This window comes from Streptomyces sp. NPDC052721 (assembly GCF_040678315.1).
In the GTDB taxonomy this organism is placed as follows: Bacteria; Actinomycetota; Actinomycetes; order Streptomycetales; family Streptomycetaceae; genus Streptomyces.
This window is the reverse complement of record NZ_JBFATL010000004.1, coordinates 55910-113580: the sequence shown is the minus strand read 5'-3', so window position 1 is coordinate 113580 and position 57671 is coordinate 55910. Positions and strand designations below refer to the sequence as shown.

The 57671-nt window shown below is 73.1% G+C and carries 43 protein-coding genes and 1 pseudogene (2 of these 44 running past the window's edge); 28 read left to right on the top strand and 16 right to left on the bottom strand.

Features of this window, described 5'->3' with window-relative positions:
* A protein-coding gene (locus AB0L21_RS05705; protein ID WP_365782435.1) for an MOSC domain-containing protein crosses the window boundary here: on the bottom strand, positions 1-18 show its 5' end (the start). It extends 651 nt beyond the left edge of the window; the window shows 18 of its 669 coding nt (coding positions 1-18); its start codon is at positions 16-18; its stop codon lies beyond the left edge, outside the window.
* Between the two features lie 80 nt (positions 19-98).
* On the opposite strand from AB0L21_RS05705, the gene AB0L21_RS05700 reads away from it, so the two are divergent.
* Positions 99-1013, top strand: coding sequence for a LysR family transcriptional regulator (locus AB0L21_RS05700; protein WP_365704649.1), 915 nt, complete (start codon positions 99-101; stop codon positions 1011-1013).
* A 219-nt stretch (positions 1014-1232) separates the two neighbouring features.
* Here AB0L21_RS05700 and AB0L21_RS05695 read toward each other — a convergent pair whose 3' ends face one another.
* Positions 1233-1562, bottom strand: a complete 330-nt coding sequence (locus AB0L21_RS05695) for a WhiB family transcriptional regulator (RefSeq protein WP_030641276.1) — start codon at positions 1560-1562, stop codon at positions 1233-1235.
* Between the two features lie 381 nt (positions 1563-1943).
* On the opposite strand from AB0L21_RS05695, the gene AB0L21_RS05690 reads away from it, so the two are divergent.
* From AB0L21_RS05690 to AB0L21_RS05675, 4 genes are all read left to right on the top strand, one after another.
* Positions 1944-2555 (top strand): response regulator transcription factor, encoded by a 612-nt coding sequence (locus AB0L21_RS05690; protein ID WP_003948568.1) that lies wholly within the window; start codon positions 1944-1946, stop codon positions 2553-2555.
* 727 nt (positions 2556-3282) lie between these two features.
* Positions 3283-3870, top strand: a complete 588-nt coding sequence (locus tag AB0L21_RS05685) for a sigma-70 family RNA polymerase sigma factor (RefSeq protein WP_030641278.1) — start codon at positions 3283-3285, stop codon at positions 3868-3870.
* A gap of 164 nt (positions 3871-4034) precedes the next feature.
* Positions 4035-5540: an IMP dehydrogenase gene (gene guaB, locus AB0L21_RS05680; protein WP_030641280.1), complete on the top strand. Its 1506-nt coding sequence runs from the start codon at positions 4035-4037 to the stop codon at positions 5538-5540.
* A 117-nt stretch (positions 5541-5657) separates the two neighbouring features.
* Entirely contained in the window at positions 5658-6782 is a 1125-nt protein-coding gene (locus AB0L21_RS05675) for a GuaB3 family IMP dehydrogenase-related protein (RefSeq protein WP_365704651.1), read from the top strand.
* 391 nt (positions 6783-7173) lie between these two features.
* Here AB0L21_RS05675 and AB0L21_RS05670 read toward each other — a convergent pair whose 3' ends face one another.
* On the bottom strand, positions 7174-8382 hold the full coding sequence (locus tag AB0L21_RS05670; RefSeq protein ID WP_365704654.1) for a nucleotide sugar dehydrogenase: 1209 nt from the start codon (positions 8380-8382) through the stop codon (positions 7174-7176).
* Positions 8383-8663: 281 nt separating this feature from the next.
* On the opposite strand from AB0L21_RS05670, the gene AB0L21_RS05665 reads away from it, so the two are divergent.
* The 8 genes from AB0L21_RS05665 (at position 8664) to AB0L21_RS05630 (ending at position 24602) form a co-directional block, all read left to right on the top strand.
* Positions 8664-10370 carry a glycerol-3-phosphate dehydrogenase/oxidase gene (locus AB0L21_RS05665; RefSeq protein ID WP_365782433.1) on the top strand — a complete coding sequence of 569 codons (1707 nt, stop codon included), beginning with the start codon at positions 8664-8666 and terminating at the stop codon, positions 10368-10370.
* Between the two features lie 341 nt (positions 10371-10711).
* A complete protein-coding gene (locus AB0L21_RS05660) occupies positions 10712-12757 on the top strand; it encodes a serine/threonine-protein kinase (RefSeq protein ID WP_365782431.1) in 2046 nt (681 codons plus the stop codon).
* A gap of 163 nt (positions 12758-12920) precedes the next feature.
* Entirely contained in the window at positions 12921-15662 is a 2742-nt protein-coding gene (locus AB0L21_RS05655) for a protein kinase (protein WP_365782430.1), read from the top strand.
* A gap of 162 nt (positions 15663-15824) precedes the next feature.
* Positions 15825-17660 carry a serine/threonine-protein kinase gene (locus AB0L21_RS05650; protein ID WP_365782428.1) on the top strand — a complete coding sequence of 612 codons (1836 nt, stop codon included), beginning with the start codon at positions 15825-15827 and terminating at the stop codon, positions 17658-17660.
* A gap of 106 nt (positions 17661-17766) precedes the next feature.
* A complete protein-coding gene (locus AB0L21_RS05645; protein ID WP_365704665.1) occupies positions 17767-19521 on the top strand; it encodes a protein kinase in 1755 nt (584 codons plus the stop codon).
* Between the two features lie 391 nt (positions 19522-19912).
* Entirely contained in the window at positions 19913-20845 is a 933-nt protein-coding gene (locus AB0L21_RS05640) for a serine/threonine-protein kinase (RefSeq protein ID WP_365782426.1), read from the top strand.
* A 104-nt stretch (positions 20846-20949) separates the two neighbouring features.
* Complete coding sequence (locus AB0L21_RS05635; RefSeq protein WP_365704670.1) at positions 20950-22563, top strand: succinic semialdehyde dehydrogenase; 1614 nt, start codon at positions 20950-20952, stop codon at positions 22561-22563.
* Positions 22564-22796: 233 nt separating this feature from the next.
* Positions 22797-24602 (top strand): GMC family oxidoreductase, encoded by a 1806-nt coding sequence (locus AB0L21_RS05630; protein WP_365782424.1) that lies wholly within the window; start codon positions 22797-22799, stop codon positions 24600-24602.
* A gap of 497 nt (positions 24603-25099) precedes the next feature.
* Here the strand turns inward: AB0L21_RS05630 and AB0L21_RS05625 are convergent, their stop codons facing one another.
* Positions 25100-25381: a chorismate mutase gene (locus AB0L21_RS05625; RefSeq protein ID WP_365711532.1), complete on the bottom strand. Its 282-nt coding sequence runs from the start codon at positions 25379-25381 to the stop codon at positions 25100-25102.
* Between the two features lie 278 nt (positions 25382-25659).
* On the opposite strand from AB0L21_RS05625, the gene guaA reads away from it, so the two are divergent.
* Positions 25660-27240: a glutamine-hydrolyzing GMP synthase gene (guaA, locus tag AB0L21_RS05620; RefSeq protein WP_365711534.1), complete on the top strand. Its 1581-nt coding sequence runs from the start codon at positions 25660-25662 to the stop codon at positions 27238-27240.
* A gap of 183 nt (positions 27241-27423) precedes the next feature.
* On the opposite strand, the gene AB0L21_RS05615 is transcribed toward guaA, so the two are convergent.
* Entirely contained in the window at positions 27424-27900 is a 477-nt protein-coding gene (locus tag AB0L21_RS05615; RefSeq protein WP_365707715.1) for a pyridoxamine 5'-phosphate oxidase family protein, read from the bottom strand.
* A gap of 140 nt (positions 27901-28040) precedes the next feature.
* Between AB0L21_RS05615 and AB0L21_RS05610 the strand changes: the two genes are divergently transcribed.
* The 4 genes from AB0L21_RS05610 to AB0L21_RS05595 all read left to right on the top strand — a co-directional run bounded on the left by AB0L21_RS05610 (position 28041) and on the right by AB0L21_RS05595 (position 31996).
* Positions 28041-28835, top strand: a complete 795-nt coding sequence (locus tag AB0L21_RS05610) for a class II aldolase/adducin family protein (RefSeq protein WP_365707713.1) — start codon at positions 28041-28043, stop codon at positions 28833-28835.
* Positions 28836-29041: 206 nt separating this feature from the next.
* Positions 29042-30322: a hypothetical protein gene (locus AB0L21_RS05605; protein WP_365707711.1), complete on the top strand. Its 1281-nt coding sequence runs from the start codon at positions 29042-29044 to the stop codon at positions 30320-30322.
* 791 nt (positions 30323-31113) lie between these two features.
* On the top strand, positions 31114-31326 hold the full coding sequence (locus AB0L21_RS05600) for a hypothetical protein (RefSeq protein WP_365782422.1): 213 nt from the start codon (positions 31114-31116) through the stop codon (positions 31324-31326).
* Positions 31327-31468: 142 nt separating this feature from the next.
* Positions 31469-31996, top strand: a complete 528-nt coding sequence (locus AB0L21_RS05595) for a DoxX family protein (RefSeq protein WP_365782421.1) — start codon at positions 31469-31471, stop codon at positions 31994-31996.
* Here AB0L21_RS05595 and AB0L21_RS05590 read toward each other — a convergent pair.
* A complete protein-coding gene (locus AB0L21_RS05590) occupies positions 31987-32202 on the bottom strand; it encodes a hypothetical protein (RefSeq protein WP_365782419.1) in 216 nt (71 codons plus the stop codon). The two genes, AB0L21_RS05595 and AB0L21_RS05590, sit on opposite strands and share 10 nt — an antisense overlap.
* Positions 32189-33631, bottom strand: a complete 1443-nt coding sequence (locus AB0L21_RS05585; RefSeq protein WP_365782417.1) for a PspC domain-containing protein — start codon at positions 33629-33631, stop codon at positions 32189-32191. The genes AB0L21_RS05590 and AB0L21_RS05585 overlap by 14 nt, the downstream gene beginning before the upstream one ends.
* A 221-nt stretch (positions 33632-33852) precedes the next feature.
* Between AB0L21_RS05585 and AB0L21_RS05580 the strand changes: the two genes are divergently transcribed.
* On the top strand, positions 33853-35139 hold the full coding sequence (locus AB0L21_RS05580) for a PspC domain-containing protein (protein ID WP_365707701.1): 1287 nt from the start codon (positions 33853-33855) through the stop codon (positions 35137-35139).
* Complete coding sequence (locus AB0L21_RS05575; protein WP_365707699.1) at positions 35136-35879, top strand: response regulator transcription factor; 744 nt, start codon at positions 35136-35138, stop codon at positions 35877-35879. Before AB0L21_RS05580 ends, AB0L21_RS05575 begins: the two co-directional genes overlap by 4 nt.
* A gap of 39 nt (positions 35880-35918) precedes the next feature.
* On the opposite strand, the gene AB0L21_RS05570 is transcribed toward AB0L21_RS05575, so the two are convergent.
* Positions 35919-37007: an NlpC/P60 family protein gene (locus tag AB0L21_RS05570; protein WP_365782415.1), complete on the bottom strand. Its 1089-nt coding sequence runs from the start codon at positions 37005-37007 to the stop codon at positions 35919-35921.
* A 451-nt stretch (positions 37008-37458) separates the two neighbouring features.
* Here AB0L21_RS05570 and AB0L21_RS05565 point away from each other — a divergent pair, with 451 nt between their 5' ends.
* Entirely contained in the window at positions 37459-37812 is a 354-nt protein-coding gene (locus tag AB0L21_RS05565; RefSeq protein ID WP_365782413.1) for a hypothetical protein, read from the top strand.
* Between the two features lie 39 nt (positions 37813-37851).
* Here the strand turns inward: AB0L21_RS05565 and AB0L21_RS05560 are convergent, their stop codons facing one another.
* The gene (locus tag AB0L21_RS05560) at positions 37852-38862 is read right to left on the bottom strand and encodes a C40 family peptidase (RefSeq protein ID WP_365782602.1); all 1011 of its coding nucleotides are present in this window, start codon (positions 38860-38862) and stop codon (positions 37852-37854) included.
* A gap of 435 nt (positions 38863-39297) precedes the next feature.
* A pseudogene (locus AB0L21_RS05555) lies at positions 39298-39504 on the bottom strand (glycoside hydrolase); the annotation flags it as partial.
* Between the two features lie 483 nt (positions 39505-39987).
* On the opposite strand from AB0L21_RS05555, the gene pcrA reads away from it, so the two are divergent.
* Positions 39988-42504: a DNA helicase PcrA gene (gene pcrA / locus AB0L21_RS05550; RefSeq protein ID WP_365782411.1), complete on the top strand. Its 2517-nt coding sequence runs from the start codon at positions 39988-39990 to the stop codon at positions 42502-42504.
* A gap of 43 nt (positions 42505-42547) precedes the next feature.
* On the opposite strand, the gene AB0L21_RS05545 is transcribed toward pcrA, so the two are convergent.
* Together AB0L21_RS05545 and AB0L21_RS05540 are read right to left on the bottom strand one after the other, a co-directional pair.
* Positions 42548-44023 (bottom strand): peptidoglycan DD-metalloendopeptidase family protein, encoded by a 1476-nt coding sequence (locus AB0L21_RS05545; RefSeq protein WP_365782409.1) that lies wholly within the window; start codon positions 44021-44023, stop codon positions 42548-42550.
* Between the two features lie 252 nt (positions 44024-44275).
* Positions 44276-45127: an alpha/beta fold hydrolase gene (locus AB0L21_RS05540; RefSeq protein ID WP_365707691.1), complete on the bottom strand. Its 852-nt coding sequence runs from the start codon at positions 45125-45127 to the stop codon at positions 44276-44278.
* 223 nt (positions 45128-45350) lie between these two features.
* On the opposite strand from AB0L21_RS05540, the gene AB0L21_RS05535 reads away from it, so the two are divergent.
* Positions 45351-45773 (top strand): cobalamin B12-binding domain-containing protein, encoded by a 423-nt coding sequence (locus AB0L21_RS05535; protein WP_171153566.1) that lies wholly within the window; start codon positions 45351-45353, stop codon positions 45771-45773.
* A gap of 130 nt (positions 45774-45903) precedes the next feature.
* Here AB0L21_RS05535 and AB0L21_RS05530 read toward each other — a convergent pair whose 3' ends face one another.
* The gene (locus tag AB0L21_RS05530) at positions 45904-47697 is read right to left on the bottom strand and encodes a DUF5691 domain-containing protein (protein WP_365782407.1); all 1794 of its coding nucleotides are present in this window, start codon (positions 47695-47697) and stop codon (positions 45904-45906) included.
* Positions 47698-47759: 62 nt separating this feature from the next.
* The gene (locus AB0L21_RS05525; RefSeq protein WP_365782405.1) at positions 47760-49115 is read right to left on the bottom strand and encodes an SWIM zinc finger family protein; all 1356 of its coding nucleotides are present in this window, start codon (positions 49113-49115) and stop codon (positions 47760-47762) included.
* Positions 49116-49247: 132 nt separating this feature from the next.
* Between AB0L21_RS05525 and AB0L21_RS05520 the strand changes: the two genes are divergently transcribed.
* On the top strand, positions 49248-50378 hold the full coding sequence (locus AB0L21_RS05520) for an AAA family ATPase (protein WP_365782403.1): 1131 nt from the start codon (positions 49248-49250) through the stop codon (positions 50376-50378).
* Positions 50375-53530, top strand: coding sequence for a DUF5682 family protein (locus AB0L21_RS05515; RefSeq protein WP_365782401.1), 3156 nt, complete (start codon positions 50375-50377; stop codon positions 53528-53530). The genes AB0L21_RS05520 and AB0L21_RS05515 overlap by 4 nt, the downstream gene beginning before the upstream one ends.
* On the opposite strand, the gene AB0L21_RS05510 is transcribed toward AB0L21_RS05515, so the two are convergent.
* Positions 53511-53714 carry a hypothetical protein gene (locus AB0L21_RS05510; RefSeq protein WP_365782399.1) on the bottom strand — a complete coding sequence of 68 codons (204 nt, stop codon included), beginning with the start codon at positions 53712-53714 and terminating at the stop codon, positions 53511-53513. The genes AB0L21_RS05515 and AB0L21_RS05510 overlap by 20 nt on opposite strands.
* Before the next feature lie 46 nt (positions 53715-53760).
* Between AB0L21_RS05510 and AB0L21_RS05505 the strand changes: the two genes are divergently transcribed.
* From AB0L21_RS05505 to sucD, 3 genes are all read left to right on the top strand, one after another.
* A complete protein-coding gene (locus AB0L21_RS05505) occupies positions 53761-54873 on the top strand; it encodes a VWA domain-containing protein (protein ID WP_365782600.1) in 1113 nt (370 codons plus the stop codon).
* Between the two features lie 517 nt (positions 54874-55390).
* Complete coding sequence (gene sucC, locus AB0L21_RS05500) at positions 55391-56569, top strand: ADP-forming succinate--CoA ligase subunit beta (protein WP_031024595.1); 1179 nt, start codon at positions 55391-55393, stop codon at positions 56567-56569.
* A 26-nt stretch (positions 56570-56595) separates the two neighbouring features.
* A complete protein-coding gene (gene sucD / locus AB0L21_RS05495; RefSeq protein WP_103817658.1) occupies positions 56596-57480 on the top strand; it encodes a succinate--CoA ligase subunit alpha in 885 nt (294 codons plus the stop codon).
* A gap of 76 nt (positions 57481-57556) precedes the next feature.
* Here the strand turns inward: sucD and AB0L21_RS05490 are convergent, their stop codons facing one another.
* Positions 57557-57671 carry the 3' end of an RNA polymerase subunit sigma-70 gene (locus AB0L21_RS05490; RefSeq protein WP_365707726.1) on the bottom strand. 761 nt of this gene lie beyond the right edge of the window, so the window shows 115 of its 876 coding nt (coding positions 762-876); its start codon lies off the right edge, out of view — the gene reads right to left on this strand; the stop codon is at positions 57557-57559.

Sequence of the window (57671 nt, the reverse complement as noted above, 5' to 3'; positions counted from 1 at the left end):
GACCGAGAGAAGCTTCATCCCGGCACGGTAAGCGATCCGGTCCCAAAGTGTCGACGCATTATCGGGCACCTCGCCCAAGGCTGCCTTATGCTCGACAGGTGATCGAGGCCCGTCATCTCCGCGTCCTGCGCGCCGTCGCCACCACCGGTTCCTTCTCGGCGGCCGGACGCCAGCTGGGCTGCACCCAGCCCGCCGTCAGCCAGCAGATGAAGGCCCTGGAAGCCTCGGTCGGCACCCCGCTGCTGGTCCGCACCGGGCGCGAGATGCGCCTCACCCAGGCCGGTGAGGCCCTGGTCCGGCACGCCTCCGGCATCCTCGCCGGGCTCACGGCGGCCGAGGAGGAGGTCGCGGCCATCGCCGGCCTGCGCGCGGGCCGGGTCCGGCTGGTCTCCTTCCCCAGCGGCAGCTCCACCCTGGTCCCCACCGCCCTGGCCGCCCTGCGCGCGGCCCACCCGGGCACCCGCGTCTTTCTGGAGGAGGCCGAACCGCCGAGGTCCGTGGAACTGCTGCGCGAAGGCGACTGCGACCTGGCCCTGGCCTTCCGCTACGAGGGGGCGGCGGTCGCCGAGGACTGGGACGACCTCGTCGTGCGCCCCCTGCTGACGGACCGCCTGGTCGCCCTGGTGCCCGAACGGCACCGGCTCGCGCGCGCGGACACCGTCGCCATCGGCGAGCTGGCCCACGAGCCCTGGATCGCGGGCTGCCCGCGCTGCCGGGGCCAGCTGGTCGAGGTGTGCGAGGGGGCCGGCTTCACCCCGCGCATCGACTTCGCCACCGACGACTATCCGGCCGTGGTCGGCCTGGTCGGCGCCGGCCTGGGCGTCGCCGTACTGCCCCAGCTGGCCGTGGAGTCGGTACGGCCGCGGGGCGTGCGCACGGTACGGCTGGAACCGGCGGTACGGCGGGAGATCGTCGCCCTCACCCTGCCCGACCTGGCCCAGGTGCCGGCGGTGTCGGCCACGCTGGAGCAGCTGGCCCGGACGGCGCGGGCGGCAGGGCGCGGCCAGGGGTAGTCCGCAGTCGCGGGGGTCGCGGAGACGCGGGGGCGCGGCGAAGAGGGGGGCGGCGGAGACGCGGGGGCGCGGCGAAGAGGGGGGCGGCGGAGACGCGGGGGCGCGGCGAAGAGGGGGGTCGGCGGAGACGCGGGGCCGCCCGGACGGGCCACGGGCACGCGCGTGCGTGCCCGGTAAGGAAGTGGATGCTGTTCCGATAGGTGGTGCAGAAACGTTCCTTCAGTGATCCGAGGCGGTGTCCCCGCTGGTGGTCGAGGCCGCCACCAGGCGGTTGCGCGCCCGCCCCATCAACTCCTCACGCTCGTCCTCGGTCAGGCCGCCCCAGACGCCGTACGGCTCGCGCACCGCCAGCGCGTGCGCCGCACACTCCGCACGGACCGGGCACCTCATGCAGACCTCTTTGGCCGAGTTCTCGCGAGCGCTCCGAGCCGCCCCGCGCTCGCCCTCCGGGTGGAAGAAGAGCGAGCTGTCCACCCCGCGGCAAGCAGCCAGCAGCTGCCAGTCCCACAGGTCCGCGTTCGGTCCGGGAAGGCGGGAGAAATCTGCCATTACGTGACCCCTTGTCGCCGTTCTGGGCGGATACGGTGCCAACGACCGTACATCTCCGGTCTAAGGAGATGAAAATATGACTCATTGCGAATCTAGCCCCGGACACTACGAAACGGGAAGAAAAGGGGCCGAACGGGTCATAGGTTGTGATGAAAAGTTGTGGGTCCGTCGAGCATGTCTGCACCGTGTCGAAGCCCTCACGTAGAGTGCCGAAGACGGCACGCGGGCCCGTAACTCTTTCGAGTGACCGTCGTTGAGAGTGCGGAGGCGGTTGAAAACACAAGTGCTCGGGCAGGCGTCCGAGACGGTCGACCGCACAGGTGACGATTCCGTACCAGCCTGGAGGCTCAAGGTGACGCGCATCAGCTGCGGAGGGCGGTCATGACATCCGTCCTCGTCTGCGACGACTCCCCGCTTGCCCGAGAAGCGCTCCGCCGCGCGGTCGCGACCGTGCCCGGTGTCGAGCGTGTGACGACGGCGGCCAACGGCGAGGAAGTCCTCCGCCGCTGGGGCGCCGACCGCTCCGACCTCATCCTGATGGATGTGCGCATGCCCGGTCTGGGCGGCGTCGAGACCGTGCGCCGGCTGCTGTCCGCCGACCCGGGCGCGCGCATCATCATGCTCACCGTCGCCGAGGACCTCGACGGCGTCGCCCTCGCGGTCGCCGCCGGTGCGCGGGGATACCTGCACAAGGACGCCTCGCGCGCGGAGCTGCGTGCCACGGTGACCCAGGCGCTGGCCGACCCCACCTGGCGCCTCGCCCCGCGCCGGCTGCGCTCGGCCGAGATGGGCGCCGCGCCCACGCTCACCGCGCGGGAGATCCAGGTCCTGGAGGGCATGAGCCACGGCCGCTCGAACGCCGAGATCGGCCGCGAGCTGTTCCTCTCCGAGGACACCGTCAAGACGCACGCCCGGCGCCTGTTCAAGAAGCTCGGCGCCTCGGACCGGGCGCACGCGGTGGCCCTCGGCTTCCGCTGGGGACTGGTCCGCTAGCGCGCGCGAGGCCGGGCGGGCCGCTCGGCACCGGGGGCATCCGGTGCCGTCCGCGCCCGCGGTTCCTGTGCGGGTGGCCGGCCGACCGCTCCTCGAAGACGGCCGGGCTTGCCCGGGGTTCGTCCGGTCCTTCGGTCTCGTGTGCAACCCGGGTTCGTGGTGCCCGCCGGTGGTGTGCGAGCGGGCGCCGTACGGGGCGCGGGTCACCGGGAGGTGCCGTACCGGGCTGCGATGCCGCTCGGTGGACGGGGCTGTCCGGGTGATTCCGGCCGTCCCGGTCCGCCCTGGTCGCCCCAGCTGTCCCAGCCGTCCGGGTCCCGCACCGGCGGGCGAACCGTCGTAGAGGGGCGAACCGTCGTCGGCGCGAACGTCGTAGAAGTCGGTGGCGAAAGTCGTAGTAGTCGGCGGCGAGCTCGCCAGCCGGGGGAACGCGTCGCCGGGGCGACCGCCCCGGCGCACAACGGCGCCGAACGGGGGCGCGTGACCGCTCCGGCGCACCACCCCGCCGAACGCCGTGAGGGCGCGTGCAAGGCGGCCCGCCACACGCGCGCTGCTCGTTTCGGCGCGGATGCCGCATCCTTGAGATGTGGAGTCTCTCGGGGACGAGTCGGTCGAGCGGAAGGGGAGGGCGCAGGGAATGAGTGCCGGCGCACCTGCTCATAACGCTTCGGTGCACAACCACGAGCACGATGCGACGGACCGGACGGCCGCAGGGCACCATGGACCGATGCGCGACGACGAGGCGGGCACGGCCCATGGGGCGATCGGTGCGCTCGTGCATCGTGCCGTCGACGGGGACGAGCAGGCCACGCACGATCTGCTCGCCCATGTCCACCCCCTGGCGCTGCGCTACTGCCGCACCCGGCTGTCGCGGCTGCCCGGCGACGCGCGCCACTTCGTGGAGGACCTCGCCCAGGAGGTCTGCGTGGCGGTCCTCCTCGCCCTGCCCCGCTACCGCGACACCGGCCGCCCCTTCGAGGCGTTCGTCTTCGCCATCGCCTCCCACAAGGTCGCCGACCTCCAGCGCGCGGCGATGCGCCACCCGGGGTCGACCGCGGTGCCGTCCGACGAGATGCCCGAACGCCCCGACGACTCCCTCGGCCCCGAGGAGCGCGCCCTGCTCAGCAGCGACGCCGAGTGGGCCAAGAAGCTGCTGGCCAACCTCCCCGAGAACCAACGCGAACTGCTCCTGCTGCGCATCGCCGTGGGCTTGACCGCGGAGGAGACGGGGCAGATGTTGGGAATGTCACCCGGTGCGGTCCGCGTGGCCCAGCACCGAGCCCTGAGCCGCCTGAGGGCGCTCGCCGAACAGTGAACCCCCTGCGCGGAGCCTGAAGTAGCTCCTGCGCTGAACAGGTGCGCCGCCGTTTCCGTACGAACATACGAAGCCTGAAGCGACCCCGTACCGTGGAATTTGCTAGCGACGCTTCCCGTTAGCATGGACATCCGCACCGATCAAGGCCATTTGGGGAAGGTGTCATGACTGCAAACGTCGACGGAGTGCCCGGTAAATTCGCGACACTCGGGCTGACCTACGACGACGTGCTGCTGCTGCCGGGCGCATCCGAGGTGCTCCCCAACGCGGTCGACACCTCGTCCCGCATCTCCCGCAACGTCCGGGTGAACATCCCGCTGCTGTCGGCGGCGATGGACAAGGTGACCGAGTCCCGCATGGCGATCGCGATGGCCCGGCTGGGCGGCGTCGGTGTGCTGCACCGCAACCTCTCCATCGAGGACCAGGTCAACCAGGTCGACCTGGTGAAGCGGTCGGAGTCCGGCATGGTCACCGACCCGATCACGGTGCACCCGGAGGCCACGCTCGCCGAGGCGGACGCCCTGTGCGCGAAGTTCCGCATCAGCGGCGTCCCGGTCACCGACCCGGCCGGCAAGCTCCTCGGCATCGTGACCAACCGGGACATGGCCTTCGAGAGCGACCGCACCCGGCGCGTGCACGAGGTCATGACCCCGATGCCGCTCGTCACCGGGAAGGTGGGCATCTCCGGCCCCGAGGCCATGGAACTGCTGCGCAAGCACAAGATCGAAAAGCTGCCGCTGGTGGACGACGAGGGCGTCCTCAAGGGCCTGATCACGGTCAAGGACTTCGTCAAGGCCGAGAAGTACCCCAACGCCGCGAAGGACGCCGAGGGCCGGCTGCTGGTCGGTGCCGCCGTCGGCGCCAGCCCCGAGGCGCTGGAGCGCGCCCAGGCGCTCGCCGCGGCCGGTGTGGACTTCCTGGTCGTCGACACCTCGCACGGCCACAACAGCAACGCCCTGAGCTGGATGTCGAAGATCAAGTCGAGCGTGAACGTCGACGTGGTCGGCGGCAACGTCGCCACGCGCGACGGCGCCCAGGCGCTGATCGACGCCGGTGTGGACGGCATCAAGGTGGGCGTGGGCCCGGGCTCCATCTGCACCACCCGTGTCGTCGCCGGCATCGGTGTCCCCCAGGTCACCGCCATCTACGAGGCGTCCCTCGCGGCCCGTCCCGCCGGCATCCCGCTGATCGGCGACGGCGGCCTGCAGTACTCCGGGGACATCGGCAAGGCGCTGGCCGCCGGCGCCGACACGGTGATGCTGGGCAGCCTCCTCGCCGGCTGCGAGGAGTCCCCGGGCGAACTGCTCTTCATCAACGGCAAGCAGTTCAAGTCGTACCGGGGCATGGGCTCGCTGGGCGCCATGCAGTCGCGCGGCCAGGGCAGGTCGTACTCGAAGGACCGCTACTTCCAGGCCGACGTCACCGCCGACGAGAAGCTCGTGCCCGAGGGCGTCGAGGGCCAGGTGCCCTACCGCGGCCCGCTCGCCAACGTGCTGCACCAGCTCGTCGGCGGCCTGCGCCAGACCATGGGCTACGTCGGCGCCGCCACCATCGAGGAGATGGAGTCCAAGGGCCGGTTCGTGCGGATCACCTCGGCCGGCCTGAAGGAGTCCCACCCCCACGACATCCAGATGACGGTCGAGGCGCCGAACTACAGCAGCAAGAAGTGACGCCCACGCGCGCGTGAGGCTCGTGCCATCGGCGGTCCCGGAGCATCCGGGGCCGCCGTTGTCGTACCCGTCGGCGATACTGGAAGGCGCTGCAACGCATAGGGAAAGGCCACCAACGTGACTGAGATCGAGATCGGGCGCGGCAAGCGCGGCCGCCGGGCGTACGCCTTCGACGACATCGCCGTCGTCCCCAGCCGCCGTACGCGGGACCCGAAGGAGGTCTCGATCGCCTGGCAGATCGACGCCTACCGCTTCGAGCTGCCGTTCCTGGCCGCCCCCATGGACTCCGTGGTCTCCCCGGCCACCGCGATCCGCATCGGCGAGCTGGGCGGCCTCGGCGTGCTCAACCTCGAAGGCCTGTGGACGCGGTACGAGGACCCGCAGCCGCTGCTGGACGAGATCGCCGAGCTGCCCGCCGAGCAGGCGACCCGCCGCCTCCAGGAGATCTACGCGGCACCGATCAAGGAGGAGCTGATCGGCGCCCGCATCAAGGAGGTGCGGGACTCCGGCGTGGTCACCGCCGCCGCGCTGTCGCCGCAGCGCACCGCCCAGTTCTCCAAGGCGGTCGTGGACGCGGGCGTGGACATCTTCGTCATCCGGGGTACGACGGTCTCGGCGGAGCACGTGTCGTCCTCGCACGAGCCGCTGAACCTGAAGCAGTTCATCTACGAGCTGGACGTCCCGGTGATCGTCGGCGGCTGCGCCACGTACACGGCGGCCCTGCACCTGATGCGTACGGGTGCCGCGGGTGTCCTCGTCGGCTTCGGCGGCGGCGCCGCGCACACCACGCGCAACGTCCTCGGCATCCAGGTCCCGATGGCCACGGCCGTCGCCGACGTGGCCGCGGCCCGCCGTGACTACATGGACGAGTCCGGCGGCCGGTACGTGCACGTGATCGCGGACGGCGGCGTCGGCTGGTCCGGCGACCTGCCCAAGGCCATCGCCTGCGGCGCCGACGCCGTGATGATGGGCTCCCCGCTGGCCCGGGGCACGGACGCGCCCGGCAAGGGCCACCACTGGGGCATGGAGGCGGTCAACGAGGAGCTGCCCCGCGGCAAGAAGGTCGACCTCGGCACGGTCGGCACGATCGAGGAGATCCTCACCGGCCCGTCCCACACCCCGGACGGCTCGATGAACTTCTTCGGCGCCCTGCGCCGCGCCATGGCCACCACCGGCTACAGCGAGCTGAAGGAGTTCCAGCGGGTCGAGGTGACGGTGGCGGACAGCCAGCACCGGCGGTAGTCGCCGGGGCGGTCGCTGCGACGCCTGAAGGGCCGGTCATCCAGGGTGGGTGACCGGCCCTTTCGCATGCCCAGGCGTGGTCAAGTGGGCCTGAACGGGGGCGCGTTGTACGAGAGGGGGCGCGTGGTTGCGTTCGGGGCGAATGTGGGCCGAACGGGCGTAGTGGGGCGGTAGTGTCCGTGATCGGCGACCCAGTTCCGCTGGGTGCCCCGTCTTGTGGATCTACGGGAAGTGAGCGGCCACCCCCACGCGAACTAGGGGTGGACACTCCAATCACTTCTCCGGAGCCTGCCGCAGTGCCTGCTGCGGTGGGCTCCACCCGCCCCAAGGTACCGGCGCCGAATCCCCCACGCCACCAACCCCCCGCCCCCACACCCCCACGCGCCCCCCTTCACAACCGATGCGCCGCCCCCGTGGGCGTGGCCCCCCGAGTGTCCAGCAGCAGCTGGGCCTTCACCGAGAGCCCCTGCAGGTCGTACGTCCGGTGCTGCTGGAGCAGGATCGTGAGGTCGGCGTCGGCTGCCGCCTCGTACAGGGAGTCCGCGCGCGGCACGGGCCGCTCCAGGACGCTCCACTCGGGCACGTACGGGTCGTGGTAGCTCACGGCCGCGCCCAGCCCCATCAGCCGTACGGCGATCTCCTGGGCCGGAGTGCCCTGCTGGTCGGCGAGGTCGGGCTTGTAGGTGACGCCGAGGAGCAGCACGCGGGCCCCGCGCGCGGACTTGCCGTGTTCGTTGAGGAGCGTGGCCGCGCGCTGGACGACGTATCGGGGCATCCGGCTGTTGACCTGCTGGGCCAGCTCGACCATGCGCAGGGTGCGGGTCGCGTGCCCGGTCAGGTCCAGCGGGACCCCGTGCCCGCCGACACCCGGGCCCGGCCGGAACGCCTGGAAGCCGAAGGGCTTGGTCTCCGCGCACCGGATGACGTCCCACAGGTCGACGCCCAGCTCGTGGCAGAGGACGGCCATCTCGTTGACGAGCGCGATGTTGACGTGCCGGTAGTTGGTCTCCAGCAGCTGCACGGTCTCCGCCTCGCGCAGCCCACGCGCGCGTACCACCTTGTCGGTGAGCCGGCCGTAGAACGCGGCGGCCGATTCGGTGCAGGCGGGGGTGAGGCCACCGATGACCTTGGGGGTGTTCGCCGGGGTGTGGTCGCGGCTGCCGGGGTCGACCCGGCTGGGGGAGTAGGCGAGGTGGAAGTCGCGGCCGGCGCGCAGCCCCGAGCCCTCCTCCAGCAGCGGGCGCAGGAACTTCTCCGTGGTTCCCGGGAGCACCGGTGACTCCAGGATGACCGTGGTGTGCGGGCGCAGCCGCGCGGCCAGGGTCCGGGCGGCCGCCTCGACCTGACCGAGGTCGAGTCCGCCGTCGGCGCCGCGCGGGGTGGGCGCGCAGATCACCGCGGTGCGCACCCGGCCGAGCTGGGCGGGGTCGGTGACGGGGCGGAATCCGGCGGAGTGCATCCGGCGCAGCTCCGCGGGGCTGAGTGAGCCGGCCTCGGGGCCGGTGGCATAGCCGACGGTGGGGATACCGGCGGCGACGGCGGCCTGGGCGAGCGGCAAGCCGTAGGGACCGAGTCCGATGACGGCGAGGTCTGCGGGCATGGCGTGGGCCGTCCTTCCCAGTAGCCGAAGCGGGACAAGTGCGCAACCGCTGTGGAGAAGACGAGCGAGTGCACTGTCAGACTAGGTACATATATGACCGTTATGTGTGATTGTGTTTGTGTGTCTTCCGAGGGTTGTGCGCAAGTTGTCCACAGCTCGGGCGCCCGTGGTGGCTGAAGTCGGGCGACCCGGTCAGAATTTGGGCATGAGGAGGGGATGAACCGGGCTTCGCCCACCGGGTGCGGCCGACGCGAGCGAGTCTGCGACAGCGGGAGGCAGCGGTGAGGACAGCGACTCTGGGACCGGCGCAGCGCGCCGGGGCACTGGCGGCGATGGCGGAGCGCGAGCTGGACGTGCTGGTGGTCGGCGGCGGGGTGGTGGGCGCCGGCACCGCGCTGGACGCCGTCACCCGTGGCCTGTCCACCGGCCTGGTCGAGGCCCGCGACTGGGCGTCCGGCACCTCCAGCCGGTCCAGCAAGCTGATCCACGGCGGCCTGCGTTATCTGGAGATGCTCGACTTCGCCCTGGTCCGCGAGGCCCTCAAGGAGCGCGGTCTGCTGCTGGAGCGCCTCGCCCCGCACCTGGTCAAGCCGGTCCCGTTCCTCTACCCGCTCCAGCACAAGGGCTGGGAGCGGCTGTACGCGGGCTCGGGCGTCGCGCTGTACGACGCGATGTCCATGGCCCGAGGACACGGCCGGGGCCTGCCCATACATCGCCACCTCACCCGCCGCCACGCCCTGCGCGTGGCCCCCTGCCTGAAGAAGGACGCCCTGGTCGGCGCCCTGCAGTACTACGACGCCCAGATGGACGACGCCCGCTTCGTCGCCACCCTGGTGCGCACGGCCGCGTCCTACGGCGCGAACGTGGCCAACCGCGCGCGCGTGACCGGGTTCCTGCGCGAGGGTGAGCGGGTCGTCGGCGCCCGGGTGCAGGACGTGGAGACCGGCGGGGAGTACGAGATCCACGCCCAGCAGGTCGTCAACGCCACCGGCGTGTGGACCGACGACACGCAGGCCATGGTCGGCGAGCGCGGCCGGTTCCACGTCCGCGCCTCCAAGGGCATCCACCTGGTGGTGCCCAAGGACCGCGTCCACTCCACCACCGGCCTGATCCTGCGCACCGAGAAGTCCGTCCTCTTCGTCATCCCCTGGGGCCGGCACTGGATCATCGGCACCACCGACACCGACTGGGACCTGGACAAGGCCCACCCGGCCGCGTCCAGCGCCGACATCGACTACCTGCTGGAACACGTCAATTCGGTGCTCGCCGTGCCGCTCAGCCGCGACGACGTACAGGGCGTGTACGCGGGGCTGCGCCCGCTGCTGGCCGGCGAGTCCGACGCCACCAGCAAGCTGTCCCGCGAGCACACGGTCGCCCACCCGGTGCCGGGGCTGGTGGTCGTGGCGGGCGGCAAGTACACGACCTACCGGGTGATGGCCAAGGACGCCGTCGACGAGGCCGTGCACGGGCTCGACATGCGCGTGGCCGACTGTGTCACGGAGGAGACCCCGCTGCTCGGCGCGGAGGGCTACCAGGCGCTGTGGAACGCGCGGGCGCGGATCGCCGCGCGCACCGGACTGCACGTGGTCCGCGTGGAGCACCTCCTGAACCGGTACGGCTCCCTGGCCGAGGAGGTCTTGGACCTCATCGCCGCCGACCCCGCGCTCGGCGAGCCGCTGCACGCCGCCGACGACTACCTGCGCGCCGAGGTGGTGTACGCCGCCTCGCACGAGGGCGCCCGACACCTGGACGACGTCCTCACCCGCCGCACCCGCATCTCCATCGAGACCTTCGACCGGGGCGCCCGCAGCGCCCGCGAGGCGGCCGAGCTGATGGCACCCGTCCTCGGGTGGGACGAGGACCAGATCGCCCGCGAGGTCGAGCACTACGAGAAGCGGGTGGAGGCCGAGCGGGAGTCCCAGCTCCAGCCGGACGACCAGACGGCGGACGCGGCGAGGCTTGGCGCGCCGGACATCGTGCCGCTGTAGCAGCAGCCGACGTTCACTCGAACGAGTGGCCGCTTTCGGGATCTCTGCTCGAACCCGGGCCGTTCTACCAGGTGCGAGGGCGGAACTCGGCGGCGAGCAGCGCGGGTTCGAGGCGAGGGTCTGCGGCATCAGGGACACCGGTATGGACAGGACTGTCCGAAGCGTCGGCGTGCCGGTTCCTCCCTTCTTACGACCCATCATCCCGGTAAGCGGAACGCCCACTTCATAAGGGCTTCCCGGGCGGCGGGACCGGGCCCGGGCCAGGGGCACCCTGGGCGTCGGCCACTTGTCGGGTGAGAGACAATGGAGGCTCTGTCAGGGCGGGTTGTATGAGGGGACGCATGTCGGAGGCGGAGCGGGCGGGTACATCTCGTCAGGAGACTCGTCAGGACAAGAACGAGCGGCGTCTCCTCGCGGGGCGGTACCGGCTGGGAGACGTGCTGGGCCGTGGCGGTATGGGCACGGTCTGGCGCGCCGAGGACGAGACCCTGGGCCGGACGGTCGCCGTCAAGGAGCTGCGGTTCCCGTCGAACATCGACGAGGAGGAGAAGCGGCGCCTGATCACGCGCACCCTGCGCGAGGCCAAGGCGATCGCCCGGATCCGCAACAACAGCGCGGTGACGGTCTTCGACGTGGTCGACGAGGACGACCGGCCCTGGATCGTCATGGAGTTGGTCGAGGGCAAGTCCCTCGCCGAGGTCATCCGCGAGGACGGCGTGCTGGAGCCGAAGCGCGCCGCCGAGGTGGGGCTCGCCATCCTCGACGTGCTGCGCTCCGCGCACCGGGAGGGCATCCTGCACCGGGACGTGAAGCCGTCCAACGTGCTCATCGCCGAGGACGGCCGGGTCGTGCTCACCGACTTCGGTATCGCGCAGGTCGAGGGCGACCCGTCCATCACCTCCACCGGCATGCTCGTCGGCGCCCCCTCCTACATCTCCCCGGAGCGAGCCCGTGGCCACAAACCGGGACCGGCGGCCGACCTCTGGTCGCTCGGCGGCCTGCTGTACGCGGCGGTCGAAGGCACCCCGCCCTACGACAAGGGCTCGGCGATCGCCACGCTCACCGCGGTGATGACCGAGCCCCTGGAGGAGCCGAAGAACGCGGGACCGCTGCGGGACGTCATCTACGGCCTGCTGACCAAGGATCCGGCCAAGCGGCTGGACGACGCCGGGGCCCGGGCCATGCTCAGCGCGGTGATCCACGCGCCCGAGCCGAAGCCGTTGGACGCCACGCAGGTGGTTCCGCTGCCGGCGCAGTCCGGTGGGCCGGAGGGCAAGCGGGGCGAGGAGGCCGGGGAGAAGCTGCGCGGCGCCCTGCGGTCGGTCCGCAAGGCGGCCGGGGCGGCCACGGCAGCCGCGTCCGTGCGGACCAAGGGCGGGAGCGAGCCGGCCGCGCCGGGGACGGGTGGCGCGGTGGGCGCCGGGGGCGTGGTTCCCGGTGGGGCGCGGCCCGGGTTCTCCGGTGGGCCGGGGGCTGGATCCGCCGCGCGGCCGGGCGGTCCGGCGCCGAGTGCCGCTGGTGTGGCGAACTCCAGCGCGAACAAGCAGAGTTCCGGCTGGCCCGTGGTGCCACCGCCGGACCTGGACCTGCCGACGCGGCCGGTGCCGAGGGCTCCGCTGACCGATGTGGTGCCCCGGCGGACGCTGATCGTCATCGCCGTGATCGTCGCCCTCGCGGTGCTCGGTACCGTGCTGGCCATCGCCCTGAGCGGTGACGACGGCAAGGGCGACAAGAGCGGCGCCAAGGCCGTGCCCAGTGCCGGTGCGTCCGCCAAGCGGGACAAGGGCTCGGGCGGCGACACGGACACCGGAACCCGGACGGACGGAGCGAGTTCGGCCTCCGCGAGCACCGGATCGACGGCTGGCGCCGGGGCGAGCCGGACCGCCGGCACCGACGCCGGCACCGACTCCGCCGGCGGCTCCGGCTCCTCCGGCTCGAAGGACGGCGGGAGCGCCCCGGTGGTCTCCACCCGCAAGGGCGGCCAGGGGTACGCGATCGGGCTGCCCAAGGGGTGGAAGTACCGGTCCAGCGGGGCCGCCGGTGACCGCTACACCGGGCCCGACGGGCAGAAGCTGCTCGTCGCCTGGACCGGCACCCCCAAGGACGACCCGGTGGCGGACTGGAAGAACCAGGAGCGCTACATGGTGCGCTCCCAGTACCACAGGATCCGCATCGAGAGGGTGGGCTACCGCGGCTGGAACACCGCCGACTGGGAGTTCACCTACGTCGAGGGCGGCACCGAGTACCGCACGATCGACCGGGGTTTCGTGGTGAACGACCACCTCGGTTACGCGCTGATGTACACCGCGAAGGACGCCGACTGGCACGGCGAACTCCGCAAGGACACCTGGAAGACGTTGACGAAGTCCTTCAAATCCAAGTCGTAGGTGCCGTACGCCGGTTTGGTGCGTGAGAATCCGTCATCCTCTCAATGCGGGTTGCCTCCGGCACGTATCGTGAAGGGTCGCGGACCGTATGCGGCCGCATGCGTGTGCGAAACGGGTCGTGAGGCGAACGGATGTGACCAACCGGGCGGCCGGGGGAGGCAAAGTGGACGACTACGCGGGTCGGGTGCTCGCCGACCGCTACCGCCTGCCACTGCCGCCGTCCGACGAGTACGAACTCACCGAGACCCGCGCCTTCGACACCTACAGCGGTCAGGAAGTCCTCGTCCGGCAGGTGCCGTTGCCGGAGGTCGTCGAGGCCGAGGTGCTCGACGCGGAGGGGCTGCCCGCCGGGTTCACCGCACGGGAGCGCGCGTCCCGCCGGGCGCCGGAGGCGAGGACCGCCACCCGGCAGCCCGCCGATCCGGCGGTGCGGCGTGCCGTCGAGGCCGCGCAGGCGGCGGCCGGCATCCCCGACCATCCCCGGCTGGACCAGGTCTTCGACGTGTTCGCCGAGGGCGGGTCCCTGTGGATCGTCAGCGAGCTGGTGAACGCGCGTCCGCTGGCCGCCCTGCTCGCCGAGAGGCCGCTGACGCCGTACCGGGCGGCCGAGGTCGCCTCCGACGTGCTCATGGCGCTCCGGGTGCTGCACGCCCATGGCTGGGTGCACCGCAACATCACCGTCCGCACGGTCCTCGTCTGCGACGACGGCCGCGTGATGCTGACAGGCCTCGCGGCCGGCGCGGCGGAGGAGGCGCTGTGCGGATACGACCCGGTGCCGGCTCCCGACGGCCAGGACGGCGGCACGGGGGAGGGGTTCGGCGCCGAGCCGGGTCCCGTCGGCGGCGCGACCATGGGCGTCGGCCCCGGCACGGGGGCCGGCCAGGTCTCCGCGGGCTCCGGGGGCGATACGAGCGGCGTGGACGGAGGGCCGGCCGCGGACGTCGATCCCGAGGCCGCCCGGCGGGCCGCCATCCAGGCGCGGGCGGCCGGAGGGCTCCCGGCGCCGGGGCCGATCGGCGTCCCGGGCGCGGTGGGCCGGCCGGCTCTGGAGAGCGGTGCGGACATCCGGGCCGCCCGGGCCGGGGCCATCGCCGCGTACCGGGCGGGCGCCCGGGCCGCCGCCCGGGTGCACGAGGCCCAGCAGGGGGGACGCGCCGCCCTGCCCGGCGCGCGGCCACCCGCCGAGGACGACACCGACACCGGCGCGGCACCGTCGTACCCCTCCGGGGAGAGCACCGGCACCACGGCGCCGCCCGGCCCGATGGCCGACCCCTACGGGGTGGGCGGCGCCCCCTGGCACGGCGCCGCACCGCGCCCCGGCTCCGGCGGCACGCCCCCGCCCCCGGACGGCGCGGCCCAACGGCCGGGCCTGCCGACGGCGGAACCCGGTACCGGGCAGGTGTCCGTGCCGGGTCAGGGGTACGGGCCGGGACGGCAGGCGTCGGCGCCTGGCCGGGGTTACGGCCCAGGGCCTGCGTCGGCACCGGGTGGTGAGCGGAGTCGGCAGGCGCGGGGGGTGCCGGGGTCCGGCTACCCGGGCGCCACCCCGTCGTACTCCGAACTCGCACCCGCCCCCGCGTCCGGCACCGGCCCCGCGGCTGCCTCCGGCGCCGGTCTTTCCGTGCCGCCGGGCGGTGGCTGGGACCAGCCCGGGGCTGTGCGTCGTGGGCCCGGGACCGCGCTCGCCGCCGAGCGGGCGCGGCAGGTGCGGATGACCGTGGTGGGGCCGGTGACCGAGCGCTGGGCGCCGGAGCAGGCCGGGCCCGTGCACGAGAACTGGCAGCTGGCGGCGCCGATCGGCCCGGCCACCGACCTGTGGGCGCTGGGCGCGCTGCTGTTCCGGGCCGTGCAGGGGCATGCGCCGTACCCGGAGGAGTCGACGGCCGAGCTGGTGCAGCTGGTGTGTGCCGAGCCGCCCGCCTTCGCCGAGGAGTGCGGACCGCTGCGGCCGGTCGTGGAGTCGCTGCTGCGCCAGGACCCCACCGAGCGGCCGGACGTGGAGGAGCTGAGCGGCTGGCTGCGGTCGCTGGTGCGGTCCGCGCCCGAGCCGGACGCCGGCGCTCATGTCGTCCCCACGCCGCCCGCCGATCCGAGCCGGCTGCCGATCGTCCGGCGCCGTGGCGAGCTGGTGCGCCGGCGGCGCGCCGGGCTGCCCGCCGCCCATCACGGCCGGCACAAGCGGGCCCGGGAGGGGGCGCGTTCGCCGCGCAGCCTCGGGCGGACCCTGCTCCTGCTGATCCTGCTCCTGCTGGCCGGCGCGATCGCGTACGCGATGCTCTTCATGCCGAAACAGGGCGAGAGCGGCGCGGCGGGCGGCGACCGTACCGGCGGCGCCGGGCAGACCGGCGCCGCGCCGTCACACACCCCGCGGCCCTCCACCGGGCAGAGCGCGCCGGGCGGTGACGCCTCCGCGCCCGCGACCGAGACACAGACGGGCGGGGACCCCGCCGTCCCCGACGGGTTCACCCTGCGCAAGGACCCGGACGGCTTCCGGGTCGCCGTCGCCAAGGGCTGGGAGCGCACCCCGAAGAACGGCAGCGGCCAGGTGGTCTACGCGCACGGGACCTTCCAGCTGATCGTCGTACCGGGGCGGGACGGCACGTCCGCGTACGGCAGCGATCCGATGGCTTATCAGCGGGACAAGGAGCGCGAACTCCAGCCGTACCGCGACTCCAGCTGGGCCACGGCCACCGGGCTGCGGACCATCGAGGTGGGCGGACGGACCATGGCCGAGGGGCAGTTCACCTGGACCGACGGGCAGGGCCGGGACCTGTTCGTGCGGAACATGGCGCTGTTGCTGAACGGCCGCTATCACGTCGTCCAGGTGCGCGGTCCGGAGGCGGAGCGGGACGAGGTGACGCGGTTGTACGAGCAGGCTACCGCGACGTATCGCTACACCGGTTGAGCAGCGTGTATCCGAAGCCGGGCCGTGTCGGTGCGGTTCCCGCTCTCGTGCGGAAATGACCATCGTCACAGTGCGGTTTCCTTGGCACCCCACTGGTTCCCTGGGGGCAGGCCGGTCCTTAGTCTGACCCTGTCAAGAGCATTGCGGGGCAACGTGAATCAGATGCAGGGCCTGCTCATAGCGGGCCGCTACCGGCTCGCCGACTCCATCGGCAGCGGCGGCATGGGCCGGGTGTGGCGCGCCCACGACGAGGTGCTGCACCGGAAGGTCGCCATCAAGGAGTTGACCGCCGCGCTCTACGTCTCCGACAGCGACCGGGCCGTGCTGCTCGCCCGTACCCGGGCCGAGGCCCGGGCCGCCGCGCGCATCAACCACTCCGCCGTCGTCACCGTGCACGACGTCCTGGAACACGACGGCCGCCCGTGGATCGTGATGGAGCTGGTCGAGGGCGCCTCGCTGGCCGACACGGTCAAGGAGCGGGGCCGCGTGGAGCCGGCGGAGTCCGCGCGGATCGGGCTGTGGGTGCTGCGGGCGCTGCGCGCCGCGCACTCCGCCGGGGTACTGCACCGGGACGTCAAGCCCGGCAACGTCCTCCTCGGCGCGGACGGCCGGGTCCTGCTCACCGACTTCGGCATCGCCCAGATCGAGGGCGACACCACCATCACCCGCACCGGAGAGGTCGTCGGCTCGGTCGACTATCTGGCCCCGGAGCGGGTGCGCGGCCACGATCCCGGCCCGGCCTCCGACCTGTGGGCGCTCGGCGCCACGCTGTACACGGCGGTCGAGGGGCGCTCGCCGTTCCGGCGGACCTCGCCGCTGAGCACCATGCAGGCGGTCGTCGAGGAGGCGGCGGACGAGCCGCGCCACGCGGGTCCGCTCGCCCCGGTCATCGCCGCGCTCCTGCGCAAGGATCCGGCCCGGCGGCCGGGCGCGGAGGAGGCCGAGCAGATGCTCGCCGAGGCCGCCGAGGGCCGCCGGCCGCGCGCGGCGCAGGCCTTCGTCCCGACCCAGGGGTCGGGCCTGTCCACAGCCACCGACCACCGCCAGGGCCCGGTCCCGGGTGCGCCCTCACCCGGCCACGGCCACGGCGGCGGCACGACAAGCGGCGGCTACGGCTCCGGTACGTCGGCCACCGGCTACGGTTCGGGCGGATCGGGCCAGGGCTACGGCTCCGGTACGTCGGCCACCGGCTACGGCGCGAACTCCTCCGGCCAGGGCTACCACTCCGGCGGCCCGACGGCCGCGTACGGTTCCGGAACCCCCGCCTCCCCCTACGGACCCGGATCCCCCGCGCCCGCACACGACCCGGGTTCCGTCGGCGCGTTCACGGTCCGTGGACCGGTGCCCGCCCGGCCCCGCCGGCGGCTGCGCACCCTCGCGCTGGTCGTCGCCGTGGCCGCGGTGCTCGGCGGTGCCGGGGCGGTGGCGATCCAGCACTGGGGCAGGCAGGGCCCCGCGGCCGGCGGCGATGTGAGCCCGGCGCCCGCCGACAGCGACACAGCCGCGGCCGACGGCACGCTCCCCGCGGGCTGGACGACGTACCACGACCCGCTGGGCTTCAGCCTCTCCCTGCCCAAGGGCTGGAAGCGCAAGGTGTACGGCATCGAGGGCGACCTCAAGCAGATCGACTACACGCCCGACAACGGCAAGCACTTCGTCCGCATCGCCATCGACGGCTCACCGGACTTCGCCGACCCCCTCTCCCACCAGCAGGACCTGGAGCAGCAGCTCCAGCGGCTGGTCGACTACCGGCGCGTCACGATGAAGGAGAACGTCTACCGCGACCGCAAGGGCGCCCGGTGGGAGTACACCTGGACCGCGCTGAAGAAGGACCCGCCGTACGTCCCCGGGCCGCGGCACGCGGTCGAGGAGACGTACTTCTCGCGCCAGGGCACCGAGTACGCCCTCTACATGTCCTCGCCGGCCGAGGACTGGGCGACGACCAGCAAGCAGTTCACCTGGGTGCTGCGCGGCTGGCAGCAGCCGGACGAGGGCTGAACCGGCTCCGGCGGTGGCCGGGTCGGCCGAAAATGGCAGGCTGACCGGTGTGTCTTGGCCGGTCGGTGTCCCGGGGAGCACGGGTCCCGTGCGGCATGATGGGCGCATGGGGACCGAGGGAGCCGGCTTCCGGCTGATCGCGGGCCGTTACCGCCTGGAGGAACGCATCGGGCGCGGCGGCATGGGCGTCGTGTGGCGGGCGAGCGACCAGGTGCTGGGCCGTCAGGTGGCGGTCAAGGAGCTCCTGCCCGACGACGCGCTCCCGGACGACGACGCGCGCCGCCGCCGTGACCGTACGTTCCGCGAGGCGCGCGCGGTCTGCCAGTTACGGCACCCGCACATCATCGTCGTGCACGACGTGGTGGAGCAGGACGAACGGCCCTATCTCGTCATGGAGTTGATCGACGGTGGTTCGCTCGCCGACCGGATCGACCGGGACGGGCCCGCCGACGCCGTCGAGGCCGCGCGCATCGGCATCGCCCTGCTGAGCGCGGTGCGCACCGCGCACGAGGCGGGGGTGCTGCACCGGGACATCAAGCCCGCGAACGTGCTGATCGAGTCGGGCACCGACCGGGTCGTCCTCACCGACTTCGGTATCGCGCAGGTCGAGGGCGCCACCACGCTCACCGAGACCGGCTCGTTCGTCGGCTCGCCCGAGTACACCGCGCCCGAGCGGATGTCCGGGCTGCGCACCGGGCCGGAGTCCGATCTGTGGTCGCTGGGCGCGCTGCTGTGCACGGTGCTCAGCGGCGAGTCGCCGTTCCGGCGCGACTCGCTCGGCGGCATCCTGCACGCCGTCGTCTCCGACGACATCCGCCCGCCGGCCGAGGCCGAGCCGCTGCTGCCCGTCGTCCTGGGGCTGCTGGAGCGCGACCCGGACCGGCGGCTGGGCGCGGCGGACGCCGAGCGGATGCTGTGGACGTATCTGGAGACCGGCCGGACGCCGCCCGCGCCGGGCGATCCGGGCCCGGCGGGGGCGCACGGCGGCGGGCTCCTCCACCGGATCGGCGGGAGCCTCACGCCGAAGTCCCCGGGACCGTACACGCCCACCCAGCGGGATCTGCCCCACGGCGGACCGCTGCCGGCCACCCCGGTCCGGCCGTCGCTCGAACCGCCCCCGGCGCGCTCGTCCCCGCGCGGCCTGCTGGTCGCGGCACTGCTCGTCGCCGCGCTGGCCGGGGCCGGCGTGTCGGCCGCGGCGCTGCTGCTGCACGGGAACGGGGACGGGGGCGGCGGCACCCCGGGCGGTACCGCGACGAGTCCGGCGACCCGGACCGGCACGGGAGGCACGGCGGTGTCCCCGTCACCGACCGGGAGAGGCACAGGAGGTACGGCCGTCTCCCCGTCGCCGACCGGGACCGGGCCGGCACCGTCCCTCAGCGCGTCGCCCACCGCCGGCGCCGACTCGCGCACCGCGCCCTCCGGTTACCGCACGGCCCGTGACCCGGCCGGCTTCTCCCTCGCCGTACCGGAGGACTTCGCCCGCAGCCGGCAGGGCTCACGCGTCTTCTACCTCTCGCCGGGCGAGACCTTCCGCCTGGGCATCCGGGTCGGCGGGCCCCAGCCGGGCGGCCCCGAGGCGGCGATGAACCGCTCCGCCGCCGACGGCCCCTCCACCAACCCCGGGTACCACGACGGCCGGGTCATCCGGACCACGCACCACGGACACCCGGCCGCGCTCTGGGAGTTCACCTGGGACGGCTTCAGCGCGGCGGAGGGCCCGCGCCACACCTACGACCTGTGCTGGGAGGAGAACGGCCGGCTGTACGACGTGTGGGTGTCGGCGCCGGTCGGGAAGGTGCGGGAGGCCCGGGAGTACTTCGACGTGGCGGTCGACACGTTCTCGGTCACGGGTGTGTGACCGGTGCGCCCTCCCGGTGGCTGCGGGCGGCGGGGAGGCGGTAGAGATGACGCATGAGCAGTGACGGGGGGACCGGCCAGGCGGCCGACGACACGACGAGCTTCGTTCTGCAACCGCCCCAGCCACGGATCGCTCCGCGACCCCGGTCGCAGCCGGGGCCGGTCGCGGTGCCTCCCGCGGAACTGGCAGCGGGTGCTGCGACGGGCGGCGGAGGAACGGGCGTTGGTGGTGCCGGCGCACTTCGGCGGGGACGGGGCGGTAGAGGTGCGGGAGACCGCGCACGGCTTCAGCCCGCACCGGTGGGCCGCGTGACCGCCCGGCCCCGGTTCCCCAGCCCTGTTTCCGCCCTCCCGCTTCGACAACGGCGTGGTGCGCAGGGTACTGATGTGACATGACTGAAGACGGCGAACACCCGCCCGACGCACGTCTGATCGGCGGTCGTTACCGGCTGGCCGGGCGTCTCGGATCCGGGCCGTCCGGGACGGTGTGGCGCGCCCGGGACGAACAGGGCGAGGCGCTGGTCGCCGTCAAGGAGCCCCTGCTGCCCGGCGATCCGGCCGCCGACGAGGACAGCCGGCGCATCGCGCACCGGCTCCACCACGAGGCCCGCGCCGCCACCCGGGTGCGGCACCCCTCGGCCGTGACGGTGTACGACGTCGTCACCGAGGACGGCATCCCCTGGATCGTCATGGAGCTGGTGGCCGGCGAGTCCCTGCGCGAGGTGCTGCGCCGCGGCCCGCTCCCCGCCGAAGAGGCCGCGCGCATCGGGCTCGCCGTGCTCGGCGCACTGCGCGCCGCCCACGCCGTCGGCATCGTGCACCGGGACCTCAAACCGGCCAACGTGCTGCTGGAGTCCGGCACCGGGCGGGTCGTCCTCACCGACTTCGGCATCGGCGACGGGCACGCGGAGGAGGCGCCCGCCGGCTTCGTCGCCCCCGAGCGGGCGGCGGGGCCCGGCGCCGGCCCGGCCTCCGACCTGTGGTCCCTGGGAGCCCTGCTCCGCGCCACCCTGGGCGACACGGACCCCGGCCCGCTGGGCCCGCTGCTGGACCGGCTGCACGCCGACGAGCCGGCGGCCCGCCCGGACGCGGCGGAGGCCGAGGCCGCACTCCGTGACTGCCTGGGGCTCACCGCCGTACCGGAACCGGCGCGGGAACCCCGCCCGCCCGCCGCCGGGCTGGCACCGGCCTCCCACCCGGCACCCGAACCCGCGCCCGAGCCCGCACCGGCCCCCCGCCGCACCCCCCTCACCGCCCTGGGTCTCCTCCTCGCGAGAAAAACCGAGGCCGACCGACCGCACGGCGCTGCCGGCCCAACGCGCTGATCAGCGCAATCGCTGCCAGTGATGACTGGCACTGTGTGAGCACTCGGTGAATCCCCATTACCGACGGGTACACAAAGCCCCCGCCGCGGCATACCCTGCGCGTCATGACGGACACGCAGGCCCCGGACATCGCCGGTACCAATCCGCTCGCGCCCGCCCCCGAAGGCGCCCGCACCGCCGCCGACGTGGTCACCCCGGAGTTGGTGGCCCAGCTCACCAAGGGCGTCGTCGGCTCCGGCCGCACCGCCAACCACACCCCGTTCACCGGCGAGAAACTGGCCGACCTGCCCGAGTCCACCCCGAAGGACGTCGCCGAGGCCTTCGAGGCGGCCCGCGCCGCCCAGGCCGTGTGGGCGAAGACCCCGGTACGGCAGCGCGCCGCGGTCCTGCTCCGCTTCCACGACCTGGTGCTGGAGCGGCAGGCCGAGGTCCTCGACCTGATCCAGCTGGAGACCGGCAAGGCCCGCCTGCACGCGCACGAGGAGGTGCAGGCCGTCGCCGTCGCGGCCCGCCACTACGGCCGCCGGGCCGCCGCCTATCTGAAGCCCAAGCGGCACGCGGGCGCCATGCCGACGCTGACGAAGGTCACCGAACTGCGCCACCCGCGCGGGGTGGTGGGCCAGATCGCCCCCTGGAACTACCCGCTGGAGCTGTCCGTCGGCGACGCCCTGCCCGCCTTCGCCGCCGGCAACGCCGTGGTGATGAAGCCGGACACGGAGACCTGCCTCACCGCGCTGTGGGCCCGTGACCTGCTCATCGAGGCCGGCCTGCCCGAGGGCGTCTTCCAGGTCGTCCTCGGCGAGGGTCCCGTCGTCGGCCCGGAGCTGGTCAAGCACGCCGACTACGTCTCCTTCACCGGCTCCACCCGCACCGGCCGCGAGGTCGCCGTCGGCGCCGCCTCCCGCCTGGTCGGCGTCTCCCTCGAACTCGGCGGCAAGAACGCCATGCTGGTGCTGGAGGACGCCGACATCGAGAAGGCCGCCGCCGGAGCCGTACGCGCCTGCTTCTCCTCCGCCGGCCAGCTGTGCATCTCCATCGAGCGGCTGTACGTCCACGAGTCGATCGCCGACGCCTTCCTGGAGCGGTTCGCCGCCCGCACCAAGGCCATGCGGCTCGGCAACTCCCTCGCCTACGGCGCCGACATGGGCTCGCTGGTCGGCGAACGCCAGCTGGAGACCGTGCGGCGGCACGTCGAGGAGGCCGTCGCCAAGGGCGCGAAGGTGATCGCCGGCGGGGTGGCCCGTCCCGACATCGGCCCCTACTTCTTCGAGCCCACCATCCTCGACGGCGTCGAGACCTCCATGGCCGTCTGCGAGGAGGAGACCTTCGGCCCGGTCGTCTCCGTCTACCGCTTCAAGAGCGACGACGAGGCCGTCGAACGCGCCAACGCCACGCCGTACGGCCTGAACGCCTCCGTGTGGACGGCGAACGCCCGCCGCGGCCGGGACGTCGCCGCCCGCCTGCGCACCGGCACGGTCAACGTCAACGAGGGCTACGCCCCGGCCTACGGCAGCGTCCAGTCCCCGATGGGCGGCATGAAGGACTCCGGCCTGGGCCGCCGCCACGGCTCCGAGGGCATCCTCAAGTACACGGAGGCCCAGACGGTGGCGCAGCAGCGGCTGCTGCCGATGGCGCCTTCGCTCGGGATGGACGACGAGTCCTACGCCCGCTTCATGAGCACGAGCCTGAAGCTGATGAAGGCATTCCGGTTCCGCTAGGTCCTGTCGTCAAACTCCCGTCGTCCGCCCGGAGGGCGGGCCGCGCGGCGTCAGGTGCGTGCTCTCGGCGTGCCGGGCCCGGGCCCTCGTACTGGATGTACTTGGGTCGGGGCCCGGTGCGGCGAGAGTGCGTGCATGGCGTCGCGCGGCAGACGGGAGTTTGACGACAGGGCCTAGAGGCACCTCCGCCCAGCGCCCCTTCGCACCACACCCGTTCTCGACGAGGAGAGCACGTGTCGCAGGAGAAGTCTGTCCAGACCCGGGACGAGGACGGGTACGACTACGACGTGATCGTCGTCGGATCGGGGTTCGGCGGCTCGGTGTCCGCCCTCCGGCTCACCGAGAGGGGATACAGGGTCGGGGTACTGGAAGCCGGACGCCGCTTCACCCGCGCCACGCTGCCCAGGAACTCCTGGGATCTGAAGAACTACCTCTGGGCCCCGAGACTCGGCATGTTCGGCATCCAGCGCATCCATCTGCTGGGCAACGTGATGGTGCTGGCCGGCGCGGGCGTCGGCGGCGGCTCCCTCAACTACGCCAACACCCTCTACGTGCCGCCGAAGCCCTTCTTCGAGGACCCCCAGTGGCGGCACATCACCGACTGGCAGGAGGAGCTGAAGCCGTACTACGACCAGGCCCAGCGCATGCTCGGCGTGCGGCTCAACCCCACCATGACCCCCTCCGACGTCCACCTGAAGGCGGCGGCCGAGCGGATGGGCGTCGGCGACACCTTCCATCTCGCCCCGGTGGGCGTGTTCTTCGGTGACGGCAAGGACGCCGACGGCACGGCGAAGGCCCGGCCCGGCGAGCAGGTGAACGACCCGTACTTCGGCGGGGCCGGCCCCGACCGGAAGGCCTGCACCGAGTGCGGCGAGTGCATGACCGGCTGCCGGCACGGCGCGAAGAACACCCTCAACGAGAACTACCTGTACCTCGCCGAGAAGGCCGGCGCGGTCGTCCACCCCATGACGACGGTCGTGTCCGTCACGGACGACTCCCGCGGCGGCTACGCGGTGGCGACCCTGCCGACGGACCGGAAGAAGAAGGGCGAGGGCCGGCTCTTCACCGCCCGCAAGGTGGTCCTCGCGGCCGGCACCTACGGCACCCAGACCCTGCTGCACCGCATGAAGGCCGGTGGCCAGCTGCCGTACCTGTCCGCCCGGCTCGGCGACCTGACCCGCACCAACTCCGAGGCCCTGGTCGGCGCACAGACCGACAACCGCCGCTACCGCGGGGCGACCGGCGCGCCGCGGGCCGACTTCACGCAGGGCGTCGCCATCACATCCTCGATCCACCCCGACGAGAACACCCACATCGAACCGGTCCGCTACGGCAAGGGCTCCAACTCGATGGGCGGCCTGTCCATCCTCCAGGTGCCGTACGCGGAGGGCTCATCGCGCGTCCTCGCCTGGCTGGCCAACGCGGCACGGCACCCGCTGCTGGTCGCCCGTTCCCTGTCCAACCGGCGCTGGTCGGAGCGGACCATCATCGGCCTGGTCATGCAGTCCCTGGACAACTCGCTGACCACCTATCTGAAGCCCGGCGGGGTCGGCAAGGGCCTGCTCACCGCGCGGCAGGGGCACGGCGCGCCGAACCCCAAGCAGATCAGGGCCGCCACCGAGGCCGCCTCCGCGCTCGCCGCCGAGATCAACGGCTTCGCCGGCAGCAACATCGGCGAGCTGATGGGCACCCCGCTCACCGCGCACTTCCTCGGCGGCTGCCCCATCGGCGACTCCCCGGAGACGGGCGTGATCGACCCCTACCACCGGCTCTACGGCCACCCCGGCATCTCGGTCGTGGACGGCGCCGCGGTCTCGGCGAACCTGGGCGTGAACCCCTCGCTGACGATCACCGCGCAGGCCGAGCGGGCGATGTCGTTCTGGCCGAACAAGGGCGAGGAGGACCCGCGGCCGGCGCCCGGAGCGGCGTACGAGCGGCTGAAGCCGGTGGAGCCGCAGGCCCCGGCGGTCCCGGCGGACGCGTTCGGCGCGCTGCGGCTGCCGTTCCTGGGGATGCCGGCGGTACCGCCGAAGAAGTGACCGGAACGGCAAAGAGGGACCTGCATCCCCCTCCGAAGGCAGGTCCCTCTCACCGTTTTTCTTGATCCGGCAGGTTTGATCAGCGAAAAGCGCGAAGGGTTGCTCAGGAGACCCGCGATTTGTGTGTGAGCTGAGTCACATCGTGGGGGCGCGGGCATGGCGAAGGGCCCCGCGGGACGGAGAGGCCGCGGGGCCCTTCTTCCAGTCGGCACCGGCGTAAGGCCGGCACCCGATGCAGCAGTTGTCGGTGTTCCGCCGGCCGGCCCCGGGCGTCCCCGGAGCCGGCCGTTCTCTTGGGTGACCGGGCTGCTGTCCCCTGCCGTCCGGTCACGTCCTGGAGCGAGGTCCCACGGCGTACGGCACGACCCGTACGCCTCATCGCTCCAGCGAGCCACGCGTGGTTCTTTCGGGCCCGCCCCTGGCTGGCACGGACATCCCCCTCAACGAAGCGGTGCGCGGGCCGGTCACGCGCCGTACGGGTGAGAGCGGGACCGAACTCAGATACGACCCCGGCTCAGCTCCAGCAGGGTCATGGCGAGGGCGGTGCCGGGCTTGCCGAGCGCGTCCCGGTAGCGGCCGAGGATCTCCATCTCCCGGGACAGGTGCACCCGCCGCCCGCCCGAGGCGATACGGGTCTGCTGGACGACGGCGGAGACGGCCATCCGCTCCTGCACGAGACCGATGATCCGGTCGTCGAGCGCGTCGATGCGCTCACGGGCGTCGGCGATGATCGCCTCCGGAGCGGCGTCCGCCGTGGTGTCCGGTGCGGTGGTGGTCATGTCGGGCTCCTCGCTGGGATGAGTGCCCCGGAACGACACGGCCCGGAGAAACGACAGGCGCCCCGGGCCTTGTCGGCCCGGGGCGCCTGGGAAGTCGCTTGGCGTCAGCTCAAGCAGCACGACCATGGCAGCCGGCGGGCCGGATGCCATAGGTAAAGACGAAGGTCGAGTGCTTGCGCATGCGGTCAGTATGCCACAGCGGCTTCTCTCGGAGGTCCCCCGGCCACCCCGTTAGAATCGGAAGCACAGACCCCCGCCCGACCACCAGAAGGCACCCCGTGTCATCAGCGACCCAGTCTGCCGCCACCCCCGACACCGTCCTGGTCGTCGACTTCGGCGCGCAGTACGCCCAGCTCATCGCCCGACGCGTCCGCGAGGCGCGGGTCTACAGCGAGATCGTGCCCAGCACCATGCCGGTCGCCGAGATACTCGCCAAGAACCCCGCGGCGATCATCCTCTCCGGCGGCCCCTCGTCCGTGTACGAGGAGGGCGCCCCCACCCTCGACCGCGAGATCTTCGAGGCCGGCGTCCCCGTCTTCGGCATGTGCTACGGCTTCCAGCTCATGGCGCAGGCCCTCGGCGGCACGGTCGACAACACCGGCGCCCGTGAGTACGGCCGTACCGACCTGCACGTCGCCAAGAACTCCTCCACCCTCTTCGAGGGCACCCCGGCCGAGCAGCACGTGTGGATGTCGCACGGCGACGCCTGTTCCGCCGCCCCCGAGGGCTTCGCGGTCACCGCGTCCACGGACGTCGTCCCGGTCGCCGCGTTCGAGAACGACGAGAAGAAGCTCTACGGCGTCCAGTACCACCCCGAGGTCATGCACTCCACGCACGGCCAGCAGGTGCTGGAGCACTTCCTGTACCGCGGTGCCGGCCTGGAGCCGAACTGGACCACCGGCAACGTGATCGAGGAGCAGGTCGAGGCCATCCGCGAGCTGGTCGGCGACAAGCGCGCGATCTGCGGCCTGTCCGGCGGCGTGGACTCCGCCGTCGCCGCCGCCCTCGTCCAGAAGGCCATCGGCTCCCAGCTGACCTGCGTGTACGTCGATCACGGCCTGATGCGCAAGGGCGAGACCGAGCAGGTCGAGAAGGACTTCGTCGCGGCCACCGGCGTGCAGCTGAAGGTCGTCGACGCCGAGGAGCGCTTCCTCAAGGCGCTCGCCGGGGTCACCGACCCCGAGGAGAAGCGGAAGATCATCGGCCGCGAGTTCATCCGCGTCTTCGAGCAGGCGCAGGCCGAGATCATCGCCGACGAGGGCCCGGCCGTGGAGTTCCTGGTCCAGGGCACCCTCTACCCCGACGTGGTCGAGTCCGGCGGCGGCACCGGCACCGCGAACATCAAGTCCCACCACAACGTCGGCGGCCTGCCCGAGGACCTCGAGTTCAAGCTCATCGAGCCGCTGCGCAAGCTGTTCAAGGACGAGGTCCGCATGGTCGGCCAGGAGCTGGGCCTGCCGGAGGAGATCGTCCAGCGCCAGCCCTTCCCGGGCCCGGGCCTCGGCATCCGCATCGTTGGCGAGGTCACCAAGGAGCGGCTGGACCTGCTGCGCGAGGCCGACGCCATCGCCCGCGAGGAGCTGACCGCGGCCGGCCTGGACCGTGACATCTGGCAGTGCCCGGTGGTCCTGCTCGCCGACGTCCGCAGCGTGGGCGTCCAGGGCGACGGCCGCACCTACGGCCACCCCATCGTCCTGCGCCCGGTCTCCTCCGAGGACGCGATGACGGCCGACTGGTCGCGTCTGCCGTACGACGTGCTGGCGAGGATCTCCACCCGCATCACCAACGAGGTCCGTGACGTCAACCGGGTCGTCCTCGACGTGACGAGCAAGCCGCCGGGCACGATCGAGTGGGAGTAGTCCTCCCTAGGCCCTGTCGTCAAACTCCCGTCTGCCGCGCGACGCCATGCACGCACTCTCGCCGCACCGGGCCCCGACCCAAGTACATCCAGTACGAGGGCCGGGGCCCGGCACGCCGAGAGCACGCACCTGACGCCGCGCGGCCCGTCCTCCGGGCGGACGACGGGAGTTTGACGACAGGACCTAGGTCCGCTTGAGAGCGCGCACCGGCTCTCCGGGCCTCCAGACCTGGGTGACCAGATACGTGTCGTCCTCGACGCAGGTCCGTACGACCTCCGTCAGCTCGGTGCGGAAGAGGTGGAACGGCTGCGGCGGTTCCACCTCTTTCACGTAGGCGTCCCGGGCCTCGCCGTCCTGGACCTCGTACGCCCGTCCGCCGATCCGGACGTCGCCGCCGCCCATGTCCGTTCCCGCGCCCGGGTTGGCCTGGAGGGTGAACCGGGGGTCGCGGCGCAGGTCGAGGGCTTTCACCGAGCCCGGCATCATGCCGAGCCACAGCTCCCCGCCCAGGAAACGGACCTCGATCCCGCAGGTGCGGGGCGAGCCGTCCTTGCGGAGCGTCGCGAGGACATGGTGCCGGTAGGCGCCGAAGCGCTCCTCGGCGATCTTCGCCAGATCGGGTACGGCGGTGCGGAAGGCCGCCCAGTTCACAGGGGTCATGCGCGGCAGTCTCCCCGGGAATCCCGACATCTCCTGTCGGATATGCGCGGCGCACGGCATCTTTACCGCACGGCTCTGCCCTTTTGCGCCGGCCGGCGGTACCTTCCGGCGCGTACCGCAATCCCCGTACGGGAGGATCCATGCACGGGCCCAACCCGCCCCTGCCGCTGCCCACCCACCAGCTGCAGTTCGCCATGCCGCCGATGCACGACTCGGCCGAGGACGAGCGCCGGCACCGCAAGGAGCGGCTCGCGGGCGCCCTGCGGATCTTCGGGCGGGCGGGCTTCGAGGACGGAGTGTCGGGACACATCACGGCCCGGGACCCGGAGTTCACCGACTGCTACTGGGTCAACCCCTTCGGGATGCCGTTCAAGCACGTCACCGTCGCCGATCTCGTCCTCGTCAACCAGGACGGGCAGGTCGTCGAGGGCCGCTACCACGTCAACCAGGCCGCGTTCACCGTGCACGCCCAGGTGCACGCCGCCCGCCCCGACGTCGTCGCCGTCGCCCACTGCCACTCCGTGCACGGCCGCGCCCTCGCCGCCCTCGGCGACCTCATCGACCCCATCACCCAGGAGAGCTGCGCCTTCTACGAGGACCTCGCCCTGTACGACGCCTACACCGGCGTCACCGTGGACGCCGAGGAGGGCCGCCGGATCGCCGGCGCGCTCGGCTCCCGCAAGGCCCTCGTGCTGCGCAACCACGGGCTGCTCACCGTCGGCGACTCGGTGGACGCGGCCGCATGGTGGTTCCTGTCCCTGGACCGGTCCTGCCAGGTGCAGCTGCTGGCCAGGGCGGCGGGCCGGCCGGTGCTCATCGACCACAAGCTCGCCGTCGCCACCCGCGAACAGCTCGGCGGCGACCTCGTGGCCTGGATCAACTACCAGCCCCTGTGGCAGGACATCAGCCGCAGCGAACCGGACCTGCTCGGCTGACCTGCCGCAGCGGTGCGGCAGTGCCTGATCCGCCGCCGGGTCAACACGGCGGTCCCGGCTTCACCCCCGGTGACCCGGCCCCGGCGCACCAAAGGGCCCGGGGTAGGGCACAATTCGCTGGCAGCACAGGGGAGGTGGCCGGCCGTCACGCACACTGCGGGTGGCGGCGGCGGATCGGCAGGTCGCGGGGAAGGCGGGCGTCGGGCGTGGCGGTGCAGGAGGCGAGAGGGCACACGGACGCCGACGGCGTCCACGAGGGCGGCTGCACCTGCGGTGACTGCCCGCACGGCGCCCGCGAGGGACACCGGCGGGCCGTGGCCGCGTTCCTGCGCCGGCGCGACGAGTTCGCCGCCGGCCGGGGACTGCCGGCGGCCGTGGCCCACTCGGCCTCCGCGTCGCGCCAGTGGGTCTCCGAGGAACTGACCCAGCGGGCCGAGGCCGTCGCCGAACAGAGCCGGACCGAGGGCGCGGCCCGGCTCGCCCGGCTGTGGCTGCGGACGGTGTACGCGGTGTGGGGCGCGGTCACCGCGCTGCTGCTCGCCGAGGCGCTCACCGCGATCGGCGCGGGCTGGACCGGCGCCCGCACCGCGGCCCTGCTCGCCGCGCTCCTCGTCGCCGCCGCGCTCACCACCGCCTGTTTCTTCCACCGGGCGCGCGGCGGCGCGCTCGCACCGGTGATCGGCGAGGACAACCGCGTCTCCACCTCCCGTACCGTCGCCGCCTGCTGGGTCCTGTTCGTCGCGTACGCGGTCCTGCTGCTCGCCGCCCGCCTGGCCGCCGCCTCCGACCACGCCGAACGCGACGCGCTGCTCTCCGGCCTCGACCTGGCGCGCGGCGCGGGCGTGGTGACCGTCCTCGCCGTGGTGTGCGGCGTCGCCGTCCTGGTCCGCCGGGTGGTGGGCCTGCGCATCCTCGCCCAGCGGCTGCAGAAGGTGCCCGCCCACCGTCCGCGCGCCGCCGACCTGCTCACCGACGACTCCGGCCGGGGCGCCTTCACCGACATCCAGTACGTCGTCATCAGCGCCGTCGCCCTGCTGTTCGCCGCCGTACGACTGGCCCGCCGCCCCGACCAGCTGCCCGACCTGCCCTGGGGCCTGGGCGTGATCGTGCTGATCTCGGCCGCGACCTACCTGGCCGGCAAATACGCCGAGGGCGGCCGGCCGGTGATCCTCTCGGTGGTCCGCGCCCGCGAACCCGGCGACCTCGACGGCCCGATCCGCACCGGCGACGACATCGAGATCCGCGGCAGCGGCTTCGTCCCGCCCGGCGCCCAGAGCGCCGACCGGCTCTCCCGCATGGTCGTCCGCATCGGCGCGGTCGACGTCCACGTCCCCCTGGTCCCGGTCACGGGCGGCTTCCGCAACCCCACCGACAACGCCCTGACCGTGCCCGTGCCGGCCGAGGTGGAGCCCGGCGCGGTGGAGGTGCAGGTGGTGACCGCGGCCGGGGTGGCGACCAACCGGTGCGTCGTCCAGGTGACGGAGTGAACGACCCGCCCACGGCCGGGTTTTCGAGCTTCGCCCGGCTCCTGCCGTGATCCTCGGTGCAGTTGCCGCCAACCGAGCAGAACATCGCCGGTACCGCGCCACCGCACTCACGCCCACCGAGAACATCCGCATCCGCCTGCGCTGCGCCCACGGGTGGGGCATCCGCGTGGTCCCGTCACGCCAGGTGCCCCGCGCGGGCTTCCGCCTGACGCCGACCGAGTTGCTGCCTGGGCCGAGCTGACCGGTCTGGCGCTGGGCCCGGAGCCGCAGGAGACCCGGCTGCGCGAGGGCGCCCTCGCTGGCCACTGGGCGACGACAGCGGCGCACCGGCCCACCGGCGAACGGCTCGCCGCCGTGGCCGTCGGCACGCTGGTACCGACGTGCGGCGACGGCGTCGTACGGATCCGGACGGGAGACTGGCCCGCTCCGCCCGCCGGCCCACCTCGCGACCGACTGCGCATCACCCGTCCGGCCCGCGACCGGACAGCGGACGTCCGCCAGGAGTTCGCCCGCCAGGAGATCGACGCGTCGACCGTCCGCCGTGTGCACCTCTCGCCCGCGCGGCCGGCGCGGACCACGTACGCTCGGCCGGCTCGCGGCCACCGTCGTCCGCGTGGGCACCCCGTACGGCATCGACCTCGCCGCCCGCCGGCCCCGGTTGTGGATGGTGCCGCCGGAGGACGACCGGACCGAGTCCCCGCGCACCGTCCGGATCCGCTTCGACACTGCCGTCACAGGCCCGTCCGGGCCGCCTGCCGTGCCGTGCTCGGCACTTCTGGTGGCCGGCCGCCGTGGCTGCCGTCGTGACGGGGTTCCTGGCGCGGCGGCGGGTGCCGCAGGCCGCGGCGGCACTGGCCGAGCACCTGGAGTCCGCGGTCGACGTCCACCCGCGACGACCGGCGGAGGAGATCGGGCTCACCCGATCGACCGATGGGCCGGCCGACCGCCGCCCGGGTCTCGCCCTGAACCGCATCGCGCGCCAAGGCCACGTGAGGCCCGTGTGAGGCCCACAGGAAGCCCGCCCCCACCGTTCACGCCGACGCCCGAAATCTGGAAAATCGTTCAGGACAGGATTGAACGGGCTCCCTTCGTCATACGTATGGTCACGTGAGGGGTGCTTCGGCGGGCGAGAGGCGGCTGGCAGCGATGACTCACGGGATGCGGACGGACATGCGCACCACCCGGCTGGACGGCCACCGCACCTGGCGGGACACCGCCGGCCACTACGCCCTGCTGCCACTGCGCGTCTTCCTGGGCATCACCTTCCTCTACGCCGGTGTGGACAAGCTCACCGACAGCGCGTTCATGAAGTCCGGCGGCGCCGGCTCCATCGGCAACACCATGCGCGCGGCCCGCGACTCCGCCGCCCTCCCGGCCCTGGTCGACCTGGCCTTGAAGAGCCCGGTCGGCTTCGGCTACGCCATCGCCCTCGGTGAACTGGCCGTCGGCATCGGCATCCTGCTCGGCCTGTTCGGCCGGCTGGCCGCACTCGGCGGCGCGCTGATCTCCCTCAGCCTCTGGCTGACGGTGAGCTGGGCGACCACCCCCTACTACTACGGCAACGACCTGGCCTACCTGATGGCCTGGCTCCCCCTGATCCTCGCCGGCACCCCCTACCTCTCCGTCGACGCCGCCTGGCGGGCCCGACGTCGACTGACCGGCGGCTACCGCTGACCGCTCCCGGCGCCGCCCCGTCTGCGTATGCCCCGGGTCAGCGCCGCCGTGGCGCCGGCCAGGCAGAGCCCGCCCACGACCAGCGGGACGACCGCGAACCACGGTGTCTCCCACAGACCGCCCGCGTCCCCCGCGAAGGCCACAGCGGTGGCGGTGAGGAAGAGCCCGGCGACCAGCTTCCCGGGCTGGAACTCATGACGCAGCACGGCTGACCTCCACCTGTCCCACTCCGACGCCGAGCGTCAGATCCAGCGTGCCGCCCTTCCCGGCACCCTTGGCCGGCGCCAGCGTCACCTCCTTGTGCCTGCCGGGCTGCACGTCCACGTCCTTCCCGCTGTCCCCGGGCAACCGGATGTCGCCCACCCCCACATCGATGCTCAGCCGCACCGCCGCGTCCACCGGCACGATCACCTTCAGCTGTCCCGCGCCCACCCGGGCGTCCGTCGCGACCGTCTGACCCCTGGCCGGGTGCACCCGGGTCAGGTCCAAGGTGCCCCGCCCGGTGCCGAGGTCGTACCCGGACCGCACATGGGCCGCGGCGACCGGCTTCCAGGACGTCTCCCGCCAGTCGGTGGTGATGTCCCGGGGCAGCGCCGCCGCCCCCGCGAGCAGCCCCGCCGTGACCAGCGCCAGGAACACCGTGCCGGCCCCGGTGCGGCCCAGGAACGCGCTGAGCGTGATGCCCAGCCCGAACACCGCGAGCATGCACGCCAGTCCCGTCTGCAGGCTGGTGCCCAACGGGTGCGTGTCCCAGCTGAGCCCCGTGCCCAGGCCCCCCGCCAGCAGGGCGAGCAGGAACACCCAGCCGCCGATCCAGCGCGGGCCGCGCGGTCTCGGGGGCGCGGCGTGCGGCGTCTGTATCGTCCCGGGGTGGGCCCAGGGGATGGGTATGCCGACGTCCACGACCGAGGTGAGATCGCGCTCGCGGGCGTCCCCGGGCCCCCACAGATAGCCGGTGCCGCCGACATGGGTGCCGTCCTTGACGATCGGGTCCCGCCACCAGGAGGGGTAGGTGGTGACCACCGGCGGCGCCTGGGCCTCCGGCGGGGCGTCGGCCGCGGCCTGGGCGGCCAGGGGGTCGGGGTCGGGGGCGCCACGGCGCCGCGACCAGTACCCCGCGCCGGCGAGCAACAGCGAGAGCACCGTGGCGAACGCCAGCACCCCGCCGTTCCTCAGCATCGTCAGGAAGATCCCGCAGCCGACCAGGGCGAACAGCACGGCGGCCAGCGCCTGGCCGTCCACCCGGCCCGTGAAGAGCTTGCGCAGCTCGTTCTCCTCCTCGTCCTCGTACGGCACCAGGAGCCAGGCGAAGCCGTAGAAGATGAGGCCCAGTCCGCCGGTCGCGGAGAGAACGGCCAGCGTGATCCGGAAGATGACGGGGTCCATGTCCGTCTGCCGGCCGAGTCCCGCGCACACCCCCGCGATCATCTTGTGCCGGCGGTCGCGCCGGAACCTGCCGGGCACCTCGGCGCCCTCCTGCCGCTCCGGCTCGTGCGTGGGGGAGTCGGGGCCGGCACCGGCCGCTCCCGTCTCTTGCGTCGCGGCGGGCGCGGCATCCGTCGGCCCGGTGCCCGGGGCCGGGCGCGGGCCGGGGCCGGGTCCCGGACCCGTCGCGGCGTGCTCGTGATCCGTCATGCGTCCATGGTGACGGCCCCGCCGCCGCGGCGGCAGTCGGGACGACCCTGGGCCAACCCTGAAATCGGCCCTGAGACGGGGCGGGGAAGCGTTCGAGCGGCACGACCGCCGCGCAACGCCCCGCCGAACCGCCCGCCCGGACCGGCCCCGACGGAACATCAGGGGCGTCTCGGGGGCCGACCCTGATGCCCCCTCGCGCCGCCCGTGTGACCATCGTTGGCATGCCGGAAGCCGCAAGCCTGCCACTCGACGACCCGCGGCCCCCGCGCAAGCTCTACCGCAGCAGCGACGGACGCTGGCTCGGCGGAGTGGCGCGGGGCCTCGCCGGGCACCTCGGGCTGCCCGTCGTGTGGGTGCGGCTCGTCTTCGTCGGCCTGTTCATGGCCGACGGACTCGGAGCGCTGCTGTACGCCGCGTTCTGGTTCTTCGTGCCGCTCGGCATCGGCGGCGTCGGCGACCAGAAGCCGTCGCTGGTGGGCACGGAGACCTCGCCGGACGGCCGCCGCAGACTGGTGGCCCGCAAGCCGGACCGGGGACAGATCGTCGCGCTGCTCCTCATGGTCATCGTGTCCGTGGTCTTCGTGGGCAGCGTGAACCTGGGCAGCGCGACCAAGGCGTATCTGGTGCCCGCCGTGCTCGTCGCCGCCGGTGTCGCCCTGGTCTGGCGTCAGGCGGACAACGCCCGCCGGGCCCGCTGGGCCGAGGCCGGCCGCCGGCGCCGCACCCTCACCCTGCTCCGCGCGGCCGGCGGTGTCCTGCTCGTCACGGCCGGTGTCTCCGCCATCTTCGTCCTGCAGGGCTCGACCGCCCACCTCGGCGCCGTCCTGCAGGCCGCGCTCGCCGTCCTCGTCGGCATCACCCTGCTCGCCGGCCCCTACCTGGTCCGCATGACCCAGGACCTGTCCGAGGAGCGCCTGATGCGCATCCGCGCCCAGGAACGCGCCGAGGTCGCCGCCCATGTCCACGATTCCGTGCTGCACACCCTCACCCTGATCCAGCGCAACGCCGACAACGCGGGCGAGGTGCGCCGCCTCGCCCGCGCCCAGGAGCGTGACCTGCGCACCTGGCTGTACAAGCCGGAGGGCACCGGCAAGGACGAGGCCGACGAACCGGACACGGTCGCCGAGGCGGTGCGCCGCAACGCCGCCGAGGTGGAGGACAAGCACGGCGTGCCCATCGAGGTCGTGATCGTCGGCGACTGCCCGCTCGACGAGAAGACCGGTGCACAGATGCAGGCCGCGCGCGAGGCGATGGTGAACGCCGCCAAGTACGGTGGCGAGGGCGGTGCCATACAGGTCTACGCCGAAGTCGAGGGACGGACGGTCTTCGTGTCCGTGCGGGACCGCGGCCCCGGCTTCGACCTCGACGCGATACCCGCCGACCGCATGGGTGTCAGAGAATCGATCATCGGCCGCATGGAGCGCAACGGCGGCACGGCCCGGCTGCGGGCGGTGCCGGGCGGCGGCACCGAGGTCGAGCTGGAGATGGAGAGGGCGGAGACGTCATGAGTGACGCGACCGAGGCGAACGGCACGGCGGGAGCGGCGGAGGCGGCCGAGTCCGGCCGGACGGGCGGCGGCGCGGGCGGGCGGCACGTACGGGTGGTGCTCGTGGACGACCACCGGATGTTCCGCACCGGCGTCCAGGCCGAGATCGGCCAGACCGCCGAGACCGGGGTCGAGGTGGTCGGCGAGGCCGCGGACGTCGACCAGGCGGTCGCGGTCATCACCGCCACCCGGCCCGAGGTGGTCCTGCTCGACGTCCACCTGCCGGGCGGAGGCGGGGTCGAAGTGCTGCGCCGGTGCGCGGCGTTGATGACGGACGCCGAGCAGCCGGTCCGCTTCCTCGCCCTGTCCGTGTCGGACGCGGCGGAGGACGTCATCGGGGTGATCCGCGGCGGCGCCCGCGGCTATGTCACCAAGACCATCACCGGCACCGACCTGGTCGACTCGATCTTCCGCGTCCAGGAGGGCGACGCCGTCTTCTCCCCGCGGCTGGCCGGGTTCGTCCTGGACGCCTTCGCCTCCACCGACGCCCCGCCCGTGGACGAGGACCTGGACCGCCTCACCCAGCGGGAACGCGAGGTGCTGCGCCTGATCGCCCGGGGCTACGCCTACAAGGAGATCGCCAAGCAGCTGTTCATCTCCGTGAAGACGGTCGAGTCCCATGTCTCGGCGGTCCTGCGCAAGCTCCAGCTGTCCAACCGGCACGAACTGACCCGCTGGGCGACCGCGCGCCGGCTGGTCTGACCCCTACGGCCCCGCCCTGGCTCACCCCGCAGCCGCCCCTCACTCCACCCTCGTCGCCCCGGCGAACGGCATCTGGTCGACCGGGGCGAGACGGACCGGTGCCGACGGGTTGGGGGCGTGGATCATCTGGCCGTCGCCCACGTAGATGCCGACGTGACTGATCCCGGAGTAGAAGAACACCAGGTCCCCGGGCTGGAGTTCGGAGCGGGAGACCCGCCGGCCCGCGTTGATCTGGGCGTAGGTGGTACGGGGCAGGGAGATGCCGGCGGAGCGGTAGGCGGCCTGCACCAGACCCGAGCAGTCGAAGGCGTTCGGGCCGGTGGCGCCCCACACATAGGGGCTGCCGAGCTTGCTGTAGGCGTAGGCGACGGCCGCCGCCGCGTGGGAGGTCGGGGCGGACCCGGGCCGCTGCGGCTGCCGCGCGTCGGTGGCCGACCGGGAGGCGCGGTCACCCGTGCCGCCGGCACCGGTGACCTCGGTCCGCTGCGGCGGAGTCAGCCGCGCCAGCAGCCGCCGGGCCTCGTCCAGCTTGCCGGTGACGGTCTTCTTCTGCCGCCTCAGCTCCGCCTGCCGCGACCGCAGCGACTTCACCTCGATGCGCGCGGCTCCGCGCAACCGCTCGATCTCCCGCAGCTGTTGGCGCACCCGGGAGACCGCGGCGGCCTGCCGGTCACCGGCCCGCTCAGCCAACGCGGCGCCGTCCAGATACCGCTCGGGGTCGCTGGAGAGGGCCAGTTGCCAGGCCGGGTCGATACCGCCGTCCCGGTACTGCGCCGCCGCGATCGAACCCAGCGCCTCCCGGGCCGAGTCGAGTCTCGTCTGCTTGCGGGCGACCTCGTCCTGGAGCGCGCTCAGCCGCCGCTGGCCGGCATCCGCCTTCTCCTTCACCCCGTTGTACTTCTCGGTGGCAGCCTCGGCCTCCCGGTACAAGCTCTCCACCTTGGCCTTCACCTGCGTCGGCGTCAGCTGGGGTTCGGCGTGCCCCGTCCCGTCGAAGGCGGTCGCGGTGGCCGCGCCCGCCAGGGCGAGAGTGGCGGCCGTCCGGGCCGTATGGCCGCTGAGCGGGCGTTGCGGGCGCTTGCGGTGCGCTGCCACCTGGACCGTCACGTCCTTCCGTACGACTCGCACGACCGAGCGGTCGGTACGCCCCGCGGCGGCCCGCACAGGGGGAGCGGGCCGCCGCCGGGCCTTTCTCGGCGGTGGTGGCCGACTGCCGCCCCTGGTCCGGGCGGCGGTGGGGAGCCGGTCACCTGGGGGAGGACGCTAGGCCGGACGGCGACGAGTAGGTAACGCGGTGTACGGAACTGGCTTGGACGGACCGGGATGTGACCGTATGTGACCGGGCGGGCTGATTGGAGTCGTCGCCTTCACGGAGCGTGCTGACCGAAGAGCGGAAAGGGGGACTGGCGGGGGCTGTGAGGTGCTATAGGGCGCATATATGCAAGATCACGCGGGCCGGGCTGTCGGCTTGCCGGGTTTGCCTGTGGCCGTGGTGACGGAAGGTCGCTGGGCCCGTGAGGGGAGGGCCGGAGGGGCCGGTGACGGGTGGGTCGGACGAGGCTGGTTAGGCTCCGGCTCCATGGACGTACTCATCCATCTCTTCGTCGGCCTGCACATCATCGGCATCGCCGCGCTGCTCGGCGGTTTCCTCACCCAGATGAAGGCGATGGGCCAGGGCACGGCCAGGATCGTGCCCGGGATGCTGCACGGCGCGCTGACCATGCTGGTCACCGGCGTGGCCCTGGTCGGCCTCAACCAGGCCGACGACCACCACGTCAACAACATCAAGATCGGCGTGAAGCTCGCCCTGCTGATCGTGATCCTCGGCCTGGTCTATGTGAAGCGCGACGAGGAGCGGATCGACAAGGGCCTCTTCGGACTGGTCGGCCTGCTGACCACGGCCAACATCTTCATCGCAGTCCTCTGGACCTGATCGCCGTCCGCTGGATCTGATCCTCGGCGCGCCGCGGGGTCAGCCCGGCCGCACCACGCTGTGGACGGACGCCGCGACGCCGGAGAACGGTTCCTCGCGGACGTACGCCCCGGGCCTCGGGGCGTGGATCATCGTGCCGTCGCCTGTGCAGAGTCCGACGTGGCCGGCGTCGTCGTGGAAGAAGACGAGGTCGCCGGGGCGGGCGTCGGCGGGGGCGACCGCGGTGCCGGCGTCGGCCTGCTCGCGCGCGGTGCGCGGAAGGGTGACGCCGGCGGACTTCCAGGCGGCCTGGGTGAGCCCCGCGCAGTCGTACGAGCCGGGGCCTGCGGCACCCCACACGCACGGCTTCCCGACCTGGGCACGGGCGAAGGCGATGGCCTTCCTGGCCTTGGTCGCGTAGGTGCCGGATGGTGTGGCGGCGGGCGGTGTGGCGGCGGCTGGGGCCGGGGCGGTGGAGGGGGCGGTCCTGGGAGGGGCGGTCGTGGCAGACGCGGTCGTGGGAGGGGCGGTCACGAAAGCCGTGGTGCTGGACGGCGCGATGCTGGACGGCACGACGGTGGAGCCCGTGATGGTGGAAGGCGCGGCCGTAGAAGCCGTGGCGGTGGCAGGTACGGCGGGGGAAGGCGCAGCCGTGGAAGCCGTGGCCGCGGCAGCCGTGGCGATGGAAGGGGCGGCAGCGGTCTGTGCCGTCCGCTGGGACAGCAGCACGCGCGCGTGGGCGAGCTTTTTCTGCACCGTCGCCTTGGCCGCCTTCGGGCCGCTCGCGGCCACCTCCGCCTGACGGTCCGCGGGCGGTGCGGCGATGGTGTCCGGCGCGGACAGGGCGCCGGCCATGTCCGGGCCGGGCGGGGCGGCGGCCGTGCCCGGCGTGGGCGCGGCGACACCTGTGTCCCGAAGGGGCGCGGGAATGGCCGTATCCGCTACCGGGTGAGCGGTGACGGCGTTCCCGGCGGGCGACGCCACGGCCGTGGCCCGGGCGCCGATGGTGCCGCGCTGTGCCGGGATGGTGCCGCGCTGTGCCGGGATGGTGCCGCGCTGGACCGGGATCATGGCCCGCTGTTTGGCGAGCCCCCGGTGCTGAGCACGACGGGCGACCTCGTCCCGGAGCCGCTGGAGGCTGTCAGCGGGTCGCGGTGAGGCCGCGGCCGACTCGACCCGCTCGACTCCCTCGGCCCCCTCGGGCCACCCGGTCCGCGCAGCCCGACCGGCTCCTCCACGTCCGGCCCACCCGGCCCCTTGTCCGGTCCACCCGGCCCCTTGTCCGGTCCACTCCGCACCCGGATCGGCTCGCCCGGTTCCCTGGTCGCCGCTTCGGATCCCCCGGTCGTCCCGTCCAACTCCCCGTTCGGCTCGCCGGCCCCCTCGGTCGGCCCGCCCGGCCCTCCGGCCGGCATCCCCGGCCCCGCGCTCGCCCCGCCCGGCGTCCCGGTCGGCTCGCCCGGCTCCCCGACCGCCCCTGCCCCCGTCCCTGCCCGCAGTCGACGTCTCCGCCGCCGATTCCGCTCGGCGGTAGAAGTCGTCGATCTTGCGTTCGATCTCCTCCTGGCTCGGCCGGCCCGTAACGGGCGAGGGTGTGGCATCGGCCGTCTGGGAGAGTACGGCCACGGAGGTGAGGGCGGCGGTGGCGAGAGCGGGGGTGCGGGCGCCCGCTCCCTGGGTTCCGCCGGGGCGCGGCTTGCGGTGCGACGCCAAGGGAGGCGACTCCTTCCGTACTGCCGCCTACCGGGGTCAGTGGTGGGGGTGCCCAGGCCTTCGATCAGGGGTCCGGGAGGTTCGGGCGGTGCTCGGAAGGGTTGCCCTACGGCGTCGTCCCGGGCGGGAGTCGGCCGATTCACCCCAGGATCGGTGGGTCCCCGGCTCCGGGCACCGTGCGGGGCGCGCCGGATGCGGCGGAGGCCGCGCGGCCCGGCGACGTTCGCCGGAGGGGGGTCGTGCGGCCTGACGGAAACCTAGCCAACTCGTGTGTCTTCTGTGAAGGTTGGTGTGCGGTATGTCCGATACATTTCCGTGACCTTTTCCCGGAGCGCGTCGAGGTTCACGTACGTGTGACCAGGTGCTTCCGATGCGTGAGCGGTCGGCGCGCCCGATCGACGCGAAGATCAACTCGCGCCCGGAGCCGTCATGTTCCGGGGACCGCGACCGGTTGTCGGTGGGGCGCCCTAGACTCGTAGAGCGATGAGCAGCCTCTTTGACGACAGCTTCCTGGCGGACCTCCAGACCCCTCGCGGGCACGAGGAGGAACCTCCGCCGCCGCCCGAGGACGATCATGCTCCGGAGCCCCTTCCGGACGATCTGTTCGGCGGGAAGTTCGACGTGCCACCGGACCGATGGGGGTCCCCCCGCTCTAGCGAAGCCGAGAGCGGGGGAGGGTACTACCGCGACGGCGCCCCGCGCCCCGTGCTCGACGCGGCGGCACTGCTGGAGGGGCTGAACGAGAACCAGCGCGCCGCGGTCGTGCACGCCGGCTCCCCGCTGCTCATCGTCGCCGGCGCCGGCTCCGGCAAGACCCGCGTGCTGACCCACCGCATCGCCTACCTGCTCGCCGAGCGGAACGTCCACCCGGGCCAGATCCTCGCGATCACCTTCACCAACAAGGCCGCGGGCGAGATGAAGGAGCGCGTCGAGCAGCTCGTCGGCCCGCGCGCGAACGCGATGTGGGTGATGACCTTCCACAGCGCCTGCGTGCGCATCCTGCGGCGGGAGAGCAAGAAGCTCGGCTTCACGTCGTCGTTCTCCATCTACGACGCCGCCGACAGCAAGCGCCTGATGGCCCTGGTCTGCCGTGACCTGGATCTCGACCCCAAGCGCTTCCCGCCCAAGTCCTTCAGCGCCAAGATCAGCAACCTGAAGAACGAGCTGATCGACGAGGAGGACTTCGCCGCCCAGGCCACCGACGGCTTCGAGAAGACCCTGGCGCAGGCCTACGCCCTGTACCAGTCGCGGCTGCGTGAGGCGAACGCGCTGGACTTCGACGACCTGATCATGACGACGGTCAACCTGCTGCGGGCCTTCCCGGACGTCGCCGAGCACTACCGCCGCCGCTTCCGGCACGTCCTGGTGGACGAGTACCAGGACACCAACCACGCCCAGTACGCGCTCGTGCGGGAACTCGTCGGCACCGGCGAACACGACGAGGACACCCCGCCCAGCGAGTACGACATCCCGCCCGCCGAACTCTGCGTCGTGGGTGACGCGGACCAGTCGATCTACGCCTTCCGGGGTGCGACGATCCGCAACATCCTCCAGTTCGAGGAGGACTACCCGAACGCGACGACGATCCTGCTGGAGCAGAACTACCGCTCCACGCAGACCATCCTGTCCGCCGCCAACGCGGTCATCGAGCGCAACGAGTCCCGCCGCCCGAAGAACCTGTGGACCAACGCCGGCCAGGGTGCCCGGATCGTCGGGTACGTCGCCGACACCGAGCACGACGAGGCCCAGTTCGTCGCCGAGGAGATAGACCGCCTGGTCGACGCGGGCCACGCGCGCGCGGGAGACGTCGCGGTCTTCTACCGCACCAACGCCCAGTCCCGTGTCTTCGAAGAGGTCTTCATTCGCGTCGGCCTGCCCTACAAGGTCGTCGGCGGGGTCCGCTTCTACGAGCGCAAGGAGGTCCGGGACGTCCTCGCCTACCTGCGGGTCCTCGCCAATCCCGAGGACTCGGTGCCGCTGCGCCGCATCCTCAACGTGCCCAAGCGGGGCATCGGCGACCGCGCGGAGGCGATGATCGACGCCCTCTCCCAGCGCGAGAAGATCAGCTTCCCGCAGGCCCTGAAGCGCGTGGACGAGGCGTACGGCATGGCCGCGCGCTCCACGAACGCGGTCAAGCGGTTCAACACGCTGATGGAGGACCTGCGGACGATCGTCGAGTCCGGTGCCGGACCGGCCACCGTGCTGGAGGCCGTCCTCGAACGCACCGGTTACCTGGCCGAGTTGCAGGCCTCCACCGACCCGCAGGACGAGACCCGGATCGAGAACCTCCAGGAACTCGCGGCCGTGGCCCTGGAGTTCGAGCAGGAGCGGGGCGAGGGTGAGCAGGGCACCCTGGCCGACTTCCTGGAGCAGGTCGCCCTGGTCGCCGACTCCGACCAGATCCCGGACGAGGAGGACGGCGACGGCGTCATCACCCTGATGACCCTGCACACCGCCAAGGGCCTGGAGTTCCCGGTCGTGTTCCTGACCGGCATGGAGGACGGCGTCTTCCCGCACATGCGCGCCCTCGGCGAGACCAAGGAACTGGAGGAGGAGCGGCGCCTGGCGTACGTCGGCATCACGCGGGCGCGGGAGCGGCTCTACCTCACGCGGTCGGCGATGCGCAGCGCCTGGGGCCAGCCGTCGTACAACCCGCCCTCCCGCTTCCTGGAGGAGATCCCGCCCGCCCATGTGGAGTGGAAGCGGACCGGGGCGGCGGCGCCCATGGCCTCCGGGCCGGCGTCCGGGATCGCCGCCTCGCTGTCCTCGACCCGTTCGCGCTCCTCGGCGTCGGGCGCCTCCGGTTTCGCCACGCGGCGCACGGCGGAGAAGCCGGTGGTCGCACTGGCCGTCGGGGACCGGGTCACCCACGACCAGTTCGGGCTCGGCACCGTCGTCGCGGTGAAGGGGACGGGCGCGAACGCGGAGGCGACGATCGACTTCGGCGACGCCAAGCCGAAGCGGCTGCTGCTGCGGTACGCACCGGTGGAGAGGCTGTAGTAGGAGACCGAGAGGGCCCCGCCGAAGAGCGGGGCCCCGGCGTCTAGTTGGGATCCAGTCCGTGGCTCCGCAGCCACGGCAGCGGGTCTATGGCCGCCCCGCCCGCCGGCCGTACCTCGAAATGCAGATGTGGACCGGTGGAGTTGCCCGAGTTGCCGGAGTAGGCGATCGGCTGGCCGGCCTTGACGGTCGTACCGGAGGCGACGCGGTAGCTGGAGAGGTGGCAGTACCAGGTCTCCGTGCCGTCCTTCGCCGTCACGATCATCATGTTGCCGTAGGCGCTGTTCCACTTGGTGGTGACGGTGCCGTCGGTGGCGGCCATCACCGTCGTGCCGTAGGAGACCGGGAAGTCGATGCCGGTGTGCACCGACATCCAGTTGATGCCCGCCTGGCCGAAGTAGGCGCTCAGTCCGTGCTGCGCGACCGGCAGCGCGAACTTGGGCCGCAGCCGCTCCTTGAGCGCGGCCTCCGCGGCTGCCTTCTTCTTCTCCAGCTCCTGCTGCGCCTTGAGGTCGATCCGCTCCTGGGTACGGCTCGCCCGGTCGGCGAAGTCGTCTGCGCCCGCGGAGAGCGTCTTGAGCTGGCTGTCCAGTTTGCTGTTGGCGACGGACGGCTTGACCGGCTGTGCGTCCGAGGCGGTGGTGGCGGTGTCCTTGGAGTCGTCGGTGAGCGCGCCGACCGAGGCGGCGGCGACCCCGGCCACCCCCATGACACAGGCCGACGGCACGGCGACGGTCAGCAGCGCGGAGCGCTTGGCGGGCGTACGGCGCCGGGAGCGCGCCCCGCCGCGCGAGCCCGCGCGGGTCGTCGGCGCCGGGGTGACCTCTTCCTGGTCGTCCAGCAGGCCGTTCACGGCGGGCAGTTCGCCGATGGAGCCCGACTCGCCCTCGCCGGCGGGATGTTCGTCGAAGGCGGTGTCCTCGTACGGCACCTGCTCGAAGGCCGCGGTGGCCTGCTGATCGAACGGTTCGCCACCCGGCTCGGACTGCGCCGGCACGCTCTGGCCCACGGAGTTCCACTGCGTGGCGTCGTACGCGCCCGTGTCGAAGGTCTGGGTGCCCCACTCCCACTGCTGGGTGGGGTCGGCGCCGCCGGACGCGTCCGGCTGCAGCCAGGCGTTGGCGTCCCACTGGCCGCTGACGTCGTTTCCGGTGGCCTGCGCGGGGACGGCCCAGGCGGTGCTGTCGTAGACGCCGGAGTCGTAGGTGTCGTAGGTGGCGTAATGCTGCGCCGCGTACGGGTCGTAGGCCGGGGTCTGGGCGGTGCCGCTCTCCCACTGGCTGGTGTCGTACGCGCCGGTGGTCTGCTCGCTGCCCGGGAGGCTGCCGAAGAGCGGGTCGGTGTGGAAGGCCGTGGTGCTTCCGGAGTCACCGGCAAAACCGGTGGCGTCGTAGCCGCCGTACGTGGTGAGGTCGTCGTAGGGAGCTTCCTGTGCCCCGTACGGCGCGTAGGGCGCGGTGGAGGCGTCGGAAGCCGGGGCCGGGGTGGTCATGGTCCCCGACGGGTGACGGTCGTTCACCAACTTCTCTTTCGCCTCGACAACAGGGGCTGCCAGAGCAGTGCGGCGACTGTACCCGGCGGTACCTGGGCGCGACAATCTTCGGCCTGTTTCGCGTGGGCCGGAAACGGGCATTCGGCCGTGTTTCGGGGCCCCAGGACGCGAGCTTGGCCTTGCGTTCGAAGGATGTTCGATGTCGAGCGGCGATATGCGGGCTGTGGGTCGGTGATGCGTCGGCTGTGCGCGGGCTCCGCGCTCCGGCCGCGGCCGGCCTCAGGCCACCGTCAGGCCGTCGGCGGCCCGGTCCCCGGAGTGCGGGGCGTCCAGGGCCTCGCGTATCCCGGCCGCTACGGCGGGATGCACGGGCAGGGCGAGATGGCCGATGCCGGTCACCCGGACGTTCTGCGCGTCCAGGTCGGGGTGCTCCAGGCAGGCGGTCTCCAGCGGGTCCATCAGGGAGTCCAGGTCGCTCCAGAAGCTCACGAAGCGGGTCCGGCAGCCGGGCGCGGGCCGGGCCAGCTCCTCGATCACGGCCGAGCCGGGCCGCATCTGCCGCACGATCGGGTGCGCGTCCGCCAGCGGCGCCACCCGGGTCCCCGAGTGCGGGGTGCCGAGGGTGACCAGCGTGCGTACCCGCAGGTCACCCCCCAGGCACTGGGTGTAGTAGCGCGCTATCAGACCCCCGAGGCTGTGCCCGACGATGTCGACCTGGGCACTGCCGGTGCGCTCGCAGATCTCCTCGATGTGCCGGCCGAGCAGCTCGGCCGCGATGCGTATGTCGCAGGTCAGCGGAGAGTAGTTGAGTGACTCCACCCGGTGCCTGCCGTGCTGGGCGAGGGTGCGGCGGAGCAGGACGAAAACCGAACGGTTGTCGATGAAGCCGTGCAGCAGGACGACCGGTGGCGCGGGGCGGACCGGCAGTCGCGCGGCGCCGTCCGTGGCGGGCAGGACGCCGGAGCGCCGCTCCTGGATCAGGCCGGTCGGATACAGCAGGAGGTGGCCCGCCAGAATCGCCGCCTCCAGGGCCGTCGCCCGCAGCAGTGTCATGGAGAGTCCGGCCAGTCTGCCGGGCCACAGGCGGCGGCAGAGCGGGAGGAAGAGCGGCAAAACCCAGGTGACCTTCATGGGCCGACCTCCTGTCGGCACACCGGAGGACGGCTCGACCCCCGTGTGCCCTCATGTCCCACCATGTGATTTCCCCCTCGCCGCGCGCCGTAAAACTGCCGCTTGCGAGATGCTGGAGATAACGTTCGTTCACTTCGCGACGGTGGCGGAACGCGCCAAAAGTGCGGTACTTGTCGATACGGACGGAAGCGATCGCTTCCGTGGTCGCTTGATGGAGGCAGTGATGGGTGTGGCAGCCGGTCCGATCCGCGTGGTGGTCGCCAAGCCGGGGCTCGACGGCCACGATCGTGGGGCCAAGGTCATCGCGCGGGCCCTGCGCGACGCCGGTATGGAGGTCATCTACACCGGGCTCCACCAGACGCCCGAACAGATCGTCGACACCGCCATCCAGGAGGACGCCGACGCGATCGGCCTGTCCATCCTCTCCGGCGCCCACAACACGCTGTTCGCCGCGGTCATCGACCTGCTCAAGGAGCGGGAGGCCGAGGACATCCTCGTCTTCGGCGGCGGCATCATCCCGGACGAGGACATCCCGCCGCTGAAGGAGAAGGGCGTCGCGGAGATCTTCACCCCCGGAGCGACGACCGCGTCGATCGTGGAGTGGGTCCGGGAGAACGTCCGCCAGCCGGCGGCGTCGGGGGGCTGAGCGGCTGCCTTCGGCGGTCGCGCGGCTGCGGGTCTGCTTCCGGCGGTTGCGGGTCTGCTTCCGCCCGGTACGCGGCTGCCCTCGGGCCGTTACGCGGCTGCTCCCGACGGCTGGGTGGCTCTTTCGCGGGTTACGCAGCCGCCTCCCGTGGCTGTGCGGGTGTGCTCGGCGGTGGCGTGGCCGGGGTGGGCGGGGTCAGTTCGCGGGTCATCGCCGCCCGCAGCCGCAGGGTCGTGACCAGCCGCTGGAAGGCCTCCGCCCAGTACCCGCCGGCCCCCGGCGCGGCGTCCTCCCGCTCGTCGGGTATCGCCAGCAGCGCCTCCAGCCGTACGGCCTCCGCCGGGTCCAGGCAGCGCTCCGCCAGTCCCATCACCCCGCTGAAGCTCCACGGGTAACTGCCCGCGTCCCGGGCGATGTTCAGGGCGTCCACGACCGCCTGGCCCAGCGGGGGAGCCCAGGGGACCGCGCACACCCCGAGCAACTGGAACGCCTCCGACAGGCCGTGCGTGGCGATGAACCCGGCGACCCACGCGGCCCGTTCCGCAGGATCCAGCGCGGCCAGCAGCTTCGCCCGCTCCGCCAGGGACACCGCGCCCGGACCGCCCGCCTCCGGTGCCGACGGCGAGCCGAGCAGCGCCCGCGACCAGGCGGCGTCCCGCTGCCGTACCGCCGCCCGGCACCAGGCCGCGTGCAGCTCGGCCTGCCAGCCGTCCGTCACCGGCAGCTCCACGATCTCCTGGGGCGTGCGCCCGCCGAGCCGCTGCGACCAGGTGCCGAGCGGGGCGGCCTCCACCAACTGGCCCAGCCACCACGACCGTTCCCCCCGCCCCGCGGGCGGTGCGGCCACGACACCGTCCCGCTCCATGCCCGCGTCGCATTCGAGCGGCGCCTCCACCACGATCGCCGGTGTGCTGCCCGTACGGTCCAGGGCCACGCACGCCGAGGCCCGTACGGCCATCCGCGCGGCGAGCGCCGAGTCCGGCAGCGCCGACAGCAGTTCCGCCGCCGTCGCCCGGACATTGCGGCTCCGGTCGCCCAACGCCTGCTCCAGGAACGGCTCGTCCGCGTCCGACAGGCCCGTACGCAGCGAGTCGAGGAACATCAGCCGGTCCTCCGCCCGCTCCGTCGCCCACGTCGACGCCAGCAGTTCGCGGCCCAGCGCGGGCGTGCGGGCGCGCAGGGCCCCCAGCAGCGCCGCCCGCTCGGCGAACAGCCCCTCCTCCCACAGCCGGCGCACCGCCCCGGCGTCCTGCGGGCCGGGCAGCGCCGCGCCGCCGCCGGGGGCCGCGCGCAGGGCGAACCGCCAGTCCGGGTTCAGCCGGGCCAGCCACAGCGCGCGCGGGCCGGCGAACGCCAGTGCCGCCGGGCGCAGGTCCGTGCGGCCCCGGGCCGCGTCCAGCAGCGCGGGCAGCAGCTGCGGGGGCGCCGCGTACCCGTGCGCGTTGGCCGCCGCGAGCCACTGTGGGAGCAGCTCCATGAGGTCCGGGGAGCTGCCCCGCCGGCTGCCGGCCGCGCCACCGGACCGGTCCGCCAGCAGGGTGGTGAGTCTGCGGGCCGCCGGTGCGGGCAGGGCCGGGCGCGGATCCGCGGGCGCCGCACCGGGCCGCCGAGCCGCCCGCGCGGGCCGCAGCCCGGCCCGCCGCCGTACGGTCGCCACGGCCGCCGCGTCGAGCAGTGCCACCGGGGCCGGGCGACCCGGCACGGCGTGCGCAGGGGCACGCCGGTCGGTACCGAGGAGTGCGGTGGTGACCAGGTCTTCCCAGGAGGGAGCCGGGGCCGGCTGCGAGGCCACCGGGGCCTGTGAGGGGCGTGCGGAGGAATCGTCCGAGTCGACCGCGGTGTTCGCCGCACTCTCCCAGGAGTTCCCCGGACTGCCCTTGTCCGCGTCGGCCCGTGTCCCGTCGCTGGGCGGTGCCCCGTTCATCGCGTTCCCTTCCCCTCTTTCTTTCCTTCCGTCTTCTTCCCTGCCGCGTTCGCCCCCCGGGATCAGCACAGCGGCACCGCCTCGCCCTCTCCCTCCGCCCAGGCCGTGAGCGGGGTGAAGCCGCGGTGGCCGCACTCGCCGAAGACCGTGACGGGGGCGCCGCCGGACAGCGCGACCAGCCGCCACAGGCCGGGCCGGGAGCGGGCGGCCCGGGTCACCGGCAGGGCCGTGTCCGTTTCGGCGTCGGCGAGTTGCCAACCGTCGCCGTCCGGGACCGGCGTCACCCGGTCCAGGGTCACGGGGACCGCGTCCAGCCACGGGTCGTCGCGCAGGGCCTCGCCGTACCGGGCCGCCGCCTCGGCCGTCGTCACGCCCGGTGGGCGGAACACGGCCGGGGCCGGCGGGGTGAACCGCTCGCCCAGGGCGGCCCGGGACCGGCCGGAGCCCGGGTACGCCGTCAGCTCCGCCTCCAGGGCGAGGCCCACCGGCAGCGACAGCTCCGGCGCCCGGCCCGCCGCGCCGTAGGACAGCAGCAGCCGGGTGCCGCCGGACTCCGCGCCGTGCAGCCATATCCGGCGCGTCGTCAGTTTCGGGTCCACCGTGTCGTACTGGGCGAGGACCAGCCAGCGGTCGCGCACCGGCGGGCCGTCCGGTGTGGCGGGCAGGCCGAGCCGGGAACGGACCGTGGCCGCGAGGCCGTCCGGCAGCCGGTCGCGGTGCAGCCAGCCCTGGTCGAGCAGATGCAGCAGCGCGCACTCCTCCAGCAGCCGCGCCGGCCAGCCCGCGCCGGACGCCGGGATCGCCCCCAGTTCCCGGACGCGCGCGGCCAGTCCCGGCGCCTGGGCGTCGACCATGCGGGCCGCCGTCTCGTCCCACAGGCCGTACCCCGCGTGTTCGGCCGCGGCCAGGCCGCCGCGCAGGAGGTCGGCCAGGCGTTGCTCCAGCTCGGTCGCGCCCGCCGTGACCCGCTCGGCCCGGCGCTCGGCCCGCCGCCGGGCCGCATCCGGATCGGCGGGTCCGGCCGCCGAACCCCCCTCGGTCCGCGTCCGTTTGCCCTCGGCGCGTCCGCGCCGGCCCGCGAGCCACTGCCCGGCCCACTCCGGCGGCTGCGCGGCGGCCGGCACCGCGCCGTCGTCACCCGCCCACAGCAGAAGCAGCCCGAGCGCGTGCTTGCACGGGAACTTACGGCTCGGACAACTGCACTTGTACGCCGGCCCGGCCGCGTCTGCCAGGTCCACCACCGTCTGGTACGGCCTGCTGCCGCTGCCCTTGCACAGTCCCCACACCGTCCCCTCTCCGCTCCCCGTCCCGGACCACGGCCCGGCCACGCCGAGTCTGCTGCCCGCCTTGCGTGACGCGGCGTCAGGCGCCAGTGCCAGCACCTGGTCCGCGGTCCAGCGCACCCCCTGCTCAGTCATGTCTCCGACGGTAGGTCCCGCCACTGACAATCGGCCCGGCGAGCACGTTGGTGCTGGTCAGAGCGATTGTCAGTGGCGTGGTGCACGGTGGATGCCAGATCCGAACCGGCCGAGCTGGAGGGGGCCTCAGCCATGTCTGTGTCCGTGGAACCGACGACCGCCGCACCCGACCGCGACGAGACCGCGCAGGCGCTGCGACCGCACGCCGAGCACGCCTTCGCCGCCGAACTCACCGCGCTCGCCGCCCAGGACGACCGCCCGCGCCCGGCCCGCTGGAAGCTGTCGCCGTGGGCGGTGGCGACGTACCTGCTCGGCGGCACCCTGCCGGACGGCACGGTGATCACCCCCAAGTACGTGGGCCCGCGCCGCATCGTCGAGGTCGCCGTCACCACGCTCGCCACCGACCGCGCCCTGCTCCTGCTCGGCGTGCCCGGCACCGCCAAGACCTGGGTGTCGGAACACCTGGCCGCCGCCGTGAGCGGTGACTCGACGCTGCTGGTGCAGGGCACGGCCGGCACCCCGGAGGAAGCGATCCGGTACGGCTGGAACTACGCGCAGCTCCTCGCGCACGGTCCGAGCCGCGACGCCCTCGTGCCCAGCCCCGTCATGCGCGCCATGGCCGAGGGCATGACGGCCCGGGTGGAGGAGCTGACCCGCATCCCGGCCGACGTGCAGGACACGCTCATCACGATCCTGTCCGAGAAGACCCTGCCCGTCCCCGAGCTGGGGGACGAGGTCCAGGCGGTCCGCGGCTTCAACCTCATCGCCACCGCCAACGACCGCGACCGCGGGGTCAACGACCTCTCCAGCGCCCTGCGCCGCCGCTTCAACACCGTGGTGCTGCCGCTGCCGGAGAGCGCCGACGCCGAGGTCGACATCGTCACCCGCCGGGTCGAGCAGCTCGGCCGCTCCCTCGACCTGCCGGCCGCGCCCGACGGCATCGAGGAGATCCGCCGGGTCGTCACCGTCTTCCGCGAGCTGCGCGACGGCATCACCGCCGACGGCCGGACGAAGCTGAAGTCGCCCAGCGGCACGCTGTCCACGGCGGAGGCGATCTCCGTCGTCACGAACGGCCTCGCCCTCGCCACCCACTTCGGCGACGGCGTGCTGCGCCCCGGAGACGTCGCCGCCGGCATCCTCGGCGCGGTCGTCCGGGACCCGGCGGCCGACCGGGTCGTCTGGCAGGAGTACCTGGAGACGGTCGTCCGCGAGCGCGAGGGCTGGACCGACTTCTACCGCGCCTGCCGCGAGGTGAGCGCATGACCGGCACCGGCGGGAGCACGGCCTACGTCTCCGGGCCGCTGCTGCTCGGCGTACGGCACCACGGGCCCGGATCCGCGCGCGCGGTGCGGGCCGCGCTGGACGCCGCCCGGCCGGCCGCCGTGCTGATCGAGGGCCCGCCCGAGGCCGACGCGCTGATCCCGCTGGCCGCCGACCCGGGCCTGCGGCCCCCGGTCGCCCTGCTCGCCCACGCCGTGGACGAGCCCGGCCGCTCGGCCTTCTGGCCGTTCGCCGAGTTCAGCCCCGAGTGGGTGGCCCTCCGGTGGGCCCTGGAACAGGGCGTCCCGGCCCGCTTCGTCGACCTGCCGGCCACGCACACGCTGGCGTGGGAGAAGGAAGCGGGCGAGTCCGGTCACGACGACGGGGACGACGCCGGTGAGCCCGGGCCGGGACCCGGCTCCGGTCACGGTGACCAGATCCGCGTCGACCCCCTCGCCCTGCTCGCCGAGGCGGCCGGGTACGACGATCCCGAGCGCTGGTGGGAGGACGTCGTCGAGCACCGGGGACCCGGCGCCCGGGACCCCTTCGCGCCGTTCGCGGCCGTGGCGGAGGCCATGGGAACGCTGCGCGAGCGGTACGGCGCCGGCGGGCGCCCCCGGGACCTCGTCCGCGAGGCGCACATGCGGCTCCGGCTGCGGGACGCGCGCAAGGAGTTCGGGGACGCCGTGGCCGTGGTCTGCGGGGCCTGGCACGTGCCCGCGCTGCGCGAGAGGACCACCGTCACCGCCGACCGGGCGCTGCTCAAGGGCCTGCCCAGGACCAGGACCGACCTGACCTGGGTGCCGTGGACGCACCGCAGGCTGGCCCGCTCCGGCGGCTACGGCGCCGGCATCGACTCGCCCGGCTGGTACGGGCATCTGTTCCACGCGCCCGACCGGCCGGTCGAGCGGTGGCTGACCAAGGTGGCCGGGCTGCTGCGCGAGGAGGACCGGATCGTTTCCTCCGCGCACGTCATCGAGGCCGTACGGCTCGCAGAGACCCTGGCCGCGCTGCGGGGCCGGCCGCTGCCCGGCCTGGGCGAGACCACCGACGCGGTGCGGGCGGTGCTGTGCGACGGCTCGGACGTGCCGCTGGCGCTGGTGCACGACCGGCTGGTGGTCGGAGACGTCCTGGGCGAGGTCCCGGAGTCGGCGCCCGCGGTGCCGTTGCAGCGGGACCTGGCCCGGCAGCAGCGGTCGCTGCGGCTGAAACCCGAGGCGCTGGAGCGCGAGCTGGAGCTGGATCTGCGCGGGGACACCGACGCCGGCCGCAGCAGACTGCTGCACCGGCTGCGGCTGCTCGGCGTCGGCTGGGGCGAGCCGGCCCGGTCCCGGAGCAGCACGGGCACGTTCCGGGAGACCTGGCGGCTGCGCTGGGAGCCCGAGCTGTCGGTACGGGTCGCCGAGGCGGGCGTGTGGGGGACGACCGTCCACGCGGCGGCACGGGCCAAGGCGGAGGCGGACGCGACGGCGGCGCAAGCACTCGCCGACGTCACCGCGCTCGCCGAGCAGTGCCTGCTGGCCGGGCTGCCGGACGCGCTGCCCGTGGTCATGCGGGTCCTCGCCGACCGGGCGGCCCTGGACACCGACGTCGGCCACCTCGCCCAGGCCCTGCCCGCCCTGGTCCGCTCGCTGCGCTACGGCGACGTGCGCGGCACCGACACCCGCGCGCTGGCCGAGGTCGCGGCGGGCCTCGCCGAACGCGTCTTCGTCGGCCTGCCCCCGGCCTGCGCCGCACTCGACACCGACGCGGCGGAGGAGATGCGAGGCCATGTGGACGCCGTGCACACGGCGGTCGGCCTCCTGACGGAGAGCCTGTCCGGCGCGCCCGAGGAGGCGGCCGGCGGGGGCGCCGGTGCGGCTGCGGGCGGGAGCGGGAATGCCGTCGGCGCGTCTGCGGGAGGGGCAGGAGATGGCACCGGTGTGCCTGCGGGGGTGGCTGGCGATGGCGCTCGTGGCTCTGAGGCCGTGGCCGGGGAGGGCGCCGGCGCGTCTGCGGCGACGGACGGGGATGGCGCCGCTGCCTCTGCGGGGCGCGCCGGCGAGGCTGCGGGGGCGACCGGCGAGGGCGTCCATGTGCCTGCGGGTGAGGGCAGGGAGGGCGCCGCTGGCCCTGCGGGAGGCGCGGGTGCGGCTGCGGCTGCGGCGGGCGGCGTGGGCGCTGGTGCGTCTGGGGGGCCGGCAGGCGCGGGCGCCGATGTGCTTGCGGGTGAGGGCAGGGAGGGCGCCGCTGGCCCTGCGGGAGGCGCGGGTGCGGCTGCGGGGCGCGGCGGGGGAGCCGCGGGTGCGGCTGCGAGTTCGGCCGGCAATGGGGCCGGTGCGGCTGCGGCGGGTGGCGTGGGCGCCCGTGCGGCTGTCGGGTCGGCCGGCAATGGTGCGGCTGCGGCTGCGGCTGCGGCTGCGGTTGCGGCGGCCGGCGGGGGCGCCGGTGCGGCTGCCGGAGGCGGTGGGCTGCGGGAGCGTTGGCGGGCCGTGTTGCGGGTGCTGTCCCTGCGGGACACCGCGCCCGGTGTCATCCGGGGCCGGGCCGTGCGGTTGTTGCTGGACGACGGGGCACTGGCGCCCGAGGAGGCGGCCCGGCTGATGGGGCTCGCCCTGTCACCGGGCACTCCTCCAGCCGCTGCCGCCGCGTGGGTCGAGGGCTTCGCCGGTGGCGGGGGCGGGCTGCTGCTCGTGCACGACGAGCGGCTGCTCGCTTTGCTGGACACCTGGCTGACCGGGGTGTCGGCGGACGCCTTCACTGACGTACTGCCACTGCTGCGGCGCACCTTTGCGGCCTACGAGCCGGGGGTGCGCAGAACCCTCGGCGAGCTGGTCCGGCGCGGCCCCGGAGGCCGGCCCGGCGGGGCCACCGCACAGGGAGCCGCGATCCCCGGCTTCGCCGCCGAACCGGACACCGGGCGCGCCGACGCCGTGCTCCCGGTGCTGCGGCTGCTGCTCGGCCTGGACGCGCGCCTCGACACGAGGCCCGACGCGACGGACGCCCCGTCACACGGCGCGCGGCACAGCTGGGCGTACAGCACGGCGTCCGGCGCGGCGGACGCCCCGCGACACGGCGCGACGCACACCCCTCCACCCGGCGCGACGCGCGAAGCGGTACACGAGACGGCACCCGATTCCACGCACGACGACTGCCTTACGGGGGTGGGCACATGACGGACAGGACGGCCACGACGGACAGCTCGGCCACGACCGCCGCCACGACGGCAACGACTGCTATGACGGACAGCTCGGCCGTGACCGCGACGACGGCAACGACCGCTATGACGGACAGCTCGGCCACGACCGCCGCCACGACGGCAACGACTGCTACGACGGACAGCCCGGCCGCGACTGCCACGACCGCCACCGTGGACCCAGCGGGGGAGCGGCTGCGGCGGTGGCGGATGGTGCTCGGCGGGGACCAGGCAGACGGCACCGGGTACGCGCTGTCCGGGCGGGACGCGGCGATGGACGGCACGCTGGCCGCGCTCTACGGCAGGGGTGACAAGCCGCAGACGGGCCGGGACCGGTCGGCGGGGCTCGGTGCCTCGGCGCCGTCCGTGGCGCGCTGGCTCGGGGACATCCGCCGCTACTTCCCGTCCTCCGTCGTCCAGGTCATGCAGCGCGACGCCATCGACCGCCTCGGCCTCGCCTCCCTGCTGCTGGAGCCGGAGATGCTGGAGGCGGTGGAGGCCGACGTGCACCTGGTCGGCACGCTGCTCTCGCTGCACAAGGCGATGCCGGAGACGACCCGGGAGACGGCCCGCGCGGTCGTGCGCAAGGTGGTGGAGGACCTGGAGAAGCGGCTCGCCACCCGCACCCGGGCCACCCTCACCGGAGCCCTGGACCGCAGTGCCCGCGTCACCCGTCCGCGCCACCACGACATCGACTGGAACCGCACCGTCGCGGCCAACCTCAAGCATTATCTGCCCGAGTACCGCACGGTCGTGCCGGAGCGGCTCATCGGCTACGGGCGGGCCGCGCGGTCGGTGAAGAAGGAGGTCGTGCTCTGCATCGACCAGTCGGGGTCGATGGCGTCGTCCGTGGTGTACGCGTCGGTGTTCGGCGCGGTCCTCGCCTCCATGCGGTCGCTCAGCACCCGGCTGGTCGTCTTCGACACGGCGGTCGTCGATCTCACCGACCAGCTGGACGATCCCGTCGACGTGCTCTTCGGCACCCAGCTCGGCGGCGGTACGGACATCAACCGGGCGCTCGCCTACTGCCAGGCGCGGATCACCCGGCCGGCCGAGACCGTCGTCGTGCTGATCAGCGATCTCTTCGAGGGCGGTATCCGCCAGGAGATGCTCAAGCGGGTCGCGGCGATGAAGGCGTCGGGGACGCAGTTCGTGGCGCTGCTCGCGCTGTCGGACGAGGGGGCGCCCGCGTACGACCGGGACCACGCGGCGGCGCTGGCCGCGCTCGGCGCACCGGCCTTCGCCTGCACGCCCGACCTGTTTCCCGAGGTGATGGCCGCCGCGCTGGAGAAACGGCCCCTGCCGATACCGGAGACGGCGTGAGACCGGACGGCGTGAGACCGGGCGGCGTGACACCGGGCCGGAAGGGGCACCCGGTATCCGGAGTAGGCGGCGCGTACGGCTCAGTGCCGCGCACAGCTCCGTGGGGTGGCCGGCCCGGGTGGCCGAAAGCCGTCGGCTCGTCCGGGCGGAGCCTCGCGGATGGGGCGGGTGGTCCCCATTGGGGTGGGGATCAAGCGCCCCGGCCCCGGGGCGACCCGGGGCCGCCAGGGGGTCTCACCGGGTCGACCCCAGCCCGGTGAGGCCTCGCACAACGCCCGTACCGCCCGCAGAGGCGGCACGCTGTGCCAGGGAATCCGGCATCATGTGACAGGTATCACCGCTCAGGTGTGACCCGCGATTTAGAGGGCCCCCGCAAGCAGCGATAACCTGCGAGACGGACATGCCGCGCGCTCGGACACCGTGTGCGCTTCCCTAGTGACAGCGGACGTCACGTTGCCCTTCGCGGCACGCCCACGCATCCAACGAACCGCGAGATCACTGATAGGGACGGAAGCGCGTGGACCTGTTCGAGTACCAGGCGAGGGACCTCTTCGCCAAGCACGATGTACCGGTGCTGGCCGGTGAAGTCATCGACACGCCTGAGGCGGCGCGCGAGATCACCGAGCGGCTCGGCGGCAAGTCCGTCGTCAAGGCGCAGGTGAAGGTCGGTGGTCGCGGCAAGGCCGGCGGCGTCAAGCTGGCCGCCTCCCCGGACGAGGCCGTCGCTCGTGCGACGGACATCCTCGGCATGGACATCAAGGGCCACACGGTCCACAAGGTGATGATCGCCGAGACCGCTCCGGAGATCCTCGAGGAGTACTACGTCTCCTTCCTCCTCGACCGTGCCAACCGCACCTTCCTGTCCATCGCCTCCGTCGAGGGCGGCATGGAGATCGAGGAGGTGGCGGCCACCCGCCCGGAGGCCGTCGCCAAGACCCCGATCGACCCGATCGACGGTGTGGACGAGGCGAAGGCCCGCGAGATCGTGGAGGCCGCCAAGTTCCCGGCCGAGGTCGCGGACAAGGTCGTCAACGTCCTGATCAAGCTGTGGGACACCTTCATCAAGTCGGACGCCCTCCTGGTCGAGGTCAACCCGCTCGCGAAGGTCGCCTCCGGTGAGGTCATCGCGCTCGACGGCAAGGTGTCGCTCGACGACAACGCCGAGTTCCGTCACCCCGAGTACGAGGCGCTGCACGACAAGGCCGCGGCCAACCCGCTGGAGGCCGCCGCCAAGGAGAAGAACCTCAACTACGTCAAGCTCGACGGCGAGGTCGGCATCATCGGCAACGGCGCCGGTCTCGTCATGAGCACCCTGGACGTCGTCGCGTACGCCGGTGAGAAGCACGGTGGCGTCAAGCCCGCCAACTTCCTGGACATCGGCGGTGGCGCCTCCGCCCAGGTGATGGCGAACGGCCTGGAGATCATCCTGGGCGACCCGGACGTCAAGTCCGTCTTCGTGAACGTCTTCGGTGGCATCACCGCCTGCGACGAGGTCGCCAACGGCATCGTGCAGGCCCTGAAGCTCCTGGAGGACCGCGGCGAGAAGGTCGAGAAGCCGCTCGTCGTCCGTCTCGACGGCAACAACGCCGAGCTGGGCCGGAAGATCCTCACGGACGCCAACCACCCGCTGGTGCAGCGCGTCGACACCATGGACGGCGCGGCCGACAAGGCCGCCGAGCTGGCCGCCGCCAAGTAAGCACGAGGACGAGGACTCACACCACCATGGCTATCTGGCTCAACAAGGACAGCAAGGTCATCGTCCAGGGCATGACCGGCGCCACCGGCATGAAGCACACCAAGCTCATGCTCGGTGACGGCACGAACGTCGTGGGCGGCGTCAACCCGCGCAAGGCGGGTCAGACCGTGGACTTCGACGGCACCGAGGTACCCGTCTTCGGCACCGTCAAGGAGGCCATCGAGAAGACCGGCGCCAACGTCTCCGTCATCTTCGTGCCGGAGAAGTTCACCAAGGACGCGGTCGTCGAGGCCATCGACGCCGAGATCCCGCTGGCCGTCGTGATCACCGAGGGCATCGCCGTGCACGACACGGCCGCCTTCTGGGCGTACGCCGGCAAGAAGGGCAACAAGACCCGGATCATCGGCCCGAACTGCCCCGGCATCATCACCCCGGGCCAGTCGAACGTCGGCATCATCCCGGGCGACATCACCAAGCCGGGCCGCATCGGCCTGGTGTCGAAGTCCGGCACGCTGACGTACCAGATGATGTACGAGCTGCGGGACATCGGCTTCTCCACCGCCGTCGGCATCGGCGGCGACCCGATCATCGGCACCACGCACATCGACGCCCTGGCCGCGTTCCAGGACGACCCCGACACCGACCTGATCGTGATGATCGGTGAGATCGGTGGCGACGCCGAGGAGCGCGCGGCGGCGTTCATCAAGGAGAACGTGACCAAGCCGGTCGTCGGTTACGTCGCGGGCTTCACCGCGCCCGAGGGCAAGACCATGGGCCACGCCGGCGCCATCGTCTCCGGTTCGTCCGGCACCGCCCAGGCGAAGAAGGAGGCCCTGGAGGCCGCGGGCGTCAAGGTCGGCAAGACCCCGACCGAGACGGCGAAGCTGGCCCGGGAGATCCTGAGCGCCTGAGCTTCCGGTTCCACAGGTCGGTAGGCCCGTTCCCCCGCCGGGGCGGGCCTACCGGCGTTTCCGGGGCCGTCACCGCTCACCTCGGCTCCGGTGCCAGTCTCTCCGGCCCGCTCGCCTGGGACCGGTGGAGCTTCGTCCGCAGTTTCTGCTCGTGCGGGGAGAGCGGGCCCAGGCCGGCCGGTGGGGGAACG

Coding starts and splice junctions, on each gene's coding strand:
- AB0L21_RS05560 (WP_365782602.1), bottom strand. CDS start 38,862: ATGATCCCGGTCCAGCGCGGCACCATCCCGGCACAGCGCGGCACCATC.
- AB0L21_RS05640 (WP_365782426.1), top strand. CDS start 19,913: ATGACTGAAGACGGCGAACACCCGCCCGACGCACGTCTGATCGGCGGT.
- AB0L21_RS05585 (WP_365782417.1), bottom strand. CDS start 33,631: ATGACGGATCACGAGCACGCCGCGACGGGTCCGGGACCCGGCCCCGGC.
- AB0L21_RS05565 (WP_365782413.1), top strand. CDS start 37,459: ATGGACGTACTCATCCATCTCTTCGTCGGCCTGCACATCATCGGCATC.
- guaB (WP_030641280.1), top strand. CDS start 4,035: ATGACTGCAAACGTCGACGGAGTGCCCGGTAAATTCGCGACACTCGGG.
- AB0L21_RS05615 (WP_365707715.1), bottom strand. CDS start 27,900: ATGACCCCTGTGAACTGGGCGGCCTTCCGCACCGCCGTACCCGATCTG.
- AB0L21_RS05625 (WP_365711532.1), bottom strand. CDS start 25,381: ATGACCACCACCGCACCGGACACCACGGCGGACGCCGCTCCGGAGGCG.
- AB0L21_RS05540 (WP_365707691.1), bottom strand. CDS start 45,127: ATGAAGGTCACCTGGGTTTTGCCGCTCTTCCTCCCGCTCTGCCGCCGC.
- AB0L21_RS05535 (WP_171153566.1), top strand. CDS start 45,351: ATGGGTGTGGCAGCCGGTCCGATCCGCGTGGTGGTCGCCAAGCCGGGG.
- AB0L21_RS05580 (WP_365707701.1), top strand. CDS start 33,853: ATGCCGGAAGCCGCAAGCCTGCCACTCGACGACCCGCGGCCCCCGCGC.
- AB0L21_RS05530 (WP_365782407.1), bottom strand. CDS start 47,697: ATGAACGGGGCACCGCCCAGCGACGGGACACGGGCCGACGCGGACAAG.
- AB0L21_RS05595 (WP_365782421.1), top strand. CDS start 31,469: ATGACTCACGGGATGCGGACGGACATGCGCACCACCCGGCTGGACGGC.
- AB0L21_RS05685 (WP_030641278.1), top strand. CDS start 3,283: ATGCGCGACGACGAGGCGGGCACGGCCCATGGGGCGATCGGTGCGCTC.
- AB0L21_RS05520 (WP_365782403.1), top strand. CDS start 49,248: ATGTCTGTGTCCGTGGAACCGACGACCGCCGCACCCGACCGCGACGAG.
- AB0L21_RS05505 (WP_365782600.1), top strand. CDS start 53,761: ATGGTGCTCGGCGGGGACCAGGCAGACGGCACCGGGTACGCGCTGTCC.
- AB0L21_RS05650 (WP_365782428.1), top strand. CDS start 15,825: ATGCAGGGCCTGCTCATAGCGGGCCGCTACCGGCTCGCCGACTCCATC.
- AB0L21_RS05660 (WP_365782431.1), top strand. CDS start 10,712: ATGTCGGAGGCGGAGCGGGCGGGTACATCTCGTCAGGAGACTCGTCAG.
- AB0L21_RS05610 (WP_365707713.1), top strand. CDS start 28,041: ATGCACGGGCCCAACCCGCCCCTGCCGCTGCCCACCCACCAGCTGCAG.
- AB0L21_RS05690 (WP_003948568.1), top strand. CDS start 1,944: ATGACATCCGTCCTCGTCTGCGACGACTCCCCGCTTGCCCGAGAAGCG.
- pcrA (WP_365782411.1), top strand. CDS start 39,988: ATGAGCAGCCTCTTTGACGACAGCTTCCTGGCGGACCTCCAGACCCCT.
- sucD (WP_103817658.1), top strand. CDS start 56,596: ATGGCTATCTGGCTCAACAAGGACAGCAAGGTCATCGTCCAGGGCATG.
- AB0L21_RS05645 (WP_365704665.1), top strand. CDS start 17,767: ATGGGGACCGAGGGAGCCGGCTTCCGGCTGATCGCGGGCCGTTACCGC.
- AB0L21_RS05575 (WP_365707699.1), top strand. CDS start 35,136: ATGAGTGACGCGACCGAGGCGAACGGCACGGCGGGAGCGGCGGAGGCG.
- AB0L21_RS05515 (WP_365782401.1), top strand. CDS start 50,375: ATGACCGGCACCGGCGGGAGCACGGCCTACGTCTCCGGGCCGCTGCTG.
- AB0L21_RS05635 (WP_365704670.1), top strand. CDS start 20,950: ATGACGGACACGCAGGCCCCGGACATCGCCGGTACCAATCCGCTCGCG.
- AB0L21_RS05695 (WP_030641276.1), bottom strand. CDS start 1,562: ATGGCAGATTTCTCCCGCCTTCCCGGACCGAACGCGGACCTGTGGGAC.
- AB0L21_RS05525 (WP_365782405.1), bottom strand. CDS start 49,115: ATGACTGAGCAGGGGGTGCGCTGGACCGCGGACCAGGTGCTGGCACTG.
- AB0L21_RS05670 (WP_365704654.1), bottom strand. CDS start 8,382: ATGCCCGCAGACCTCGCCGTCATCGGACTCGGTCCCTACGGCTTGCCG.